This window comes from Legionellales bacterium (genome assembly GCA_026125385.1).
Taxonomy (GTDB): Bacteria; Pseudomonadota; Gammaproteobacteria; order JAHCLG01; family JAHCLG01; genus JAHCLG01.
In genome coordinates this window covers 1-57,671 of sequence record JAHCLG010000013.1, presented here as the reverse complement: position 1 = coordinate 57,671, position 57,671 = coordinate 1, and the positions used below count along the sequence as shown (strand labels likewise).

General features: G+C 37.6%; 45 protein-coding genes and 1 pseudogene (1 of these 46 running past the window's edge). 31 read left to right on the top strand and 15 right to left on the bottom strand.

The genetic code is table 11. The features are described 5' to 3' along the window. From yihA to KIT27_06730, 8 genes are all read left to right on the top strand, one after another. Nucleotides 1-489, top strand: the 3' portion of a protein-coding gene (gene yihA / locus KIT27_06765) for a ribosome biogenesis GTP-binding protein YihA/YsxC (GenBank protein MCW5589351.1). 126 nt of this gene lie to the left of the window's left edge; only the last 489 of its 615 coding nucleotides appear in the window; its start codon lies beyond the left edge, outside the window; the stop codon is at nucleotides 487-489. A gap of 159 nt (nucleotides 490-648) precedes the next feature. Next, a complete protein-coding gene (locus KIT27_06760; GenBank protein ID MCW5589350.1) occupies nucleotides 649-933 on the top strand; it encodes a helix-turn-helix transcriptional regulator in 285 nt (94 codons plus the stop codon). After that, the gene (locus tag KIT27_06755; protein ID MCW5589349.1) at nucleotides 926-1,531 is read left to right on the top strand and encodes a HipA N-terminal domain-containing protein; all 606 of its coding nucleotides are present in this window, start codon (nucleotides 926-928) and stop codon (nucleotides 1,529-1,531) included. The genes KIT27_06760 and KIT27_06755 overlap by 8 nt, the downstream gene beginning before the upstream one ends. A gap of 81 nt (nucleotides 1,532-1,612) precedes the next feature. Further along, the gene (locus KIT27_06750; protein MCW5589348.1) at nucleotides 1,613-2,164 is read left to right on the top strand and encodes a hypothetical protein; all 552 of its coding nucleotides are present in this window, start codon (nucleotides 1,613-1,615) and stop codon (nucleotides 2,162-2,164) included. A 23-nt stretch (nucleotides 2,165-2,187) separates the two neighbouring features. Then, nucleotides 2,188-3,315 carry a DSD1 family PLP-dependent enzyme gene (locus KIT27_06745; protein ID MCW5589347.1) on the top strand — a complete coding sequence of 376 codons (1,128 nt, stop codon included), beginning with the start codon at nucleotides 2,188-2,190 and terminating at the stop codon, nucleotides 3,313-3,315. 79 nt (nucleotides 3,316-3,394) lie between these two features. Continuing rightward, complete coding sequence (gene tkt, locus KIT27_06740) at nucleotides 3,395-5,383, top strand: transketolase (GenBank protein MCW5589346.1); 1,989 nt, start codon at nucleotides 3,395-3,397, stop codon at nucleotides 5,381-5,383. 142 nt (nucleotides 5,384-5,525) lie between these two features. Then, complete coding sequence (gap, locus tag KIT27_06735; GenBank protein MCW5589345.1) at nucleotides 5,526-6,533, top strand: type I glyceraldehyde-3-phosphate dehydrogenase; 1,008 nt, start codon at nucleotides 5,526-5,528, stop codon at nucleotides 6,531-6,533. Nucleotides 6,534-6,609: 76 nt separating this feature from the next. Next, entirely contained in the window at nucleotides 6,610-8,871 is a 2,262-nt protein-coding gene (locus KIT27_06730; GenBank protein MCW5589344.1) for an RNA-binding transcriptional accessory protein, read from the top strand. Between the two features lie 73 nt (nucleotides 8,872-8,944). On the opposite strand, the gene KIT27_06725 is transcribed toward KIT27_06730, so the two are convergent. Next, nucleotides 8,945-10,951 (bottom strand): HAMP domain-containing histidine kinase, encoded by a 2,007-nt coding sequence (locus KIT27_06725; GenBank protein ID MCW5589343.1) that lies wholly within the window; start codon nucleotides 10,949-10,951, stop codon nucleotides 8,945-8,947. Nucleotides 10,952-11,212: 261 nt separating this feature from the next. Here KIT27_06725 and KIT27_06720 point away from each other — a divergent pair, with 261 nt between their 5' ends. The 3 genes from KIT27_06720 to KIT27_06710 all read left to right on the top strand — a co-directional run bounded on the left by KIT27_06720 (nucleotide 11,213) and on the right by KIT27_06710 (nucleotide 13,779). After that, the gene (locus KIT27_06720) at nucleotides 11,213-11,596 is read left to right on the top strand and encodes a hypothetical protein (protein MCW5589342.1); all 384 of its coding nucleotides are present in this window, start codon (nucleotides 11,213-11,215) and stop codon (nucleotides 11,594-11,596) included. Continuing rightward, nucleotides 11,545-12,120 (top strand): hypothetical protein, encoded by a 576-nt coding sequence (locus KIT27_06715; protein MCW5589341.1) that lies wholly within the window; start codon nucleotides 11,545-11,547, stop codon nucleotides 12,118-12,120. The genes KIT27_06720 and KIT27_06715 overlap by 52 nt, the downstream gene beginning before the upstream one ends. 306 nt (nucleotides 12,121-12,426) lie before the next feature. Beyond that, nucleotides 12,427-13,779: a hypothetical protein gene (locus tag KIT27_06710; GenBank protein ID MCW5589340.1), complete on the top strand. Its 1,353-nt coding sequence runs from the start codon at nucleotides 12,427-12,429 to the stop codon at nucleotides 13,777-13,779. A gap of 351 nt (nucleotides 13,780-14,130) precedes the next feature. On the opposite strand, the gene KIT27_06705 is transcribed toward KIT27_06710, so the two are convergent. Then, on the bottom strand, nucleotides 14,131-15,573 hold the full coding sequence (locus tag KIT27_06705; GenBank protein MCW5589339.1) for a hypothetical protein: 1,443 nt from the start codon (nucleotides 15,571-15,573) through the stop codon (nucleotides 14,131-14,133). A gap of 299 nt (nucleotides 15,574-15,872) precedes the next feature. Here KIT27_06705 and KIT27_06700 point away from each other — a divergent pair, with 299 nt between their 5' ends. Next, complete coding sequence (locus KIT27_06700; GenBank protein MCW5589338.1) at nucleotides 15,873-16,973, top strand: ThiF family adenylyltransferase; 1,101 nt, start codon at nucleotides 15,873-15,875, stop codon at nucleotides 16,971-16,973. Between the two features lie 254 nt (nucleotides 16,974-17,227). On the opposite strand, the gene KIT27_06695 is transcribed toward KIT27_06700, so the two are convergent. Continuing rightward, entirely contained in the window at nucleotides 17,228-17,500 is a 273-nt protein-coding gene (locus KIT27_06695) for a hypothetical protein (GenBank protein ID MCW5589337.1), read from the bottom strand. A 221-nt stretch (nucleotides 17,501-17,721) separates the two neighbouring features. Between KIT27_06695 and KIT27_06690 the strand changes: the two genes are divergently transcribed. Together KIT27_06690 and KIT27_06685 are read left to right on the top strand one after the other, a co-directional pair. After that, entirely contained in the window at nucleotides 17,722-18,366 is a 645-nt protein-coding gene (locus KIT27_06690) for a helix-turn-helix transcriptional regulator (GenBank protein MCW5589336.1), read from the top strand. A 26-nt stretch (nucleotides 18,367-18,392) separates the two neighbouring features. After that, the gene (locus KIT27_06685; GenBank protein MCW5589335.1) at nucleotides 18,393-18,647 is read left to right on the top strand and encodes a hypothetical protein; all 255 of its coding nucleotides are present in this window, start codon (nucleotides 18,393-18,395) and stop codon (nucleotides 18,645-18,647) included. Between the two features lie 213 nt (nucleotides 18,648-18,860). Here the strand turns inward: KIT27_06685 and KIT27_06680 are convergent, their stop codons facing one another. Beyond that, a complete protein-coding gene (locus tag KIT27_06680) occupies nucleotides 18,861-20,564 on the bottom strand; it encodes a Kef family K(+) transporter (protein MCW5589334.1) in 1,704 nt (567 codons plus the stop codon). Nucleotides 20,565-20,714: 150 nt separating this feature from the next. Here KIT27_06680 and KIT27_06675 point away from each other — a divergent pair, with 150 nt between their 5' ends. From KIT27_06675 to KIT27_06660, 4 genes are all read left to right on the top strand, one after another. Further along, nucleotides 20,715-21,455 carry a response regulator transcription factor gene (locus KIT27_06675; GenBank protein ID MCW5589333.1) on the top strand — a complete coding sequence of 247 codons (741 nt, stop codon included), beginning with the start codon at nucleotides 20,715-20,717 and terminating at the stop codon, nucleotides 21,453-21,455. Nucleotides 21,456-21,467: 12 nt separating this feature from the next. Further along, nucleotides 21,468-22,754 (top strand): hypothetical protein, encoded by a 1,287-nt coding sequence (locus KIT27_06670; GenBank protein ID MCW5589332.1) that lies wholly within the window; start codon nucleotides 21,468-21,470, stop codon nucleotides 22,752-22,754. A 299-nt stretch (nucleotides 22,755-23,053) separates the two neighbouring features. Beyond that, nucleotides 23,054-23,482 (top strand): hypothetical protein, encoded by a 429-nt coding sequence (locus KIT27_06665; protein ID MCW5589331.1) that lies wholly within the window; start codon nucleotides 23,054-23,056, stop codon nucleotides 23,480-23,482. Further along, entirely contained in the window at nucleotides 23,469-24,242 is a 774-nt protein-coding gene (locus KIT27_06660) for a nucleotidyl transferase AbiEii/AbiGii toxin family protein (GenBank protein MCW5589330.1), read from the top strand. The genes KIT27_06665 and KIT27_06660 overlap by 14 nt, the downstream gene beginning before the upstream one ends. Nucleotides 24,243-24,247: 5 nt before the next feature. On the opposite strand, the gene KIT27_06655 is transcribed toward KIT27_06660, so the two are convergent. Then, entirely contained in the window at nucleotides 24,248-26,248 is a 2,001-nt protein-coding gene (locus KIT27_06655) for a primosomal protein N' (GenBank protein MCW5589329.1), read from the bottom strand. 71 nt (nucleotides 26,249-26,319) lie between these two features. Here KIT27_06655 and ppk1 point away from each other — a divergent pair, with 71 nt between their 5' ends. Next, nucleotides 26,320-28,404 (top strand): polyphosphate kinase 1, encoded by a 2,085-nt coding sequence (gene ppk1 / locus KIT27_06650; GenBank protein MCW5589328.1) that lies wholly within the window; start codon nucleotides 26,320-26,322, stop codon nucleotides 28,402-28,404. Nucleotides 28,405-28,410: 6 nt separating this feature from the next. On the opposite strand, the gene rsmB is transcribed toward ppk1, so the two are convergent. After that, entirely contained in the window at nucleotides 28,411-29,697 is a 1,287-nt protein-coding gene (gene rsmB / locus KIT27_06645; protein ID MCW5589327.1) for a 16S rRNA (cytosine(967)-C(5))-methyltransferase RsmB, read from the bottom strand. 2 nt (nucleotides 29,698-29,699) lie between these two features. Further along, nucleotides 29,700-30,629, bottom strand: a complete 930-nt coding sequence (gene fmt, locus KIT27_06640; GenBank protein MCW5589326.1) for a methionyl-tRNA formyltransferase — start codon at nucleotides 30,627-30,629, stop codon at nucleotides 29,700-29,702. A 251-nt stretch (nucleotides 30,630-30,880) separates the two neighbouring features. Between fmt and motA the strand changes: the two genes are divergently transcribed. Together motA and motB are read left to right on the top strand one after the other, a co-directional pair. Beyond that, a complete protein-coding gene (gene motA, locus KIT27_06635; protein ID MCW5589325.1) occupies nucleotides 30,881-31,738 on the top strand; it encodes a flagellar motor stator protein MotA in 858 nt (285 codons plus the stop codon). 10 nt (nucleotides 31,739-31,748) lie between these two features. After that, complete coding sequence (motB, locus tag KIT27_06630; protein MCW5589324.1) at nucleotides 31,749-32,636, top strand: flagellar motor protein MotB; 888 nt, start codon at nucleotides 31,749-31,751, stop codon at nucleotides 32,634-32,636. A 32-nt stretch (nucleotides 32,637-32,668) separates the two neighbouring features. Here motB and KIT27_06625 read toward each other — a convergent pair whose 3' ends face one another. The 3 genes and pseudogenes from KIT27_06625 to KIT27_06615 all read right to left on the bottom strand — a co-directional run bounded on the left by KIT27_06625 (nucleotide 32,669) and on the right by KIT27_06615 (nucleotide 36,737). Further along, nucleotides 32,669-33,967, bottom strand: coding sequence for a nitrate/sulfonate/bicarbonate ABC transporter ATP-binding protein (locus tag KIT27_06625; GenBank protein MCW5589323.1), 1,299 nt, complete (start codon nucleotides 33,965-33,967; stop codon nucleotides 32,669-32,671). Between the two features lie 25 nt (nucleotides 33,968-33,992). Continuing rightward, on the bottom strand, nucleotides 33,993-35,732 hold the full coding sequence (locus tag KIT27_06620; protein ID MCW5589322.1) for an ABC transporter permease subunit: 1,740 nt from the start codon (nucleotides 35,730-35,732) through the stop codon (nucleotides 33,993-33,995). Between the two features lie 17 nt (nucleotides 35,733-35,749). Further along, nucleotides 35,750-36,737: pseudogene (locus KIT27_06615) on the bottom strand (phosphotransferase). A gap of 87 nt (nucleotides 36,738-36,824) precedes the next feature. Between KIT27_06615 and KIT27_06610 the strand changes: the two are divergent. Next, entirely contained in the window at nucleotides 36,825-37,229 is a 405-nt protein-coding gene (locus KIT27_06610) for a GFA family protein (GenBank protein MCW5589321.1), read from the top strand. A 203-nt stretch (nucleotides 37,230-37,432) separates the two neighbouring features. Here KIT27_06610 and KIT27_06605 read toward each other — a convergent pair whose 3' ends face one another. Together KIT27_06605 and KIT27_06600 are read right to left on the bottom strand one after the other, a co-directional pair. Further along, nucleotides 37,433-38,233, bottom strand: a complete 801-nt coding sequence (locus tag KIT27_06605) for a hypothetical protein (protein MCW5589320.1) — start codon at nucleotides 38,231-38,233, stop codon at nucleotides 37,433-37,435. A gap of 94 nt (nucleotides 38,234-38,327) precedes the next feature. After that, a complete protein-coding gene (locus tag KIT27_06600) occupies nucleotides 38,328-38,936 on the bottom strand; it encodes a DNA-3-methyladenine glycosylase (protein MCW5589319.1) in 609 nt (202 codons plus the stop codon). Nucleotides 38,937-39,652: 716 nt separating this feature from the next. On the opposite strand from KIT27_06600, the gene KIT27_06595 reads away from it, so the two are divergent. After that, nucleotides 39,653-40,633, top strand: coding sequence for an SDR family NAD(P)-dependent oxidoreductase (locus KIT27_06595; protein MCW5589318.1), 981 nt, complete (start codon nucleotides 39,653-39,655; stop codon nucleotides 40,631-40,633). 4 nt (nucleotides 40,634-40,637) lie between these two features. Here the strand turns inward: KIT27_06595 and KIT27_06590 are convergent, their stop codons facing one another. Further along, the gene (locus KIT27_06590) at nucleotides 40,638-42,845 is read right to left on the bottom strand and encodes a hypothetical protein (GenBank protein MCW5589317.1); all 2,208 of its coding nucleotides are present in this window, start codon (nucleotides 42,843-42,845) and stop codon (nucleotides 40,638-40,640) included. A 196-nt stretch (nucleotides 42,846-43,041) separates the two neighbouring features. On the opposite strand from KIT27_06590, the gene KIT27_06585 reads away from it, so the two are divergent. After that, nucleotides 43,042-45,084, top strand: a complete 2,043-nt coding sequence (locus KIT27_06585) for a M3 family metallopeptidase (GenBank protein ID MCW5589316.1) — start codon at nucleotides 43,042-43,044, stop codon at nucleotides 45,082-45,084. A 141-nt stretch (nucleotides 45,085-45,225) separates the two neighbouring features. Here KIT27_06585 and KIT27_06580 read toward each other — a convergent pair whose 3' ends face one another. Next, entirely contained in the window at nucleotides 45,226-45,957 is a 732-nt protein-coding gene (locus tag KIT27_06580) for an acetoacetate decarboxylase (GenBank protein MCW5589315.1), read from the bottom strand. Between the two features lie 131 nt (nucleotides 45,958-46,088). On the opposite strand from KIT27_06580, the gene KIT27_06575 reads away from it, so the two are divergent. Next, nucleotides 46,089-47,267 (top strand): patatin-like phospholipase family protein, encoded by a 1,179-nt coding sequence (locus KIT27_06575; protein MCW5589314.1) that lies wholly within the window; start codon nucleotides 46,089-46,091, stop codon nucleotides 47,265-47,267. Between the two features lie 14 nt (nucleotides 47,268-47,281). Further along, nucleotides 47,282-48,067 carry a 3-hydroxybutyrate dehydrogenase gene (locus tag KIT27_06570; protein MCW5589313.1) on the top strand — a complete coding sequence of 262 codons (786 nt, stop codon included), beginning with the start codon at nucleotides 47,282-47,284 and terminating at the stop codon, nucleotides 48,065-48,067. An 81-nt stretch (nucleotides 48,068-48,148) separates the two neighbouring features. Here KIT27_06570 and hutU read toward each other — a convergent pair whose 3' ends face one another. Beyond that, nucleotides 48,149-49,816 carry a urocanate hydratase gene (gene hutU, locus KIT27_06565; protein ID MCW5589312.1) on the bottom strand — a complete coding sequence of 556 codons (1,668 nt, stop codon included), beginning with the start codon at nucleotides 49,814-49,816 and terminating at the stop codon, nucleotides 48,149-48,151. Between the two features lie 229 nt (nucleotides 49,817-50,045). Between hutU and KIT27_06560 the strand changes: the two genes are divergently transcribed. The 5 genes from KIT27_06560 to KIT27_06540 all read left to right on the top strand — a co-directional run bounded on the left by KIT27_06560 (nucleotide 50,046) and on the right by KIT27_06540 (nucleotide 57,671). After that, complete coding sequence (locus KIT27_06560) at nucleotides 50,046-51,152, top strand: LysM peptidoglycan-binding domain-containing protein (protein ID MCW5589311.1); 1,107 nt, start codon at nucleotides 50,046-50,048, stop codon at nucleotides 51,150-51,152. Nucleotides 51,153-51,165: 13 nt separating this feature from the next. Next, nucleotides 51,166-52,266 carry a DNA-processing protein DprA gene (gene dprA / locus KIT27_06555; GenBank protein ID MCW5589310.1) on the top strand — a complete coding sequence of 367 codons (1,101 nt, stop codon included), beginning with the start codon at nucleotides 51,166-51,168 and terminating at the stop codon, nucleotides 52,264-52,266. 112 nt (nucleotides 52,267-52,378) lie between these two features. Continuing rightward, entirely contained in the window at nucleotides 52,379-52,861 is a 483-nt protein-coding gene (locus KIT27_06550; protein ID MCW5589309.1) for a DUF494 domain-containing protein, read from the top strand. A 3-nt stretch (nucleotides 52,862-52,864) separates the two neighbouring features. Next, nucleotides 52,865-55,150 carry a type I DNA topoisomerase gene (topA, locus tag KIT27_06545; GenBank protein ID MCW5589308.1) on the top strand — a complete coding sequence of 762 codons (2,286 nt, stop codon included), beginning with the start codon at nucleotides 52,865-52,867 and terminating at the stop codon, nucleotides 55,148-55,150. Nucleotides 55,151-55,388: 238 nt separating this feature from the next. Further along, nucleotides 55,389-57,671 carry a hypothetical protein gene (locus KIT27_06540; GenBank protein ID MCW5589307.1) on the top strand — a complete coding sequence of 761 codons (2,283 nt, stop codon included), beginning with the start codon at nucleotides 55,389-55,391 and terminating at the stop codon, nucleotides 57,669-57,671.

Here is a 57,671-nt window from a genome sequence, read left to right as displayed (position 1 = left end):
TTAAATTGTTTATGTCAACAACGCACGTTGGCAAAAACCTCGAAAACACCTGGACGCACCCAACTGATTAACTTATTTCGCTTAGATGACACAAGAAGGTTAGTCGATTTACCGGGATATGGTTACGCCAAAGTCTCTGAAGAAACGAAATTACGCTGGCAAAATACGTTAGCTGCGTATTTAGAATTACGCCAATGTTTGCGCGGACTGATTTTATTAATGGATTCTCGGCATCCCTTAACAGAACTGGATTGTAATATGTTGCATTGGAGTGCAGAGCGTAATTTACCCGTACATGTTTTATTAACCAAAGCTGATAAACTCAATCAAAACGATAAAAGCCAAGTCTTGCGGGAAGTTAAAAAACAATTACCCTTATGGCATCCTGAAGCTTCGGTGCAATTATTTTCTGCATTGAAAAAAACAGGGCTAGATGAACTTTTTCAGCAATTAGATACCTGGTATGAATTAAGCTCGCATTCAGCGTAACCTGTTTAATATCTTTAAGCTCTATTTTATCCCGTACGGGAAAATTTAGTCTAGCAGAGCACCTATTTCCTTAAATTTTTACCGTACGATAAAAAATGCATTGACGACTCCTAAAAATTGGACTATTTTTACCGTACGATAACTTTTGGAATAATACTGATGAATAATAACTCAACGCTTAAACCCCACTTCGGCCAAGTCACTACCGTCAGTGAATTAGGAACACTTTTGCGAGCCTTTCGAAAAAGCCATGGCCTAACTTTAGAAAAAGTGTCTGGACTCACGAATGTGAGCATGCGGTTTTTATCGGAATTAGAACGTGGCAAAGAAACTGCCGAAATAGGTAAAACATTAGCAACGCTTTATAAATTAGGTCTAGATATTATCATCCAACCACGCACTTATCGCTACCATCACGAAAAGGATCTACAGGCTGATGAATAATGATCGACTAATTGTTTGGTATGAAGAAAAACTAGTAGGAGAATTAACACCCGATAATCAGGGTGAAATAGGATTTCAATACCATGATACTTGGTTAGACCATGGGTTTGCTATTTCCCAACAATTACCGCTTACTTCCGAAAAATATTTACCTACCAGCAAAAAAGCTCACAATTTTTTTGCCAATTTATTGCCAGAGGGCAGTGCAAGAACCCACATTATTCGCGATCTGAAAATAATAGACAATGCTTTGCTTTATAAATCGAATCAACAAATACAACTTGCTCCATTTTATGATTTAGTTTGCACCAGAGCAATTGCTCGCATCGACAGTAAATTAGCATTTGCAGTTGGAGATAAATTTAATCCTAACACCATAACGGTTGAAGATTGGACTCAATTAGCCCATGCTTGCGATATCAAATCACATTATTTAATTAAGTTAGTTAATGAACTTGCCATCACTTTAAAAGAAAATTTCAGTAGGGTAAAAGAAGAGTTTGAAAAAGTTCATGGTAGTTATCCTGCTTTACAACGAGTAGAAAAAATCATCATCACCCAATGCAATAGAACGCTAAAACGCTTCCATAATCATTAAGAAGTCGCTGCTATCTTGCAATATCTCCGCAATTACGTTAATGTCATACCGTTTCATTAACTCTAAAGAAGGATTTTAGCGATGAAGTTATGGAAATATTGGAGTCTTGTGATCAGTTTTTGTTGTTTTTATGCGTTTGCTTCCACCAATCAACCACTTAATCCCCAAAATGCCATGTTCGGTTTAACCCCTGGAATGAGTTTAACCGCCGTGAAAGCTCAAGGTGTGCAATTAACCCCTTATTTACGCTATGTCACCCCCTCTCAATATGGATTACATGCGCTTTATGGTATGACGTCTTATAAAGCCGAAGCATTACCTAAACCCTTTGATGATGCCGCATTAGTCGTGTTAAGTTTTAATCAAAACAACCAATTAAAACTGGTGCAAGTTGAATCTACCGTATTTAAACATCAAACGGATTTTAAGCAAGTCGAACAACGTGTCGCCGAAATTGCTCAGCAACTTTCACAAGCTTATGGTAACTTCAATAAAACTCAACAAGTCGATCAAGCTTTACCACTATATCAATTACAAGCCAATAATCTTAACATTTCGATTACGCCGGTCATTAGACAACAATACGGCAAAGATTATGATGTCAATTATGTGTTAAAATATGCCATGAATTAAAACAATAACTCAGCGAATTAGGTATGCGCGAATTAGATTTTTATATTGGTCATTCCAAATGGGACTTAGACACGCCGTGTTTAACGCTCGATCGCAAATTGTTGCAACAAAACTTATTAACCATGCAAGCTTATGTGAAATCCAAACGTAAAAATCTCCGTCCGCATGTCAAAACCCATAAATGTTCTAAAATTGCAAAATTACAATTGCAAACGGGCAGCATTGGAATTTCTTGCGCTAAGATTAGCGAAGCCATGGTGCTTATTCAAAAAAACGTGCGTAATATTTTAATTACGTCACCAATCACAACTCCAGAAAAAATTGATCATTTAATTAATTGTTTTAGTGAAGATCCCGAAATTACCGTCGTAGTGGATAATTTAAGCAATGCACAAATGCTAAATGAAGCAGCAAGAAGTGCTGATCACAGTTTAAATGTGTTAGTCGATATTGATCCCAATGTTGGACGTACTGGTGTGTCATTTTACGATGCGATTGAATTTGCAAAATCCATTCATGCTTATTCTCACTTAGCCGTACGGGGAGTTCAGTGCTACGCTGGAAATATACAACACATTAAATCGTATTCTGAACGAAAAAAAATATCGCAGCAATATATGCGTCAAGCTGGTGAAATTTTAACGGCATTACAACAATTAAACTTACCCGCAGAAATTTTAACGGGAACGGGCACGGGAACCTATGATATCGATTGTGATATCCCCGAAGTCACCGAGATCCAACCTGGTTCCTATATTGTCATGGATGCCGATTATTTTAATATTGAATCTGCTTCCGCTAAAAATTTTTGCACCTTTAAACCAGCATTAACCTTATTATCAACCGTCATCAGCAATAATCATCCGAGTCACGTCACGCTTGATGCGGGATTAAAAGCACTCTATCTCGATAACAGTCGACCCTTAGTCATTCATCCTGCCAATTGTCATCTTGAATACGAATGGGGTTATGGCGATGAACATGGTAAATTATTAAAACCAAACGATATGAGGATCGCGTTAAATACTAAAATCGAATTAATGGTTTCACACTGCGATCCTACCATGAATTTATTTGACCATCTTTATATTACACAAGATGATAGAATTATTGATATTTGGCCAATTGATATGCGTGGTAAATCGCAATAGACTTCTGAAATTTTACTTTGCATTTCTCGCCATCTAGGCGAAAATAGCGCCTTATTTTATCGCCGAGAGTAAAACGCACATGATTTCTCGTCAACAACTCGCCAATGCCATCCGTGTGTTAAGCATGGATGCAGTACAGAAAGCCAATTCGGGTCATCCAGGCATGCCAATGGGGATGGCCGATATTGCGGAAGTTTTATGGAATGATTTTTTAAAACATAATCCAGGTAATCCTCTTTGGTACAATCGTGATCGCTTTATTTTATCGAATGGTCACGGCTCGATGTTGCAATACGCTTTATTATATTTAAGCGGATACGATGTCTCGATTGACGATCTCAAACAATTTCGACAATTACATTCCAAAACGCCAGGACATCCTGAAGTTGCTGAAACACCGGGTGTGGAAACCACCACAGGACCTCTCGGACAAGGGCTTGCCAATGCCGTAGGCATGGCGTTAAGTGAAAAACATTTAAGTGCACTATTTAATCGCGATCACTTTAATATTATCGATCATTATACTTATGTATTTTTAGGTGATGGTTGTTTAATGGAAGGTATTTCGCATGAAGTGTGTTCTTTAGCCGGTACGTGGAAATTAAATAAATTAATTGCATTTTATGATGATAATGGTATTTCCATCGATGGCGAAGTGGGTAATTGGTTTAGCGATAATACCGCTGAACGTTTTCGCGCTTATCAATGGAATGTGATCGACAATATTAATGGTCACGACGCTCAAGAAATTCGTAATGCTATTTTACAAGCACAACAAGAACATACTCGTCCGACATTAATTATTTGTAAAACCCAAATTGCGCACGGTGCACCGCATGTTGCCGGGAGTGCTCATGCGCATGGGGCGCCTTTGGGTGAAGCTGAAATTGCTGCTACTCGACTTGCGCTAAATTGGCCACATCCACCCTTTATGATTCCCGATGAAATCTTAACTGCTTGGAATAAAATTCAACATGGCAAAGAACTCGAAAATCATTGGCAACAGTTATTTGTAGAATATCAAAAAAAATATCCTGAATTAGCTCAAGAATTTTTACGCCGCATGCAAAAAGAGTTTCCAACGGCTTGGCACACTCATTCCCAACAGTTTATTCACACCTGCCAAGAAACTATGGAAAAAATGGCAACGCGTAAAGCATCATTAAAATGTATTGAAGCCTATAGCGAAATTTTGCCGGAATTAATTGGTGGATCGGCGGATTTAACTGGCTCAAATTTAACTCGCGGTAAAAATGCTATTTCATTTAGCGCCGAACATCCACAAGGAAATTATATTTATTACGGTGTGCGCGAATTTGGCATGTCAGCCATTCTCAATGGCATGAGTTTATACGGTGGTATCATTCCCTTTGCTGGAACATTTTTAACGTTTAGCGATTATGCGCGCAATGCCATTCGCTTAAGTGCACTCATGAAGCAACGTGCCATTTTTGTTTACACGCATGATTCGATTGGTTTAGGCGAAGATGGCCCTACTCATCAACCGATTGAACATTTAGCGATGTTACGCGCGACGCCTAATTTAAATGTATGGCGTCCTGCGGATACCATCGAAACGGCAGTTGCTTGGAAACACGCCATTGAATCGCAATCCACACCGAGTTGTTTATGTTTATCGCGCCAAGATTTACCTGCCTTTAGCCGTGATGATGCAACACTAAAATTAATTCAACGCGGTGGCTATATTTTATGTGAAAATCATTCCACACCAACAATAATTTTGATCGCCAGTGGTTCTGAATTACAACTCGCTGTAGGTGTTTATCAACGCTTGCAAGAAAAACATATTGCCGCACGTGTCGTATCCATGCCGTGCTGTGAGGTCTTTGAGCAACAAGATCAAGCCTACCGCGATCACGTTTTGCCACCCTCAATTCGTAATCGCGTAGCAATTGAAGCAGCGAGTTCGCAATCATGGTACCGTTACGTCGGTTTCGATGGTAAAGTATTTGGCATCGATCAATTCGGATTATCGGCACCTGCGCCAACCATTTTTGATCAGGTTGGATTAACGATAGAAACTATACTCAAAACAATTGGATTTTAGGCGAGGTGTCGAGTTAAAGATGCGAAGGAATGTATACTGAATACATGACTGATCAGCTTTAGCTCGACAACAAAGCCTAAAATTCAAGCGTGAAGAATATATACTCAAACAATTACCTTTATAAATAATCTGGAGAAAAAATATGACACTGAGAATTGCAATTAATGGTTATGGAAGAATTGGACGTAATATTTTACGCGCCCATTATGAATCGAATAAAAAACATAATATTGAAATTGTTGCCATTAATGATTTAGGCGATGTTAACACCAATGCGCATTTAACCCAATACGACACCGCGCACGGCAAATTTCCTGGAACAGTAACAGTTGAAGGTAATTCACTCATTGTCAATGGCGATACCATTCAGGTTTTTTCAGAACGCGATCCCAAACAATTACCGTGGGAAAAATTAAATATCGATATCGTGTTTGAATGTACGGGTTTATTTACCAAAGCCAGTCAAGCACAAGCACATTTGCAAGCGGGGGCAAAAAAAGTCTTAATCTCTGCACCTGGAACCGATGTCGATGCAACCGTGGTTTTTGGTGTTAATCATTCGATTTTAAAATCTAGCGATAAAATTATTTCAAATGCTTCCTGCACCACAAACTGTTTAGCCCCTGTTGCTAAAATATTAAATGATCAAATTGGTATTGTGAATGGCTTAATGACCACCGTTCACGCTTACACCAACGATCAAGTGCTAACGGATGTTTATCACACCGATTTACGACGCGCACGCTCCGCCACTCATTCCATGATCCCGACTAAAACAGGCGCTGCTGCTGCCGTCGGTTTAGTATTGCCTGAATTAAATGGCAAACTCGATGGTTTTGCCTTACGCGTTCCGACAATTAATGTTTCTGTCGTCGATTTAACCTTTCAGGCGGCACGCGAAACATCCATCCAAGAAATTAATGCCGTCATTCAAAAAGCCAGTCAAAATGAATTTGCTGGAATTTTAGCGTATAACGACTTACCTTTAGTTTCGATCGATTTTAATCACAATCCTGCCTCTTCAATTTTCGATAGTACCCAAACTAAAGTGATTGGCACCACCTGCAAAATTTTAGCCTGGTATGATAATGAATGGGGCTTTAGCAATCGCATGTTAGACACTGCAATAGCCATGATGCAAGCAAAATAAATTACGTTTCGATCCCACTATTGATGAGTGGGATCGTTTTCTTCATTTCAGATTTTAAATTAAGTGGACTATTTTCATGAATATTGTTGAAACGATTGCCAAGGAATTGAATATTAAATCTTCTCAGGTTACCGCCACCATGGAATTATTAAACGATGGGGCAACGGTGCCGTTTATTGCCCGTTATCGTAAAGAAGCAACGGGTGGCTTATCGGATACTGTTCTAAGAGATTTAACTGAACGTTTAACTTATTTAACCGAATTAGAAGATCGTCGACACACAATTTTAAAATCCATCGAAGAACAAGGCAAGCTCAGTCCTGAATTAAAACAAGAAATTGAAAATGCCGATAGCAAAATTCGTTTAGAAGATCTTTATTTACCCTATAAACCTAAACGTCGCACAAAAGCTCAAATAGCCAAAGAAGCAGGTCTTGAACCACTGGCACAACAATTATTAACAGAGTTAGCTTGTGATGCTGAAACCTGTGCGAAATCCTATATAAATCCCGAAAAAGAAATTGCCGATGCGGCTGCGGCACTTGAAGGTGCCCGTCATATTTTAGCTGAACTATTTTGTGAACAAGCTGATCTGTTGCAACAATTACGCGATAAGCTGTGGCAAGAAGGCATTATCATTAGCAAAGTTGCAAAAGATAAAGAAGAATCTGGCATTAAATTTGCCGATTATTTTGATTTTAGCGAAAGCATTAAAACCATTCCTTCGCATCGTTTACTCGCTATTTTTCGTGGACGTAAAGAAAATTTTCTTCATGTTAATTTAGAATTTCGCGATGAAACGGTAAACGAACATTGTTATGGCTTAATTGCTAAAACATTTTCACCAGAGTTGAAACCATCACCTACTCATTGGCTTTGGCAAACCATCGTCTGGGCGTGGAAAATTAAATTAAAATCCAAACTTGATTTGGAAATTATGCTTGAACTTAAAAATCGCGCAGATGAAGAAGCGATTAAAGTTTTTCGTGATAATTTAAAAAATTTATTAATGGCAGCTCCCGCTGGTAATTATGTAGTTTTAGGATTAGATCCCGGTTACCGCACAGGTGTGAAAACGGTCATTATCGATAGTACAGGAAAATTATTAACTCATACGGTGATTTACCCACATCCCCCGCAAAAACAATGGGATGAAGCGTTAACAATGCTGGGTAAATTATGCCAACATTTTAAGGTAAAATTAATTAGTATTGGCAACGGTACGGCTTCACGCGAAACCGATCAACTCGCGAATGAATTAATTAAACAACTACCCGAGTTGGGCATGACTAAAATTGTGGTTTCAGAAGCGGGTGCCTCGGTATATTCTGCCTCTGAACTAGCAGCAAAAGAATTCCCAGAATTAGATGTGTCCTATCGCGGAGCAGTATCGATTGCCAGACGCTTACAAGATCCACTAGCAGAATTAGTAAAAATTGATCCGAAAGCTATTGGTGTGGGTCAATATCAACATGATGTCAATCAAACAAAACTCGAACATTCCTTGCAAGCCACCGTGGAAGATTGCGTGAATGCCGTCGGTGCTGATATTAATACCGCATCGGTGCCATTATTAACCAGTATTTCAGGCTTAAATGAAACAATTGCTAAAAATATTGTTTTATATCGCGAACAACATGGACGTTTTGACGATCGCGAACAAATTAAATCCGTACCTCGTTTAGGTGCAAAAACCTTTGAACAAGCAGCGGGTTTTTTAAGAATTATTAATGGAAAAAATCCCTTAGATGGCTCTGCGGTTCATCCAGAAAGTTATGCTATCGTCGAAAAAATTGCTGCGGTAGTAAAAAAACCCGTCAGTGAATTAATTAGTAATGAATCTTTATTAAACTCACTCGATCCCCAACAATTTGTCAGCGATCAAGTAGGCTTGCCTACCTTACGCGATATTTTTGACGAGTTAAAAAAACCCGGTCGTGATCCGCGTCCTGAATTTAAAATGGCAAAATTTATTGAAGGTGTCAATGAAATAAAAGATTTAAAAATTGGTATGGAACTAGAAGGTGTCATCACTAATGTGGCGAATTTTGGCGCGTTTGTCGATATTGGTGTTCATCAAGATGGTTTAGTCCACGTCTCCGAAATTGCCGATCATTTTGTGAAAGATTTGCATCAAGAAGTGAAAGTCGGACAAATTGTCAAAGTGCGAGTATTAGAAGTTGATGAAGCGCGTAAACGTATTAGTTTAACGATGAAGCAAGGCCATAAACCACCTAAATCCGCAAAACCGCTTAAATCACCTGTCATCAATTCTCCAAAACCCGAACTCATGAACGCATTTGCCGCGCAATTAAAAGATGCTTGGCAGCGGAAATAATAAGAGTGAAAGATTATATGCAAGAATCAAATCATAACGGCGATCAATAAGAGATTTTTAAGAAATAATTTTTCTAAAGACGCGTCAGATCGATTTTATTTTTTAATACCATTAAATATTCGGGAACAGAATTTGGATCGATCTGGCTGCCACTAGCAAGATAAATTTGCTTAAATCCCTTATTATGCAGAAGAATGGCAATATCAATTCCATTGACAGGATCGAAGCCGAGATTAAGATCAAGACAAATTTTGGTAGCAAGAGGGTCGAAAGTATTTAAATCCGTAAATAATGAGTAAGGGTTATGATAGATTTTTACCTGCTTTCCATTGCGTTCACATATAAATGCGAAAATATCAGATAACTCTTGATTATCTTCCAGCAAAACTATATCGATAGCTTCATTTTTTGGAGCCTCAGGAATTTTAAAATTTTGAGGCTGTTCATTAATTTCAATTTCAATCTCACTGGCTAACATTTTAGGTAATACTTTAGCATTCAGTGATACTGCCCTTGCTAATATTTTTCGGTCATCATAATAACTGGTGACTAATATTGTATTATTTACACCGCTATGTTCAACTACATCTAAACCATTCATATTTTGGTTAAGTAATTCAAAATCCGTTAATATAATTACATCCTTCAGCGTGTTGAAATTATTTTTTATTGTAAGAATACACTCCGCTGCTTGGTGAAAATGCAGAATATTAATGCCATACTCAACATTAATTCGATCGGCAAAATATCGATCCCATGCGCCATGAATGGAAACATCGTCATCAAGAATGATAATAGTACTCTGCTTTTTAATAGAAATTTTATCAGCTAACCATGGAGGAGAAGCACTTCGTTTAAATTGTAAGTGAATAGTGGTACCGATACGTTCTGTTGATTGAATATCAAATTTTGCCGCGGCGTTTTTCATAAAGTCTCGCGCATGTTGCAAGCCTAAACCGGAACCTTGATTTTTAGTTGAAGTAATATTGCCATTAAGAATATTAGCTATTTTTACGGAAGACATACCACAACCATCATCCGTGATCCGCACATCAACATAATCTTGTGATGAGTGAAGCACAATGGAAATAGAACCCTCTTCACCTATGGCCTCAATCGAATTATTGAGTAAATTGGAAAGCATTCGTTTAAAGTTAATGGGGTCTGAATATATAAAAGCGAGATTGGCATCACCTTGTGCTTGAATATGCAAGTTTAGTTTGCGTTCTGAATATTGTAATTTTTTTTCAGAAACAACAGCACTAATTGCATCTGAAATTAAAAATAAACTATTCTGCTCTGCCGTATCTTTAGCACCAGTTTTATATTGAGACAATAAATTATTGGCAATATCCTGTATTCGAGCTGCCGCATCTTTTAACGATTTACGAGTATTTTCTGGCAATAAGCAGTTTTCTTTGCTTAGCATTTGAATTGCAGCGACAGGTGAACGAATATCGTGAGCAACCTGAGCTGCTAGTGTGCTAATGGCGGCTTTTTTTTCACTGGCAATTCGTTTATTCGTTTCATTACCCAGATCGCTTAATAGCTGTTGAAAAGCCGCGCGAATATTCTCGATTTCAAGAGGTATTTTATCATCTTTAACCGCAGAAACATTCTCTATGAAGTTGAAATTTTTATTTTTGATTTGAACCTCAAGTGAATACAGATAATTTAATAACTTTCTCTTTAAATTAATCCCAAACCAAAAATAGGTAATTAAAAATATCAATATCGTAGATATTAAAAAATAGAGAAGTGTATTAATTGAAATTTTTAAAGGATTTTCCAAATTAAAGCTGATTAAATATGGGCTTCCTTTAAAGGATATGATTCCAGGCTTGCTAATTATTGAGCATAATACTTGATATGTTCGACCATGAAATGCTATTGTGAAAAAATCATTGATTTCACAGCCATGTTTTATTTTATCCGATTTTATAATTTCATCGACTAAATCTTGAAATTTATAATCGGGCAAATACACAATATTATTATCATCAATTACTGAAAAAGTGTGCTCATCACTACTAACTAATGCCAATAGCCTTCGAATTTCTAAGGTATTGGAAATAACCAAACTCGGTTCAATCAATGAAACTAAAATTTTATGTGAAGCTAACGTGTTCTGCCGAATTTGCGTGGCAGCTTCTTGATTACTAAAATACAGCGATAAAAAAAAACGCTGAAATAAAAATAACTAAAAAAGTACCTAGAAAGATATTTCTTATTGAAGTTTTCAATGTAAACTTATTAGAATAAATATGCGCCATGTTTAAATTGTGGTTAATCGTGTAAACAGTTAAACTTATCTCCCATAGTAAACCGACTTGAGACTCCAATGCAAAAGAATCCTCATAAAATTTATACCTTGGCGCTTAGCTATGTGACCGCTAAAGTAATTTTACTAGCTGGTGAGTACAAGCTAGATAAGTTGATTCCTAGTACCGGTATTAGCACACTAGAACTAGCGACAACATTACAATTTAATCACGACGCCCTTAAACGTTTTTTAAGAGTGTTAGAAGCACATGAAATCGTACTTATCTCTCAGGATAGGGTTTATTGCACAGAGTTAACCCCACAATTAGCTCGTGCGAGGTCACCTCATTTAATCAGAGCTTATGAAGCATTTGAAGAATTTGAATTCACCCTTAAAACTCATGAACCTGCCTGGAACAAAAAATTTGGCAAAATAATTTTGATAGTTACCATCGAATTGTAGATGTTGCTGGTGCTCAAGGGCATTTTTTGGGCAATGTATTGAAAAACAATCCTCATCAAACTGGTATCTTATTCGACTTACCAACCGTGGTACAAAACGCTGAAAAAGTTCTAAATGCCTATAATTGTCTGACGCGCGTAACCATAATCGGTGGTGATTTTTTTCAAGGTATTCCCCAAAGTGGTGATCTGTATGTCTTATGCCGCACATTATTGAATTGGAATGATGACATGGCCATTAAAATTCTGAATGAATGCGCAAAAAGTTTGTCTAATGAAGCTAAATTGCTCATTGTCGATTTTATGTTGCCGCAAAAGTCACATCTAGGGTATTTAAGAGCCGTATTAAATGATTTAAATTTGATGGTTAACTGGAATAGCTTAAGTCGTTCTAAAGAAGAATGGTTGAGTTTACTTAATAAGACTAATCTTAGTGTCAATAAAATTATTATCAGTAAGGATAGTGAAACACCAGAGCTATTCATACCGATGATTTTGTTTGAATGTAGAAAAAAATTAAACTAACAATCTTTTCAAGAGAAGCATGCAGGAGTACATTAAATAGTATTATTTAGCGTTATTTTATGTTATTATGTGCTCCAAATATATGTTTAATATTTCAACCATTTTGATGAGTTAAATTTACAAGCTAATGTATCAGTTATAGCCTTTATGTAGGCTTAATTCGCTACACAACTTAAAATATAAACGTTATGAATAAGTGTCAAATTTAATTAAGGTCGTGTATTTACTCAAAGCAATTGGATTCTAGGCGAGGCGCAGAGTTAAAGACACGAAGAAGTAGATATTAATGGAAAGAAGGTTTAATCTATGGAATTATTTACAGCTATTATAAAAAAATGCTTTCAAAAACCAGAGAATTTGCAACATCATTTTATTCTTCTATTACCCATCGTTTTTTCACAAATATTTCAGAGATTTTTCCCTATAATTGATAATCGATATATTGCCGTTTTAGGTCAATCAGCACTATATATACATAATTTACAGTATGTATTTATTACTTTTGGACAATTCATTGGATTAGCAACTTATATAAGTTGTCTAGTATTCTTTAACCGTGAAGAATGTAAAGGTAAGGAAGGCTCAGTACTCATTAATCATTTACTTTTATCAGGAACAATTGCGCTATGCATAGCCATTACCGCAGGGGTATTTTCATATCAATTTGTAACGTTTTGTAAAGTTCAAACATCTTATATTCCCTTAGCAATAGCATATCTACGAATTGGCCTCATAAATATGATTCTTCAAACACTTTATTGCACCGTCGATGGTATATTAGTTGCTTCTAAAAAACAAAATTTTAGTATGAAAATAGCTTTTGTTCTAGTTATTTTAAATATTATTATAGATAGTCAGATTGTTAGTTACTATTTTCACGGAAGTACCACAGTAAATTCTATTTATTATCCAATGATAATATTAATATCCTCTACTACTATATTATATATCCTAGCTATTTCTTCTGGACTTTATTTTCTATCAAAAAATAGAATGGGCTGGGATAAATATCCTTTGCCTATGATTATGAAAGTATGGTGGGGCGAACTAGGTGTTTATTTAATAAGAGGGATTACACCTTTTATTCTTGCTTTGCAATTTGTCTATTTTATAAGTTCTTCAAATTTTTTAGTTACCTATCAACTAACATTACAATTAGCATTTATTATTTGCATGCCATTTGTTGCAGCAATGCAAATAGCAATTAGAGAAGCGTCACAAACTTTTTCTCAAGAATGTAACGAAAATGTCACATGGTGGCCAATATATTTTTATACAGGCATCATTCCAACTTCGTTGTTCTTAACGATCTCTTTACTCTACGTGTCACCTTTATTTAAATTAGTGTATGGTTATATCCCCAATCCTGATCAAATGCAATATGTAATTATTTTTTTGGGAAGTTCGTTTATTGCACAAATAGGCAACGGATTCACTGTGCCTTTACGTGCCACAAAAAATAGCCATATGGTTACAAAAAATTATTTTCTAACTGAAATATTAATTTTAATTGGTATCACAGAAGTGTTTATCTTATTTATTCATGCAACGCCTAAAACATTTGGATTAATAATGACCTTATTCTCAACAGTATTTGCTATTTTGTGTTACAAGGATATTTTGAAACTTGAAAAACGATATGGGAAATCCTTAGTTTGAATATTGAACCGAGATTAAAATTTCCCGATTTAAGCATACATGAAAAGCCATTAAAAACAAAATTTACGCGTATCATATATTAACCCACATTGAGCTACCCCACTTCATAAAAAATTGATTTTATTAAATATAAAAAAAACATTAACTTAGAGTCTTTCTAAGAAAGTTATATTGCTCGTAGAAATGAAGATCGTGCAAATTGATCACTCATAGAAGCAGTTAGTAGAGTGAAAGTTAATGGATCCAGTGAGAAAGGGTTTAAACAACATTAATGTAAGCAAAATTTTACTAATTTGTTCAGAATAAATTCGATTTTTTAATCAGAGGGTAGCTCAATATGGGTATTAATAACTATTTTAAAGCAATATTTCCAAGGTAATACTCGGCATATGGACCTATAGAAATACCAGGAGCATTAAATATATTTTTCACATAAATATCTCTCATTGGGACCGTGATCAATGGTCTTATATAGCATTTATTTGCAATATTATTAATAATTTTTTGATATTGCATTGCGCGCTTATTTAAATCGGTAACGTATTGGCTCTTTTTTATTTTAGAAATAAGATCTTCGTCATGAATTCCAGTGAAATTTTCATCTTTATCTGCGAATACATCTAAATATTCATAACCATCATAATAACTAGATTTTAAGCTAAAAATAATTATATCGCATTTTTTCTTTAAGAAAATTGGAGCAAATTTACTAGGATTTGAAATTGATAAAAGCTTAATGCGAGGTGAAATTTTTTCTATAGTATCTAGATAACCTTTTATAAGATCTTTAGGTATACTAATCCCTATATATGCGACGCATATATCCTTTGTGATTTTTAAGGACGAATAATCTTCAGTGTTAGCATGAATTATTGCTGCAAAATTGAAGTTCTTATTATACCCCAGAGTACCTTGAGGTAGGAAATCATTAGCTATAATTCCAGAGTCACCATATAATTTTTTTAAATCATTATCATCAATTTTTGAAAGAAAAGAGCATCGTGTGCTTTTGTTACTCCAAATAGGTTTAGAAACATTTAACCCGACATAAAGCTGTGACGGATCAAATATTTTTATATCCTGGAAATTAGACAACTTCTTTAAGTTTTGGCTAACTTTCAATGTGATTAAATCATATTTATCAATATCAGCAGACGATATTTGATTTTCATTATTAAAAACAAACTTAATTGGCAATCCCTTATGTATTGGTTCAAGCTGGATTTCCTTTTTTGTAAACTTCAGTATTTTATACCCACCACAACCAATTGGGTTATGCCAAAGAGATTTATTTTTTTCTGCTCTGGCTAAAAAAGATTTTTTATATATTGAATAAATTGGTGATGCAAGCATATTTAAAAGTTGCGGGGCAGGTTTTTTCAAACGGATTAATAACTTTGTTTGATCTATGATTTTAATATCATTAATCCATGAAAAAAAATTTCGATAAAATGCTCGATATTTTTTTATATAATTAAAACTTGCTAAGACGTCATATGTTGTTACGGGAGAACCATCAGTAAATTTTGCATTTTTATTTAATACTATTTGTAATTCTGTAGGAGATATAAATTTAAGAGACTCTGCCGCTTCTAATTTGTAATTACCATTCTGGTTGCGTATCAGTTGACAATTAATTTGTCTCGCAACAAATAAACTCAATACATCCAAAGCATAGGATGGATCAAGTGAAACTTTATTATTTCCAAGAGGGATGGTTAACCCAGCGGCGCTACCACATAAATAACTTAGGGTTGCCAAAACACATAAAATAAATTTAAAACACTTAAGCATCGAGTGGTATCTACCATTTATAATTGCGAAGGAAATTCACGAATTGTTTTTTATAGTAAAAAACATACTATGCAGTAAATTACCATACTTTAACCAATCATAAAAGCTTTTATTTGTTAGGGAAACGCCAGAGAGCCATTCAATATACATCAATTGTTCAGTTGCAAGTCTTATGCTAATATGTCATCTATTGAATAAATGAAGAGGTGTGAGAAATGAGTTTCGAAATAAAAGAAATTGATATAAGTATAGCGGGTACAGCTCAAGTAGCGTAATCAATTTGCTCTAAGTGAAAAATTATGAAAAACACTAGTCGGCCAATACTAAAGGCTATGGTTGAATATTACACATCTGAAGATAAAATATATTTTTTTAAAAGTCCGGGAACAGCCATAGAGCTGGGTGATAGTAAAGGTTTTATCAAAACGGTATGCCAGCTACTGGATGGCAAAAAAACTGTCAAAGAAATAGAAGAAATCCTTAATCACACTCATCCAAAAGAAGTATCATATTTAAATGACCTGCTGACATCACTTGATAAAGCTTATTTACTAGAAGACAATGTCATTCTAAATAGTAAAGAATTTTCACCCTATGAGATTGAACGCTGGGAACGAAATATTGAATTTTTTGGCGCCTACACATCTTCTAGTCATAATAAATTTAATTATCAAAAAAAACTACAAAATACTAAAGTTACACTATTAGGGCTCGGTGGAGCTGGTTCCCATATACTTTATGAACTTGCAGCATTAGGTATACATCAAATACAAGCCGTAGATTTTGATAAAATCGAGTTATCAAATCTCAATAGACAAATAATATACGATGAATCTGATGTGGGTCTACGCAAAGTTGATATTGCAAAAAGAAAAATAAAAGCATTTTTGCCTAATGCAAAACTAAATTTTATTAATATTAAAATATCATCGAATGATGACGTTTCCAATATTATATCTGGCCAAGAGTTTGTTATTAGTGTTATTGATCAACCCAGAAACCAAATCCTAAACTGGGTAAACCAGGCCTGCATCAATGAAAAAGTCCCTTTTATTTGTGGTGCTTTAGATTGGAAATATTGCTTCTTTTATTCAGTCATACCAGGGAAAAGCGGGTGTATTGAATGCTGGAAGAATTCTGCCAGAGAGTCAGGAACATTATTCTTAGATTTCATAGAAAATGATAATTTTGTGAGCTCCAGAATTCCGAATATAACAATTGCACCTTTAGTATCTATTCTAACAGGATTGATGTTATCTGAGTTTATAAAAATCACTACTGATATTCTTGCTCCGAACGCCTTAGGTAATCTGATTGTTTATGATTTTCAATCTAATAAATTACTTGTAAAGGAAACCTGGGAAAAAATGTCGTCATGTAAAATATGCGGGAATATATAGCATACAAAAATCTAATATATTAAATCAGAGAGAGAAAAAAAACCAAATATGGTGAAAATATTACAATAATTTACTAGAATAATGATTCTCCATTACTTTTAATCCTTTTGAATAACTGCAGTTTGCACTTTTGAAACTATCAAAAAAACGAGCAATTACCATAACACACAGAGAACGTATTAATAAACGTGGTAATTGCTCTTATCAGAAAATAGCAAGCCAGGAATTTTCTGCTCGTCTGAAAAATATTTACGTTAATGAATAAGATCGCGAATGGCTTGACGTTCCTGTAATATTTCATAATCGACCCACATCGACATCACGATGCGTAAATCCGTTGCGTTGAGACTAGTGAGAAAATCATCGTGCTGCACGAGTTCTGGCAATGTCAACAAATGAGTTTGCGCATTTTCATGATCGTACAACATTACGCGAGCAATGGATTGATCATAATAATGCTTCACAATTTTAAAACGCGCTAACGGAATGGCTTGGTGATTGACTGGTTGTTCATCGACAGATTGCATTGACTACCCCTATCTCTAACTAAAAATTCGAAAAGACAGTGACATAATACTGAATATTTATTCGAAGTCAAGCGTAATTTTCAAGTTATAACGCGACAAATAGCAATTTTATTCGAATATAGAACGGTTTCGAAATTTCAACACCAAAATTTTAATATAATTTGAATAATTATTCAGTTACTGTTATGCTACCGCTTTTCCGGTGAGAGAGCTAAACACTAATGACCTCCGAAAAGCTCGACAATCTAGACAGTGTATCGAAACGCCTCAAGTATCTCGTTGATACCATGGGGGTTAAACAATCGCATATGGCGGAAAAACTGGGGTTGTCACCTTCTGGATTGCACTATATTCTCAATAATGATGTTAAATTTTCTAAAAATGCGAAAAAAATTGCAGAATATTTGAATGTGAATGAAACTTGGCTAGCCACTGGACAAGGTGAAATTCATCAAGAAAATACGTCAATCAAAACCTACCGCGTACCCTTATATTACCCCGATCAACTGCGCATGTATTATCAAAGTAACGAAAAAAAATCACTAACCACGAATAACTTTATCATCACCTCCCAAGTGTATGAAAATAATTCCATAAGCATTTATGTGACTAGCCATGAATGGGCGCCAAAATTTGAAGTAGGCGATATGATTATATTCGAACAACTGCTTCATTTTAACGATGGCGAAATTATCTTGGCATATACGCGCCCAGCTAATGAGATATTAATTCGCTTTGCACACAAGATGAATGATCATCTTATTTTAAGTTCACCGTTAAATCACCCTAACAAATTAAAATTACACGATGAAGTGATGATTATTGGCGTCTATCGAGAATGTTGGAAACGTTCGAGGAATGGATAATATGATATTTTGTAAAAGGAAACCACATGACCCGTACCATTAAAAAAGTCGCACATGATCTGTTGCCACTGGCAGAAGTGATTTCAGAATTAAGTGCTATTATTTCTCAATTATTAGCAGCCATTGAACCGCAAGCTAATTTTAACGACAAGGCATCAAAACAATATTTTTCCGAGTGTTCGCAAGCCTCGCAAAAATTAGCTATTTCGGCAAAATTAATTCAAGATTATATTCGAGAATTAAATTTTGAAGCTGATCAAGAAGGCATTTTAAAGGAATAGAAAAGTATTTTAATCCGCAAAAAAAACGGGGGAGATACGCAGCATTGTTCTCCCCCATTTTACCAGCACACTTTACATTTGACACGTTAATGTCCCCATAATCCTATGGGGTGGAATTATGGGTTACTCAATTGAGTATGGGAATAGTATAAAATTTGCGAGTAACTTCAAAATGTCAGCGTCACTATTTTTGGTAACAAGATCGTTACATTGTTAATGTTCAGTTTTCCAGTAGGTTAAAGCATAGTGACTCATGCTATGTGCGAGTTCTTTTTCTCCTAAAAATGCTTTTACACGCGCTTGTTTTTCTAAACGTTCAGCTTCTTCCTCAAAATGCGTGCGCACGACAATTTCAATTTTAGGATTCAGCATACGCGCTATTTCAATCATTCTTTGCACATGCAAGGTATTAGGTAATGCGATTACCATTAACTTTGCGCGTGCAATATGAGCTTGAATTAACACACTCGGTTCTGCTGCGTCGCCTGATACCACCGCAATATCTTGATTTCTTAATTCTTCAACTAATTCACGATTTTGATCAACTACGACATAAGGAATATCCTCTTGAATAAAAGCTTGTGCAATCCGGCTTCCCACACGATCACCATAACCCACTAATACAATTTGTTCTGATAAAAATTTTGGCGCTGTAGTCATGGGTAATTCGGTTAAAGGATCTGCTGCGCGTTCAAATTTTCGCGCTAATGCCGAGTGCTTGCGTAGCCAATTTAAAAATGGATTCACTGCGGCAAAAATAAAAGGATTAACTGCGATTGAAATTAATGCGCCGGCTAAAATTAAATTTTGTCCATTGACGGGTAATAAACCGAGGGCAACACCAAGGCCTGCCAGAATAAAAGAAAATTCACCTATTTGGGCGAGACTTACGGAAACCGTTAAAGCCGTGTTGAGTGGATAGCGAAAAAAGAGTACGAGCATAGCAGCTGCAAGCGATTTACCAATGATAATAATTCCCACGACTGCCAATACGTGGAATGGTTCTAAAATTAATATTTTAGGATCAAATAGCATGCCAACGGCAACAAAAAATAATACAGCAAATGCATCGCGAAAGGGTAATGATTCTTCTGCAGCTCGATGACTGAGATCGGAACCGCGCATCATCATTCCTGCAAAAAAAGCCCCTAATGCAAAAGAAACACCAAATAAAATGGAAGCTAAGTAAGCTATACTAATCGCGGCCGCTATCACACTAAGTGTAAATAATTCGCGTGAACCACTACTTGCCACCCACCACAATAATTTTGGGAAAAATCGCCGTCCCAACACTAGCATTAAAGTAATAAAGAGCGCAATTTTCAGCAGAGTTACCCCCAGAATCAACCAGAGAGAATCGCTGCTTTGAAAATGGGGAGAAGCACCACCCAATAATTTTGCCAACGGTGGTAATAGAACCAATACTAAGACCATAACAAGATCTTCAATGACCAACCAACCCACGGCAATTCTACCGTTAATGGATTCCAGTAATCCTTGGCTTTCGAGCGCTCTCAATAAAACCACTGTACTGGCAACCGACAGTGCTAAACCAAAAATTAAAGCACCACCCAAACCAAATCCCCAAGGCAAAGCAACAGCAACCCCTAATAGCGTGGCCACAATAATTTGAATTAATGCACCAGGCACAGCGATTTTACGCACTGTCAGTAAATCGCTAAGAGAAAAATGCAGTCCCACACCAAACATTAATAACATGACACCAATTTCAGATAATTCGTGTGCAATGGAGGTGTTAGCCACAAATCCTGGCGTGAATGGTCCTAGCACGATACCTGCTAATAAATATCCGACTAAAGTGGGAATTTTTAAGCGTGCCGCTATAAATCCAAAGAGCAATGCTAACCCAAATGCAGCCGCGAGCGTAGTAATTAAAGGGAGGGCGTGAGGGGGCAAAAATTTTCTCCAGTAATTTTTTAGAATACTGCAAATACACCATAGCCAAATATTATCACAGAGTTTGAATTTCCAGCAAATTACCGCTTTTCTTAATCTCGTAAGTGCCGTATATTCTTGTCATCCGTTAATAAACCTTATGATGAAACCATGGATAAACGCCTACATATTCTCATCGTTGATGATGATCTGGAAATTTGCCAACTCTTACGAGAATTTTTGGAAAAACATAGTTATCGCGTAACCGTGTGTCATCATGGCGAAGATATGTTGGCGGTTTTGGGGAAAGATAAATTGGATTTAATTTTATTAGATATTATGCTTCCTGGGGATGATGGTTTTAGTTTATGCCGAAAAATTCGCGAAAAACTCACAACACCTATTATCATGCTTACTGCCATGAACAGTGAAGCGGATGTCGTTGCCGGTTTAGAAACCGGTGCAGATGATTTTGTCGCCAAACCATTTAGCCCACGTCAATTATTAGCACGAATTAAAGCGGTTTTGCGCCGTGCCCGCAACGCTATTTTAAGTGATAACCCCAGCGATGGAAAACTCATCCCTTTACCCCGTATTCAATTTCGTAATTGGATTTTGGATCAGAATAAACGTCGTTTACAAGCCGCCGATGGCGTCGTCGTGCCACTTTCCGCGGGAGAATTTGATTTATTAATCGCCTTTGTAAATAACCCCCATCGAGTTTTAACTCGTGATCAATTATTAGATTTAACTCGGGAACGCGAAGCAGGTCCCTTTGATCGCACCATTGACGTGCAAGTAGGCCGATTACGGCGTAAAATCGAGACTGATCCTAAAAATCCAGAAATGATAAAAACCGTGCGCGGTGGTGGCTATCAATTTTGTGTGAATGTCGACATTCTTAGCGATTAAAAGGCGGTACTCATGTTAAAATCATTTCGTTTATTTCCAGGCAGTATGGGACGCCAAACTTTTTTATTATTATTTATTGGCTTTTTAATTATTCAATTTTCGAGTTTTTTAATTTACGATTTGTATCACAGTTATGTTCTGCATAATCCAGGTCGTAACGAATTAGCCAATCGCATTTCGCAAATCGTCCGTATTGCCTTAGTGGTACCGCGCGATGAATTAGAACATATTATTAGTGCCGTTAATAATTCCGATCTCACTATTGCACTAGATAAATCTCCCAAAGATAAATCTGTCATTATTCATCATGCTAATCCACTACGCATTCGTAATTATATTAATAATATTCAAGATAATAAATTTCAATTATCACTTAATTTAGATGATGGTAATTGGTTAAACATTAATGGTCAATTTGTTGAATCAAGCCATATCTTAGTTTTTTTTACGGTAATTACCTTATTACTCATGGCTGGTGCAGCATTTTTATTATGCGCATGGGCAGTGCGTCGTTTAGCATTGCCACTAGTCAATTTTTTCAGTGCAGCAAAACGCTTAAGTATTGATGTTAATGCACCTCCATTAGCTGAACAAGGACCGCTAGAAATTAAACAAGCCACCCGTGCTTTTAACGAAATGCAAACTCGCATTAAACGCTTAATTACCAATCGTACGCAAATGTTAGCAGCAATTTCTCATGATTTACGCACACCAATAACCCGACTTAAATTACGCGCTGAATTAATTGACGATCACGAACAATATCAACGTATATTACGCGATCTAGAAGACATGGAGGCGATGATTTCAGCCACCATGAATTTTGCACGTGATGATTATCAAGATGAAATGATGGAAAAATTCGATTTTGATGCATTTATGGAAGCGCTGTGTTTAGATTTAGCGGATGCTGGATTGAATGTTCATTATGAGAATTATGAAAAGCGTTTAATTTATTACAGTAAACCTAACTCGCTAAAACGCGTATTTAGTAATTTAATTGAAAATGCGGTGAAGTACGGTAATCTCGCGGTAGTAAAATTATTAGAAAAAAATGATCATATTATTGTTGAAATCAGCGACCAAGGTCCTGGCATTCCCGAAAAAGAAATGGAAAAAGTATTCGAACCTTTTTATCGCGTGGAAGGATCGCGCTCTCGTCAAACGGGCGGAACTGGCTTAGGTTTAGCCGTGGCCAGAGATATTATTCACGCGTTGGGTGGCGATATCTCTTTAATCAATCTAGCCGAAGGCGGGTTAAAAGTGAGTATTATGCTGCAAAAAAATACCTTAAGTTAGGAGATACTAGGTATCCTAGCTTTGAGCGTACTTAAATCTTATGCGCTTGAATTTGCCTAAAAAGTTGATTATATTTCTTATAATATACATTTTTGTATACTTCGAGAAACAAAATGCATTATCGCGACTTAGAAAAGTACCTCAAACCGCTTGGTTTGTTCTCGCTGGAGACCCTTCGCCTCAAAGCACCGAGCATTCGGTCGTCAGAGCTAACCCGATGGGAACAAAAAGGTTATATCAAACGAATAATACGGGGCTGGTATCTATTTGCTGATATTCCTCTCACCGAAGAGTTATTAATGTTGATTGCTAACAAGCTAGTTTATCCTTCCTATATTTCTCTCGAACTCGTCTTTGCGCTGCATAATTTGATCCCTGAAGGAGTATTTGAAATTACGGCCATTACTAGCAAAAAAACTCAACGTTTCGAGTCTGAGATTGCGAATTTTAATTATCGCCATCTAAAACCAACGCTGATATTTGGTTATTATTTACATGATACTGAATTTGGCAAAGTGAATATTGCATTTCTTGAAAAGGCATTATTAGATTTTTTATACTTAATGCCAGAAGCTGATAATCTGAATTTCTTTTACGAATTACGTTTTGATAAAAATGAATTGAACGCCAAAATTGATCGAGAAAAATTATTTTGCTATTTAAAAATTTTTGATAAAAGAAAACTCACTCAACGTACTATGAGGTTCCTCGATTATGTTACTAATTAATGAGATTGAAAAGGAATATCCAGAAAAGCTACGTCCATTCAAACGATTTATTTTACGAGAATATTTACAATATAAAATACTGAATATTATTTATTCTAGCAAATATGGAAAAGATTTGTCTTTTATTGGCGGAACTGCTTTAAGGATCTTATATCAAAACCAGCGATTTTCAGAAGACCTTGATTTCGATAATTTAGGATTAAATCGGGAATCATTGACTGAGTTAACTCACATTATATGCTCATCATTAAAAAATGAAGGATTTGAGTCAACCATAAAAAATACCATGAAGAATGCTTTTCGTTGTCGAATTAAAATCCCAAAGCTTCTTTATGACAATAAATTATCTCCAATTAAAGAAGAAATCATATTAATTCAATTTGATACTGAACCTCAGTCATTTCCACATAACACAGAATTGAAACTTATTAACCGTTTTGATGTCCTGCAAAACATAGTTACCTCCCCACTAGATGTTCTTTTTAGTCAAAAATTATATGCAGCGTTTAACCGAAAAAGGCCGAAGGGAAGAGACTTTTTTGATATCATTTTTTTGTCCAATAAAACAAAACCTAATTTCGAATATCTTAAATTGAAACTGAATATAGACAATATTAATAAATTAAAAGATTACCTAATTGAAAAATGCTCAAAAGTAGATTTTAGTGATTTGGCCAATGATGTCCGGCCATTTTTATTCAATTCGGCTGATATTAACAAAGTTAAGCTTTTCCCCGATTGGGTGAAATCTATTACATAAGCTAATCAAGACAAAACATCTTGCGGATCGATTTCCACGCTCCAACGAACTCTCGGCTGTGAAGTATGTTCAATTTTCTTTAAGCATTTTTTTATTGCTGCGTGCAATGGTGCTCTTTGCTTAGCGTTTAATAATAATAAGGCACGATATTTTCCAGCGCGCTTTTCTAATAATGCAGGAATTGGACCTAATACCGTAATATTTTCATTGATCAAATACTTTTTAAACGATTCTAAAAACTCAATAGCATCTTGGCGCTGTTTGGCATCACTTCGTACTAATGCGAGGTAGCTAAACGGCGGTAATTGCGCGATGCGGCGTTCTTGAGTAAGCACTGTTAAAAATTGATGATAATCGTGTTTGATTAAACACTGTAATAATTGATGTTGGGGTTGATGAGTTTGTATATAAACCTGACCAAACTGATCTTCTCGCCCGGCGCGACCTGACACTTGCATTAATAATTGCCCCATGCGTTCACTGGCACGAAAATCGGCACTAAGTAAACCGCTATCGGCATCGACAATGACCACCATAGTGACTTTAGGAAAATGATGTCCTTTTGCAATCATTTGTGTGCCCACAATAATTTCGGCCTGATTATTTTGAATTTGCGTTAAGAGCTTTTCGAGTTCACCTTTTTTTCGTGTGGTATCGCGATCAATCCGCACAATAGTTTTATCAGGAAATAATTGTGTTAATTGTTCAACTAGTTTTTCGGTACCTATTCCAACGGTAAATAACGTTTGCGCTTGGCATTGTGGACAGTGTTTAAATAAATTTTGATTAGCTCCACAATGATGACAAAATAATTTTTTTTCTGCGGCATGCCAAGTCAAATGCGCATCGCAGTTTTTGCAATCTGCCATCCAACCACACTGATGACACATTACCAGTGGCGCATAACCTCGACGATTTAAAAATAATAATACTTGTTGCTTTTTTTCCAGGGTTTGATGAATTCCTTCGATCACCGTTGGCGTTAAATTGGCTTTTAATTCTTGAGATCGTAAATCTATAATATTTATTTTAGGTAGCATAGCATTACCAGCACGTTCTGTCAGTTGCAAATAATGATAACGCCTCTGTTTAGCATTCAAATAACTTTCTAACGACGGAGTTGCTGAACCTAAAATAATGGGTATGGCGCATTGTTTAGCACGTACAATTGCTAAATCGCGTGCTGAGTAGCGAAAGCCTTCTTGTTGTTTAAATGATAAATCGTGTTCTTCGTCTAAAATAATTAATCCTAATTGACGACACGGTGTAAAAATTGCAGAACGCGTACCAATCACGATGGGAATAGTAGCATCACGAATTTTCAGCCAAATTTGCATACGTGTTTTATCGGTTAACCCAGAATGTAGCACCGTCACCTGGTCGCCAAAACGGTGGGTAAATCGGATCATGGTTTGGGGCGTGAGGGCAATTTCTGGCACTAATACCAATATTTGTTTGTGGTGTTGGAGCACTTTTTCAATAATTTGTAAATAGATCTCTGTTTTCCCGCTACCAGTTACACCATCCAGTAAAAAGGTGGCGAAATGATCTAATTGCGCCGTAATTTTTTCCACCGCTGCGATTTGCTCTGAATTTAAAATTATTGAGGGTTTATCATCATCATTCATTTTCTTTTTGCTAGTTATTTTATTAGTAGATGATAAATTAGCTTCACGACCTTCACGTAATAATTTTGGTAGTGCACTACTGAGTACGTCACCTAAAGGATGATGATAATAATCACTTGCCCAGTGACATAACTTTAATAACGTTTCATCAATTAAGGGCGTCTCATCTAGAATTCGAATAATTGGTTTTAATTGTTTAAGCGCTAATTCCGTGTGAGTATCTACGGCAATAACGATCCCTACCATTTGACGCGCACCAAAAGGCACTAACACCCGTGCACCAATAGCGGGAATACGCTGAGTGTCATCTAAACGATAATCAAAACAGTTTCTGAGTGGTGTTGCCATTGCAATGTGCACGATTGTGGGTTTTAACATCTTTTTCCATTCATTTTGCCATTTTGAGCTAAAATAAAGATATAGGGGATAAAACGCAATAGTGGTTCATCATGACAACGAATTATTCTAGCGATTGCTTTATAAATCGCGAATTAGCATTATTGCAATTCGATTATCGCGTTCTAGCCATGGCCTACGATCGCTCGTTGCCCTTGCTGGAACGTTTAAATTATTTGTTTATTTGTAGTTCTAATCTCGATGAATTTTTCGAAGTACGTGTAGCGGGCTTAAAAAATCAATTGCTTTATGGTAGGCCGCGGATCGATGCCGATGGGTTGAGCACAGAAGAAGTGATGAGCCGAATTTCGGTGACGGCGCACATGTTCGTGCAAGAAATGTATCAACTGTTAAATGATGATTTAATTCCGGCACTTCATCGAGAAAAAATTTATATTTTAAATGTCGGCGATTGGACACCAGAACAAGCAGATTGGATTAAACATTATTTTGAAGATGAAATTTTACCAGTAATTTCACCGATTGGTTTAGATCTCGCTCATCCTTTTCCACGCCTGGTCAATAAAAGTTTAAATTATATTGTTTCGTTAACTGGAAAAGATGCATTCAATCGCGATAGTGGTTTAGCGGTCGTGAATGCACCGCGTAATTTACAACGGGTAATTCGTTTACCCGATACTATTTGTGATCATGGCGATAATTATGTGTTATTAAATTCAATTATTAATGAATATGCCAAAGAATTATTTCCTGGAATGAAAGTAAATGGCTGTTACCAATTTAGAATCACTCGTAATAGCGATTTACTGGTCGATGAAGATAATACCGATGATCTAGCTCATGCCTTAAAAAATAAATTATTTTCACGCCGCTACGGCACTGCGGTGCGTTTAGAAATTGCCGCCGATTGCCCCGATCAAATTGCTGAGTTTTTATTAAATAAACATGGTTTAAATAATTCTGAACTTTATCGAGTGAATGGTCCGGTTAATTTAAGCCGATTTCGCACCATTTTAGACTTAACTAATCGCCCTGATTTATTATTCCCAGTCTTTACTCCCACACTACCCAATCGACTGACTCATAAACAAGATATTTTCGAAACTATTCGTAATGCCGATATTTTATTACATCACCCGTATCAATCGTTTGCCCCAGTTGTTGATTTTATTCGTCAGGCAACTATTGACCCAAATGTGCTCGCCATTAAATTAACTTTATATCGGTTTGATAAAGATTCGCAAATGGCCGATGCCTTAGTAGATGCCGCACGCGCAGGTAAACAAGTAACCGCCGTTGTGGAGTTAAGAGCGCGCTTTGATGAAGAACGCAATATTGGTTTTGCCTCGCGTTTACAAGAAGCAGGTGCTCTGGTTATCTATGGCATTATTGGATTCAAAACGCATGCAAAAATGATATTAGTGGTCAGGCGTGAGCAAGGGAAAATCAAACGTTATGCGCATATTAGCACAGGAAATTATCATGCGAACAATGCCAAACTTTACACTGATTTTAGTTTATTCACTTACGATCAAGCAATAACTGAAGATATTCATAATGTCTTTCAGCAATTAACGGGTATGGGACAAATTGTTAAATTAAAAAAATTATTACAATCTCCTTTCACTTTGTATAAATCCTTATTAAATTATATTAATTTTGAAATTGAACAAGCCAAAGCCGGCAAGCCGGCACGTATTATTGCCAAAATGAATGCGCTTACTGACGAAGGAATTATTAAAGCCCTTTATGAAGCATCAAGTGCGGGAGTGAAAATTGATTTAATTGTTCGTGGTGTCTGTTGTTTATGCCCAAAAATTAAGGATATTTCAGAAAATATTCGTGTACGTTCTTTGGTTGGAAGATTTTTAGAACATTCTCGCGTTTATTATTTTCTGCATGGTGGAGATGAAAAATTATATATTAGCAGCGCCGATTGGATGGAACGCAATCTCGCACATCGTGTGGAAATTGCCGTACCTATTGAAGATCCAGAATTAAAAAAGATCATCAAATATGAAGGATTAGAAGTTCACTTACAAGATAATATGCAAGCCTGGGAATTGCAAAAAACCGGATTTTATAAACAACTCAAACCCAGCGAAAAGCAACCCGCCAAAAGCGCGCAAGGCCTCTTGATTGAGCAACACAGCACTACGCCTTCTTCGAAGGCTTAGTATAAATTATTTTATTTCATCTTTACCCAACAACGCATAATAAAATCCATCTTGGGTGAGACTCGTGACAATTGGCATGGTAAGCATTTGAGATAAAAAAGCAAGCTCTAGCATTTTAGCGTCACTGTGTTTGGCTAAAAATTGTTGAATAATACGCTGATTTTCCTCGGGAAAGAGCGAACAGGTCACGTACAATAATTTTCCGCCAGGTTTTAATGTTTGCCAAAGTGTGGTTAATAAATCCATTTGTGTTTTGGTTAGTGTTATTAAATCACTTTCTTGGCGCAAGAGTTTAATATCAGGATGATGGCGAATAACGCCAGAGGCCGAACAGGGGACGTCTAAAATGATTTTATCGAACGGTATCTCATCCCACCAACTTGCCAGATCTTGCGCTTCAGCACCGAAGAAAGTGGTATTGATTTGCATGCGCTGGATATTTTCTTGTAATTTTTGCAAACGGTGCGGATTATTTTCTATCGCTATTAATTCTAATTGTGGTTCGATTTCTGCTAAATGACACAGTTTACCACCTGGTGCCGCACACGCATCTAAAATTCGATCGTTTTTTTGCGGTGCTAATAAATATGCCGCTAATTGCGCGCTTTCACTTTGTACAAAAAACCAACCCGCTTGAAATCCAGGGAGTTCTGGGATGATGACTTTGCTACTAACTGTTATGGCAGCAGGGCTTAATTGACAGGCTTGTGCTTGAATACCCTTATCGAGTAAACATTTTAAATAGTCATCGCGCGTGATTTTTTGCAGATTAACGCGAATAACCAGCGATGGCATATAATTATTGGCTTGCAAAATAGTCTGGTAATTTTCAGGATAGTGATGTTTAATTTTTTCAATCATCCATTGCGGATGTGAATAGCGAAAAACCTCATTTTCATTTAATGTTTGATCTAAACTTTCTCGCTCGCGTAAAAATCGACGTAGCACTCCATTAACTAATTTACTCGCCCATGCTTCATTAATTTTTTTGCTAAGCTCCACCATTTCGTTAACGGCGGCAAATTCGGGAGTGCGCATATAAATAATTTGATATAAACCCATCAATAAAATAATTTTTATGGGGAGCTTTTTTCCGGTTAAGGGCTTTTCCACTAAACTATTTAAATAACATTCTAATTGATGATAATAACGACATACTCCCATGACCATTTCTTGCAGCCACGCTTTATCACGTCTTTCGTTAATCGTGGATAACTCAAGAGCTAATAAAGAATTTAATGATTTTTTTTCGCGTAATACTTTCAATAAAATAGTAAATGCTATTTTTTTCATAGTTATTCCAAAACCGTTTGTAAAGACCAAGGCAAACTGCGTCCATTAATAAGTTCAGCCACTGAACAAGCTTTTTTCCCAGGCATTTGAATGATTTCCACTCGCAAGGCATTTTTGCCGCAAGCAATAAGAATCCCAGATTTATCAATTTTTAAGAGTGTGCCGGGATGTGCTTGGTGGGTAATTATTTCAAGATGTGCCTGCCAAAATTTAATCCGTTGTCCGGCAAAAAATGCAAATGCACCAGGTTGTGGATTAAACGCATTAATTTTTCGTAAATTTACTAAGGCATCCTCTTGCCAATTTATTTTAGCATCATTGGTATTAATTTTACTGGCGTAGGTCGCTAACTGTTCATTTTGTGGTTGTGGAATTAAGGTAGTAATATGAGTTAACACGTCATGCGTTAATTCAGCGCCCATGAGAGCTAAATGTCGATTTAAAAAATCCGCTGTCATTGAATCGTCTAACACTATTTTTTTTTGTAAATATACATCACCCGTATCTAAATATTCATTCATTTTCATGATCGACACGCCCGTTATCGCATCACCATTTAAAATTGCCTGAATGATGGGAGCGGCACCTCGCCAACGCGGTAATAATGAAGGATGAATATTAATACAACCCAACGGCGGAATATCGAGCACTGTTTTAGGAATTAATAAACCATAGGCAAACACCACCATCACCTCAGCTTGCCAGTGTTTTAATTCTGCAACCACAGCGGGATCTCGCAAACTCACCGGCTGACAAACCGGAATGTCGGCGTGTTCAGCAAATTGTTTCACCGCACTGGCTTGTAATTGACGCCCACGTCCGGCAGCGCGATCGGGTTGCGTATAAACGGCTACAATGTTATGTCCGTAGGCAATTAATTTTTCTAATGCTAAAGCGGCAAAATCGGGCGTGCCGGCAAAAATTATCTTCACATCATGTCTCTTGAGGTTGCTGTCAGTTTCTAAGCTAGATTATATACTAATTCATTGGAAAATTTGCAGCACAAACACCGATCAGGGATCCCTGCGGAAAAGCCTGGGTAAACAAGGATGCCGTGATCGTGCTGACAAAAATTAACTGTCTGATTATTGTAAACTTTTGACAAAATCGGAGATTGGTTTTAGCATCTAGATCCATACCAAAAAAATCATTGTAGGACGAACTAACAGGGATTAATGCTAGCATGTTTGTGATTATCGGTTTTTTAATTGTTATTGGATCAGTCTTTGGGGGATTTGCTTTAGCGGGTGGGCATTTAGCCACGCTGTGGCAACCGGTTGAAGTCTTGATGATCGGTGGTTCGGCTGTTGGCGCGTTTTTAGTGACCAATGGCGGAAAAGTTTCTAAAGCAGTATTAAAAGCCCTGCCCACGGTTTTCAAAGGTGATAAATACAATAAAAAATTTTACGGCGAATTATTGTCTTTGATGTTTCGCATTACTCTAAAAATGAAAAACAGTGGCCCCATTGCCATTGAAAACGATATTGAAAATCCTAAAGAAAGTAGTTTATTCACCGAATATCCCTTGGTTTTAAAAGATCATCATTTATTAGATTTTATTTGCGATTATTTTCGTTTGGTAGTTTCAGGGACAGCCGATTATTTTCAAATTGAAAATTTAATGGATGTGGAAATCGAAACGCACCACCATGAAAGTGAAGCACCTGCAAGTGCCATTCAAACGTTAGCAGATGGATTACCTGCGTTTGGTATCGTCGCCGCCGTGATGGGGGTAGTCCACACCATGGAATCGATTAATCTACCACCAGCAGAATTAGGTATTTTAATTGCTGCCGCACTCGTGGGAACGTTTTTAGGTATTTTATTAGGGTATGGTTTTGTGGGGCCGTTAGCTGGCTTATTAAAACATCGCGTTGAAACCAGTTCTAAAGCCTTTGTCGTAGTAAAAGTTATTATTCTCGCAACAATTAATAGCTATCCGCCAGCCATTGCGCTGGAATTTGGCCGCAAAGTATTATTTTCTACCGAACGCTTAAGCTTTAATGAATTAGACGAAATGCTAAAAGAGCTGAAAAAATAGGATTATTGCCATGGCACAAGATAAAGAGAGCAAAACTGAGGAAGAAAAAGCCCCCATCATTGTTAAAAAAATTAAAGCTGGCGGGCATGGTCATCACGGTGGTGCCTGGAAAATTGCCTATGCCGATTTCGTCACCGCAATGATGGCATTCTTTTTATTAATGTGGTTACTAGCTTCCTTGAATAAATATCAAAAAGAAGGTATTGCTGAATATTTTAAAGATCCATTAAGCCCTAATTTAGCAAAATATCGCACGATTACGGAAAAAGAAATGCCCTTACCGGAAGGTGCTAAGGCAGAAGAAAAGAAAGAAAAGGCTGAAGAAAAAACCATTCCTCCTGCCAAACCCGATCCTAAGCAATTAGCTGACCAAAAAGCGAAAGAAGAAGAAAAAAAGCGTTTAGAAGAATTGAAAAAGCAATTATTAAATAACATTAAAAACGATCCTCAATTATCCCAATTTAAAGATCAAATTTATGTCGACGTTTTGCAAAATGGTTTACGCATTCGTTTAAATGATATTGAAGGTAAACCTATGTTCGAGTCTGGCAGCTCTGAACTCAATGAGCAAACTAAACAAGTGATGGAATGGTTAGGCAAAGAATTAAATAATATGCCCAATAAAGTCGTAATTGTGGGTCATACCGATGCTAAACCGTTTGCAGGCCGTGGTTTGGGCAGTTATTCAAACTGGGAATTATCAGTCGACCGCGCCAATGCCACGCGTCGTGCGTTAGTCGGGGGCGGTTTGGAAAAAGAAAAAATCATGCGGATTTCTGGCGTGGGTTCGAGCGATCCTTTGGATAAGGCTAATCCTGAAAATCCTATTAATCGGCGAATTAACGTTTATTTGCTAACCAAAGATGCTGAAAAGCAAGAGATTTCTTTAGATAAATAAAATACTGCTTAGTCAATTGCGAGAAATAAATTTTAATTTGGATTTTCCAAACTTAACATACCATCGTTATAATCATAAGCGAAAATTTCTGCGTAACGCCCCCAGTCAATCATGGTACGTAAAATTCTTTCGGCTTCTTCTTCGCTGAAGTAATCTTCAAGCTGATCTAAAAAGAAATCTTCAGATAAACGATGAGTCGATTTTTCATCTAATAATTGACAAATATGTTGTGCGAGTGGAATGTATTTTAATAATTGCGTTTTAAAAATTTGTTTACGCACGAGAATATCGGCATTGGCAAATTCCCGACCTTTGGCGAGTAATTGAATATCGCCATCTTTCACTTGCGCAAAATCAAGAATGACTAACATATCGGTGAGAGGCACTAAATCATCAATATCTTTTTGCGCGTAATCAGCAAGTTCGGGTAAATCCATGCGCCCTTGATATTCTGGAGTATCCAAAGTTTCTAATACCCCTGTTAATTCAGATACTTGCACATCCGGTAAACGGAAACTCAAATCAATTTTACGTAAACGTTGGGTGCGTTGTTGTGGCGATTCATCGCGGCGTGTGGTCATGGCAGTATAAATATCATCAACTAATTGACGAAATTCAGGAGAATCGTCATTGCGCGGATGAGGAATATCCACAATAATTTTTTCGCGAATGTAACCGGGATCACTGCCAAAAATAAAAATACGATCGGCTAGTGCTACTGCTTCTTCAATGTTGTGAGTCACAATCAAGATACCGTTAGTATTGGTTTTTTTGGATTGCCACAGATCTAATAAATCACTGCGTAAATTTTCTGCGGTTAAGACATCTAATGCGGAAAAAGGTTCATCCATTAATAATAAGTCTGGATTGACGACAATTGCCCGCGCAATCCCGACTCGTTGCCGCATACCACCCGATAATTCTTTGGGGTAGGCCGATTCAAATCCATCAAGTCCAATGGTATCGATGGCTTGTAATGCTCGTTGACGTCGTTCGCGGCGATTCACCCCTAAGGCTTCTAAGCCTAATTCGACATTTTGCAACACGGTAAGCCAAGGCATTAAGGCAAAATGTTGGAACACCATAGAAATTCCTTCGACGGGTTTTTCAATGGATTTTCCGCGATAAAAAGCTTCTCCGGCATCAGGAAAAATTAATCCAGCAATAATTCTTAATAAGGTAGATTTTCCCGATCCCGATTTTCCTAGTAAGGCAACAATTTCATTTTCACGCAATGAAAATTTTATATTATCCAATACTAATAATTCTTGATTACCGGATTTTTTAAACGATTTTTTGACATTTTTAATTGTAATAATATCTTTATGCAATGGCTTCATGCGCGAGTCCTTTTATTCAGAGGATCTGAAAACGTTCTTCAGCAAAATTATATAACGGTTTCCAGAATAATCGATTAATAATTAATACGTAAAGGCACATCACCGTGATGCCTAAAGTAATGCGCGGATAATCTCCAAGTTCGGTAAAATGCGTAATATACGCGCCAAGTCCTGTCGCACTCAATGTAGTTTTACCCCAGGTCAAAACTTCTGCGACAATGCTAGCATTCCAAGCACCTCCAGCAGCACTTAACGCACCAGTCACATAAAAGGGAAAAATAGCGGGTAAAATTAATCGTCGCCATTTTAATAATCCTTGCACTTGAAAATTTTTTGCTGCGTAATATAAATCTTTGGGAAGTGACGTAGTACCTGCAATCACGTTAAATAAAATATACCATTGGGTTCCTAAAATCATCAGTGGCGTGCACCAAACATTCACATTCAGATGAAAGGTAATGATAAATAATACCAGTGGCGGAAATAATAAGTTTGCTGGAAATGCTGCAAAAAATTGAGCGATAGGTTGAATAATTCTGGCAACTCGCGGACGTAGACCAATCCATACGCCAATAGGTACCCAAATGAGTGAACAAATAATAATTAAGACAATAACACGCAAGCCCGTGATAAATCCTAAATAGGCGACATGTATCGCATCTTGGAAAGTTAAGGTTTTAAAAATAAAATGCCACAATCCATGCAAGGTAGCGAGCACTGCTAAAAAAATTAAAGCATACCAAACTACCACCGCCGTTAAGGTAAATGAGTGAGATTTTGGCAGTAAGCCATTTTTTTTTCGAGTTGGAAATATTTTTAGATTAATAAAATAATCGGTAAGAGCACTAATAAAAATCCCGCCATAGCGTATTAATTTCGTGCGTTGTAATAAGATGGTGAGCCAAGGGGGATCGATCGCCGCTTCAGGATCGTATTCTGTTTTAAATTTTTCTGACCAAGCGATAATCGGGCGAAATAGCAATTGATCGTATAACAAAATTACCACTAGCATGGTTACTATCGCATAAAAAACCGCCGTGCTATTGGCATTGCTAATGGCTAATGCAATATAGGAACCCATACCAGGCAACGTGATATTATGATTTGCAACAGAAATGGCTTCTGAAGCTACCACAAAAAACCAACCGGCAGACATTGATATCATGCTATTCCATAATAAGCTCGGCATGGCAAAGGGTACTTCTACTCGCCAAAATTTTTGCCAAGGCGACAATAAGAACATGTCACTTGCTTCATGCAAATCATGCGGCAAGGTACGCAAGGATTGATAAAAACCTAACGCCATATTCCACGCTTGAGAAGTGAAAATCACAAAAATCGCCGCACACTCAGGGCCTAATAAGCTGCCTGGAAAAAGTGCTATAAATCCAGCAATTGAGATGGATAAAAATCCTAAAATGGGTACCGATTGTAAAATATCGATAGCGGGAATAATAATACGTTCCGCATGTTTACTTTTCGCCGCCCAGGCACCAAAGGTAAACGTAAATAATAATGAAAAACACATTGCAATGAGCATGCGCAGCACGGATCGTAATGCGTAATCGGGTAATTTACTTGGGTTTAAAGAAATTAGAATGGGTTGGCCGAGTTGATAGGGTACAGTCATTTGTTTTGCGCCCCACACTAACCCCACAATTAATCCCAGAACTAAAAACAACGCAATCAAATCCCAGCGATTCGTTTGGCTGATAATTTTATCTTTATTAAAAATATTAAGAGTTGTTTTAGGCATTCCAAACGTCCTATGGTTCAACCTGGATTGAAGCTGCTGCCGACCATGAAACATCGATTATAAACAAAAATGCCATGATCACCAGCTATTGCGGGTTTATTTTGACTTAAGGTTAGGGCGTGTGTTATCCAGCATAGGATAGAGTAGTGCTGCTAATCTGAGCATTTTATTAGGATCACCCTTATCTTCTATAGTCCATTGAGCTGAAATGAGGACGCGCAAAAAAACCCAGGCTCGCAAGCGATCCTCAGAAATCGCAAGACTATTTGCCAGCAGTGATAATCGCTGCTTCAGTTTATGAGTAAGAGTTTCAGGAAATTCCCAATCTGAGTTATCTAACACATCAAAAGCCGCCGCTTCAAAGGCCATTTCGCCCCATATGCCTTTAGGATCGATACTTAACCATTGTTGGTGATGCATTAGAATATTTTCTAAATGTAAATCACCATGACAGAGATAGTGATTGGCCGTGGATAAAAGATAGTTTTTAAGTTCTTTTGCTTTATTAATATAGTCAAGGCTTAGACGTGGATCGGTTATTCTATCGATGGCCTCACACCAAGTTGCCACATGAGTATATCCCCCATCTGCCGTGGAAATTGATGCTAATGTTTTTATAACGCCTGCATAAATGTTGATAGTATCGGCAATATTGCTACGGTCTTTTTCTTTGAGCAGATTTCCTGGAATGGCTTGTTGAAGCAAAAGGGCATTATAATCGGCGTGTCTGTCAATAACTTGAATCGATCCCACCCCATTGAATTGTTGTAATGCGCGGTACTCGTTTTCAATGAGTGCCTTATCGCAACTGAATTTTAATACCACCGGTAAATTGTGATGCTGTTTAGCAGTTGCGACATAATTGTAGCTCAGGTTTTTTACCGGCCTCACCTCACTCAACTGCCAATGCATGGATAATTCAGCAATGATATTAGGTAGGTTATTCAACCAGGTTTTGCCTTTATCGCCCCAAACGTTCACAACATTTTCTACTAAGGTTGCCATGCTCATTATGATTTTCTCAAGTTTTCAACGTACTATGATTTACAGTATGATAGTCGTTTTAAAATTAAAGACAGGATGAAGTGTCTAATGAATCAATATCAAGGTCAATGTCTTTGTGGTGCTTGCCATTATATCATTACCGCAGCAGCACCAACCGCCATGTATTTGTGTCACTGTAGTCGATGCCGAAAAGAAACAGGCACCAGTCATGCAGCCACCGTTTTTTTTCAAGATGCTCAATTAGTGTGGCAGCAGGGTGAAAATAATATGACTCATTTTACCTTAGAAAACACTAGGAAACAGCGCTCTTTTTGCAAAACCTGTGGCAGTCCACTGCCAAGATCAGCAGGAGGTACCAGCGTAGTTTTACCAGCCGGCACCTTAAATGAAGATACCTCTCTCCAACCCACCGCCCATATTTTTTATTTAAATCGCGCTTCTTGGGAAGATAAATTAATCAATTTAAAACGATTTGAGGGATTGCCGGAATAAGGATGACTGTTGTATAAAGTTTTTTGTTCTGCACGTTTTGCCATTTTGAATCACACGATTTTTGGGACGATTGTCATATTACTGCTATTCACTCACCTTATCGTTTCTGGATATCCCCTCAAACAGAGTTACTTTTTCTAATATTTCTTCACGAAAACCTGATTGATTAGCCGCTACTGCTAAACCTTGTTTATCTAAAATCATTAGAATTCTTCTCCATGATGTCGCAATATTCGATTAGGAATTACCAACTTCCAACGAGAAAAATATTTACCTGATCCACGTTTATTGCGAATCAGATAATGTTTACTTTTTGGCAAATATTTCATTAATAAATTCAATTGCTGTTCACTAACCCCCCAATTCTTTTGATATTTCTCTAAAAAAAAGCCAACTTTAGAAATGAGTGTGGCGTTATTAAGTAATAAAGCGTAATCAATTAATTTTTGAATATTTAGCACACCAACCATTTCAAATGAGGCTAATATATCTTCCCAACCGCCCCCTAACTCTGGCTTATCTAAAACATCAACTATAGTCCTTTCTAAGCTAGTAATGCGTAATTTTACTCCCTGACGTGTTACCGTGTCTGTAGCAACATTTTCTTGTTGATGCGTAATTAATATCTTAGGAAATGCAACACCTTGGAAAGTATGATCATGAAAATAGAATAATTTTTTGTTATAACGTGTTAGGAAATAAAATTGTTGGTAAACCGTGTAAGCCACACCATGGAATTGCAACGCTGTGTGATAGGCAATAATTGCATCGCCAGTTAATTTGCCTGTAATAAGATATGGATCTACATTCACAGTCTCTGGAGTAAACAAATCAGGAACTACAGCAAACAATCCGCGCTGTATTTTAATAAGTTTCCCTTTGCTGAGATAGTAACGTAATAAATTATATTGAGTTGTTTGGTTTTGGGAACCCTGTGCTATTAAAGAATCGTAAAATTCTTGTAGTGTAAAGACCGCTTGTTGAGCAAAAAGGTGTTTAGACATATAGTTGACAAAAGATGTTTATAATATTAATTAAATTAATACCTATTACAAATTTTGTCAACCAAAAAACCTTTGGACCTTCAGCAAGTTAACCTTATCGACTGCAAAATTTTAGGTTAGCAGCATCAATAAAACGATACGGTAAATGCTCATCGCGGCCTTTGGGAATGCCGCGACGTGTGGTCGTAATAATTTTTTGGGGTGAATAATCATTATCGATAAAATAAAAATCATCGTTAAATTGTTGCTGATCCCAATCGCGCACTTTTAAACCTAATGACTTACACAACAAGGTTTGGCCGCTGCATAATTTTTCGCGAGCGCGAATTTTTTGAGTGGGTAAAATGGGATTTAAAGTTTGCATGATCGAAATCATCTGTGGAGACGATTCAATAATGGGATATGCAATGCCCGATTTTATCAAAACCGCATTACCTGCACCCTGACAACTGATGTTCAATGAATCCCCACCCCGCGCGTAATACATGTAAATGGTGCCTGCTGGCATGAATAGGGCTTTACGTTTTTCGGTAAACCCTAAGGAGGCGTGACTGGCTTTATCGTCGAGATAATAGGCTTCAGTTTCAATGATCATCGCCGTTAGTAGATGATCGCTATAATGATGGCAAATGATTTTGCCTAATAATTCGCGCGCAACTTGCACAGCATCGCGATCGAAAAAAGTGGACGTAAGTTTTTTCATCATGCCCTGTTGTAACAGAATCAGGCTAATAAAAGAAGCCCCGGTAATGTGATTAGGTAGGGGGAAGGGAAGATCACCGGGGCGAAGAAGTGCTACTGGTTTGGGGGTCGCCAGTAGCGATTTCCGCGCAGAGAGGGTCGCGCGGCATAGTGGCAACACGAGGTTACCAAAACCATTTACGAGTCACGTATTCCCATCACCACATAGTGTACATTATATACCATAATCTGGCGTACTTACAAGTGGCGCGTAAATATTTTTTTCTTAGCGCCTGTGCAAAATCTTCGAGCTTGAGTCTGAAAGTGTCGATTCTATACATGTCGCCCCCTCTTTCGTCTAAGATTAGGATGCTGCTTAGCTTATAAAGATCGTTGAAGTAACATTCACTTTGGCTAAAGTGACTGCGAAGAGAACCAGGGGAATACTTATTTTTAAAATGATCGATCTCACGCTTGACTAGAATGCAATTAGATAACCCAACCGTTTATTTTTATTCCCTCACGACCCTTATGAGCACAGACTCTCAACTTATGTCACACCATAAACTGTTTTTCAGTTATTCCGAGGTTGGTGTAGACTACGCCTTTTTATTCAGAAGAAATTCAAACTTATTTCGAAGAACACTCAACAGAATTTAAATCCACGGCGAATGCATTCGAGTAACAGAGACAAATAACCAATTCGCCGATTTTAAAGTTAATTTTGGAGATTGTGCTATGACAAAAAAAATATTAGTTACCGGCGCTACGGGTTTGGTTGGGTATCATATTACGCAAGCTTTATTAAGACGTCATTTACCCGTTAAGCTTCTCGTGCGTGAGCCTAAGCGGGCGGAATATCTGGCGCAATTAGGCTGTGAGATTGTCATGGGAGATGTCACCGATCGCACTTCCATTCAAGCTGCATTGCAGGATTGTGACACCGTGTATCACGCAGCAGGAATTCCTGAACAATGGCTTAAAAATGAAAATCAATTTTTTACGGTGAATGTGGATGGCACCATTAATATGGTCGAAGCCAGTTTACGCGCTGCCATTCAGCGATTTATTTATACCAGCACGATTGACGTCTTTAAAGCCAATGTCCACAGCGTATTTGATGAAACAGCACTCGCTGAAGAAGATAAACATACGGCTTATGAACGCTCTAAACAACAAGCTGATCGCTATGTAGAAGAAGCCCTGCAATGCGATTTGCCCGCCATATTTTTGCATCCAGCAGCAGTCTATGGCGCAGGGCCGAGCCGCTCACTGGGTGTGAATGGATTTTTACAACGATTAATCGATGGTAAAATTCCATTTTTATTACCGGGAGGCATGCCCGTAGTATTGGCGCATGATGTCGGTGAAGGTCATGTGTTAGCAGGACTTCATGGAAAAATTGGCGAGCGTTATATTTTAAGTGAATCGTATCAAACGATTGTAGCGATAGCACAACAGGCCTTAACTCACATTGAACGTAAACGCCTACCACCCGTTGCTCCTTTAACATTGGTGCAAGCATTTGCCTGGCTTAACGAAAAATGGGCGCATCTCACCGGAATGCCACCCCTTATTGCCCAAGGCCAACTCCATTTTTTACAATGGCAAGCTATCCCAAACAGTGAAAAAGCTCAGCAGGAATTAAATTGGCAACCTTGTGATTTTCAACAGGGTTTAGTGCAAACGATTCAGGCTTTGTTGCAAACACAAAAATAGTTTACTATTTTTTAATTCCTGGCGAACTCTGTATCGTTGCAGAAATTGTGGGTTTAAACCATTGATCATAATGTTTTCGAATATCATGAATAATTTGTTTCGGCATTTTCGATTGATAATTATTATGTTGAAGCCAGCATGAGATCATCGCAGCCTCACGTGAAACGAGCTGATTAATATCGCTATCATCATTTTTTTTATATCCTTGAATGCCCATATAAACATACTTTCTGGGTAGTAGCTGATTATATTCAGCTTCTAAAATTCGTGCGATACGAGTAATACCTGGCGGTGCCATCGGCATTAAAAACTGATCTCCCGTTAATACTGCTTGCCAAGTTAATTGACCGGCTATAATTAAATCTAACATCATTTGATTGATGATATGCAACCCTGGATTACGAGTAGGTTCACAACCTAAAAGAAGATACGTGAGATTACTTAAACATGTTTTAATATTTTCAGATAGTAAATTATTCTCAAGCTGATCCCATGCTTGCGGTTTTTTGCCATTAAAAATATCACGAATATGTCTGGCAATGATAACATCGTCGCCAGAATAACTTTTCTTAAGCATCTCAATCAATACACAGATCTCTTTATATTTTCCTAAATTGATAACCATATCAGTCTGACCAAATAACTGAGTTGATTGGTTATAAGATATTTCATGTCTTTCTTGCGTAGTGCAATTTGGAAAGAATTGCCAATTAATTGTTGATACTTGGTTAGAAATTTTAAAACTTTTCAAATTTTCAACACCATTACCAACATTGCGTACAAATGAGCGTTGGGCAAGCCGTTTATTTGCTAAAAATTCATAGGCGCTATTACTGAGCATTTTTGTATTGATATAATCTATTTTTTGTCGATCGAACGAAAATGGCGTGCTCTGAATTTCTTGTTGAATAGCCGCAATGATTATTCTGATTTCACGATTATTTTTATCAGGGAATATTCTTTTTATTGCTTTTTCTAGATCGTGACAATGAATAATATTCAGGTTTTTTAGAGTATTCTGTAGAAACGTTTCATTATTTTTACGAAAATTCAACCTGCGTAATTTTTGCAAATAATAATTAAAGAGATTCAGAATAACTAAAGTAACAGGAGCCACATTTTCAACTGCTTTTGACTCGTCAAGTTTATTAATTACTTTCAGCACTATACTAGTAAAATGATCCTTTATCTTGCTTGAAAAATTATTCTTAAGTTGACTTTTTTTGAGTAAACGATACGGCTCATCCACTTCTTTAGAATAGTATATTTCTCGGCCTAGATAGTGGGCAATAAAAGAAAGCTTTTTAGGTAAATCATAGCCTGCTGTTTTTAGAATTTCATCAACATTGAGCCCATAATGCATTTCTCGCATATCTTCAGCAAATTCTTCATCCGATGAATCATCGCCATTTTCATCTAAGGCTGCGCTGAAGGTAGAGAATGGTTCTGTAACTGAGGTGATTTTAGGCAGATTGTCTATCTCTGCAATTTCATCTTCATCTAGTTGTGTGTTTTCTAACTCAGAAATCATTTCACTAATTTCATCAGTAAATTGATCAGCTTTTTCATATATTTCTGTATCATCTTGTTCGTTTTCTGAATTATCAGCATCAGAGTATGAGTAATTATCACTATAATCGTTATCAGTGTCACTATTTTCGGGTTCCGAAGTATCATACTCGGAATCAATCTCACTGCGAGTATCACTCACATCTACCACAAATTCTTTTACACCATCATAAGACTCGTTAAGTTTATCGATAATCTCTTCATGATCACTATCAGACATATTGGCTAGTAATTGACGTGCTTGCCCAAGATATTCGAGTGCGCTAGAAAAATCACATTCAAAGTTTTCAACGGCTTTAGATGCATTGCTCAACTCGTCGATGACTTCATTAATTTCGGCGTGATGAGTGTTAATAATTTCGGTAATAGCTTCCTCAATCATGTCTTGAAAATCATCAACTTTATCGAGAGCAGATGTCGTAAATTCTTCGATACTAAGGTTTTTAAATGTTAGATTTAATTGCTTGATATCTTGTCTAATTGCATCGTAATCATCGTCGTTTAATAAAAAATTTTGTGCTGAATTTAAGTGTTTTGATATTTTTTTCATAGTCTCAAGAGTATTTCTCAGCTTATTATCTTTTGGATTTAAATGCACTTTTATAGTAATCAGTTGCTTAAGAACATTTTTGAGAATCGCCATACCCGATACCTTATTATCTATTTCACAGAAGGGCAATTATACCTTTTTATAACGAAAATGCAGTATAAAAATACTGACAGGAAATTTACCCTACGGCAAGCTAGACGTTGGGATACTATTTATCCAAGAAAAATTGCCTTTGACCTAAGAATTTGATTATCCTTAAGCTTTGACCGTTTAACGATTGAGGCAGGCTATGACTAACCCTTTATTACGTAATGATACCTTACCGGCTTTTAAAGAAATTGATCCACAGCATGTGGAAGTGGCGTTGGATACGATTTTGGAAAATAATCGTCAAGCCATCCAACAACTCTTAAACCAGTCGACATTCAATTGGGAAAATACTATTCATCGTCTCGAAATGCTCGATACACGATTAAACGATATGTTTTCACCTGTTGCTCATTTAAATTCGGTACTTAATAGCGAAGCATTAAATGAAGTTTATAGTCAATGTCTACCAAAAATTTCGGCCTACATGACCGAAGTTGGTCAAAATGAAGCATTATTTAAAGCCATAAAAAACGTCAATGAAGATCCTAATTTAAATGCCGATCAAAAAAAGTTATTAAGTGATAGTATAAAAAATTTTCATTTAGCGGGAGTCGATCTAGCACCAGAAGCAAAACAACAATTTGCCGAAATTTCACAAAAATTATCAACGCTGGCTAATGAATTTGAACAAAATATTTTAAAATGTAGCGATGCCTGGTCGTTTTACACCGAAGATCCTAAAAAAATTGCAGGACTTCCTCCACATATCCAAGCGCTGACAGAGGAAGAAGCTAAACAGCAAAATCTTACTGGCTGGTTACTAAAATTAGAAATTCCAATCTATTTTGCCGTGATGACTTACGCAGACGATCGTGAGTTACGTCAATTATTTTATACCGCTTATAATACTCGCGCCTCCGATCAAGGTATGCACGATAAAAAATACAATAACGATAAAATCATGTTCGAAATTTTATCGTTAAAATTGCAATTAGCTCAGTTACTAGGATTTAAAAATTACGCGGAACGCTCACTTGCCACGAAAATGGTAAAAAAACCGCAAGAAGTCTTGGATTTTTTAAATTCACTCGCTCAGCAAGCCAAACCGACAGCACATGCAGAATATGCAGAACTACAAGAATTTGCTCGCAAACAATTCGCTCACACCGAATTATTAGCATGGGATGTTGCCTATTACGCGGAAAAATTACGCCAACAGCGCTATGATATTTCTCAAGAAGACTTACGACCTTACTTTCCTGAAGATCGGGTTTTAAATGGCATGTTTACCATTATCCACCAAATTTTTGGCATGACCGTTACTGAAAATAAACAGGTTGAAACTTGGCATCAACAAGTTAAATTTTATGATATCGTTGACGAAAGCGGTGAAAAACGCGGAAGTTTTTATTTAGATCTATATGCCCGTGCCCACAAACGAGGTGGTGCGTGGATGGATGACTGTCGCACCCGTCATCTGGATGAACATCATCAATTACATCATCCTGTGGCATTTTTAACGTGTAATTTTAGCGCGCCGGTTGGCAATCAACCTGCTTTATTCACTCACGATGAAGTGACCACCTTATTTCACGAGTTTGGCCACACCTTGCATCATCTCTTAACCCAAGTTAATTATGCGGATATTGCAGGAATTAATGGTGTGCCTTGGGATGCGGTGGAATTTCCCAGTCAATTTATGGAAAACTTTTGTTGGCAACGTGAAACTTTGGATTTAATCAGCGGCCATTTTCAAACCCAAGAAAAAATTCCTGATAATTTGCATCAAAAAATGTTAAATGCAAAAAATTTCCAAGCAGCGATGAAATTAGTGAGACAATTAGAATTTGGTCTATTTGATTTTCGTTTACATATGGAATTTAATCCTAATACTCCGCAGCAAATTCAAACGATTTTAAATGAAGTACGCAAACAAATTGCCGTGGTGCAAGCGCCGGACTTTAATCGTTTTCAAAATAGTTTTTCACATATTTTTGCCGGTGGCTATGCGGCTGGCTATTACAGTTATTTATGGGCCGAAGTAATGGCTGAAGATGGATTTGCTAAATTCATTGAAGAGGGTGTATTAAATCCGCAGACAGGACGTGAGTTTCTCCACTGTATTTTAGAGCGCGGTGGTGCGGAATCTCCCGAAGCGTTATTTATGCGTTTCCGTGGACGCAAACCCGAAATTTCTGCCCTGTTAAAAGCTTATAACATTCAACCTGCTGATCAAAACTAAAATAGTCGAGCAGCATACTCAAAGCGCTTGGATTATAAGTAAGGCACCGAGTTAAAGCTACGAAAAAGAGTATACTGAATACACCTCTCCGCTGCTTTAACTCGCTGACTAAGCCTAAAATTTGAGCGTTAATTGTATATCTTAACTTTCGAGCAAATAATCTTTTTCTACCGTTCCATAAGGTAACGTTAAATCGGTTAGCAAGTGCACGGCTGAAATAATTTCTTTTACTTCAAAATAGCTAATATTCGCTAAGGCATGCGGATGTAATTCTAAAGAACAAGGCCCAGTCCACGCTCCTTTTACCTGAATATCTTCTAAAGAATATTTAATCAATTGACAAATTTGTGGTTTACCCGTGACATCTGGAATGGTTTTAATTAAAAAATTAGGCTTTTGCAAACTGTGTAAAATAGGAGTCGTGTCTAGTGTTTTGTATTTATAACCCATGGTCGCTGTAGCAATGCGCACACGACCATAATCTAATGTACCCACCAAGGTATCGTGCTCCACCTCTAAAATGGGTTTAGCTAATTTTTTAGGGAATCCCCAAATTTCTCGCCCACCCGCAATCGGCGCGTAACAATCTAAAAACATAGAAATGGTAAAATTAGCGGGTTTTCCTTGATATTCAACAGGGATCACTTGACCTGATTCCGTGTAATCTCCAAATCCCGTCGAATCTGGCATACGAATAAATTCGAAATTAATAATATCATCGGTTACTTTTAACGGTTCGGGAACAAATTCTTCTAATTTTTTACGATCGGTTCGATAACTAATAATAAAAAATTCCCGATTAATAAAACGATAAGGGCCTGCCGGATAACTCTTGTTAAATCGATCCACGGGCATTTGAAAATAACTATCCATACACGATTCCTTAACAATTAATTTTACAGAAGTTTCGCACAAGTACGTAACTTCTGTAAAATTAAATTATAGGAATTTTATTAAAAGCGCGCTACGATTATAAATCTTGCCAGTGTATCAAAAGGATTGACATGTTACAGCACGAGATCTGCAAAGAAGTGGCTAAACACAACCCACAACATAAAGATGGTTATGATCATCTAGTCTATGTATTGCAAGGCGGAGGGGCATTGGGCGCATTTCAATTTGGCGCTTATCAAGCATTATATCAAGCCAACTATCGACCCACGTGGATCTGCGGAATTTCCATTGGTGCTATCAATGCGGCAATTATTGCGGGCAATCCCCCTGAAAATCGCGTTGCTAAGCTCGCAGCATTTTGGAAAAATGTCGCCATCGACACCGGACTATGGTCGTTATTTAATACTGTTAATCAGGCCAAAATCCATGGTTCCATGAGTGCTCAGCTTGCGTTGCTTTATGGTATCCCCAATTTTTGCAAACCGAATTTTATTAATCCTTGGTTTATTCACAATGCACCGCCTGATCAAATTAGTTTTTATGATACCAGTGAACTCAGAAAATCGATTGAAGAGCTCGTCGATTTTAATTATTTAAACCAACATCATGTGCGCTTAAGTTTGGGTGCTGTTAATGTGAGTGAAGGAGCCATTGTTTATTTCGATAACACAAAACAAACTCTAACCGTCGATCATATCTTAGCAAGTTGCGCATTACCGCCGGCTTTTCCTGCGGTAAAAATTGGCGATGATTATTATTGGGATGGCGGTGTCTACGCTAATTCTCCTTTATGTGTCGTGCTACCGGAATTAGGCGATGAAAGTACGCTGTGTATACTGATTGATAATTTTTCTGCAAAAGGCGTTTTACCCCATAGTTTAGACGGTATTTTAGAACGAGAAAAAGATATTCATTATTCTAGCCGCTCCAAACGACAAACCCAATTGCATATGACGCAATATAATTTACGCAAAGCCATTTCAGAATTAGGAAAATTATTAACGAAAGAACAATTAAAATCAGAACAAGTGCAAAATATTTTAAATTTAGGTTTCGTCGGTCACTTGCATATCGCTCATATTATTTATCATTCGCCCACCGGGAAAGAATTGCATAGCAAAGATTATGAATTTTCTACGACGTCGATTCAACGGCGAATTGAAGATGGTTTTCAACATGCTTGTCGTCTATTGCAAGCAGGAAGAACCAAGTGGCTTGAGCAAATTCAAAGTAACGAACGAATTATTTTCACCCAGGAAGAAGACGAATTAATTTTAACCACACTTTAACCACGAGGTAAATTATGAATAAATTAGCAGGTAAAGTCGCATTAATTACGGGAGCCGCCAGCGGAATTGGTAAGGCAATGGCAGAAAAATTTGCCGAGAATGGTGCCAATGTTGTTATCGCTGATATTGATTTAACTCATTCACAAGCCACAGCCACTGAGATTACTCAACGTTTCGATAAAGAAGCATTAGGTGTCAAAATGGATGTGACTTCATACGATGAAGTTAATGCCGGTGTAAATGCGGCAGTAGAAAAATTTGGAAAAATCGATTGCTTAATCAGCAATGCCGGTATCCAAATTATTTCATCGATTTTTGATTTTAAATTTGCCGATTGGAAAAAATTATTAAGCATTCATTTAGATGGCGGATTTTTAACAGCGCAAGCTTGCATGAATAGCATGCGCAAAACCGGTGGTGGTTCGATTATTTTTACGGGATCAGTGCATTCCGTAGAAGCCTCCAAAGAAAAATGCGCCTATGTTACCGCTAAACATGGATTAATGGGTTTAACACGAGCTATTGCTAAAGAAGGTGCGCCTTATAATATTCGTGCCAATTTAATTGCCCCAGGGTTTGTAAAAACGCCTTTGGTGGAAAAGCAAATTCCAGAACAAGCGCGTACTTTGCATATTTCTGAAGAAGACGTCATCAAAAAAGTGATGTTAGGGAATACCGTAGATGGCGAATTTACCACGGTGGATGATGTCGCCGAAACGGCATTATTTTTGGCAGGCTTTGAAACCAATGCCTTAACCGGTCAATCGCTTATTGTGTCGCATGGTTGGCATATGCAATAACGCAAATTATTCGCTGCTTATTTTATAATTCGCTTTGCCGCTATTTTCGCGAAATAATTGGTAACTATATTGCTTAAGCAATTACTCCAGCATCGGTAAATCAAGCTGTTGTTGGCGCGCACAGTCTTTGGCAATCTCATAACCCGCATCCGCATGGCGCATGACCCCCGTTGCTGGATCATTAAACAGCACACGTTCGATACGATCAGCCGCTTTTGCACTACCATCACACACAATCACCATGCCTGAATGTTGAGAATATCCCATGCCAACGCCGCCCCCATGATGAAGGCTGACCCACGTCGCGCCACTGGCGATAGTTAACATCGCATTTAATAACGGCCAATCGGAAACAGCATCCGAACCATCTAACATATTTTCCGTTTCGCGATTAGGACTAGCGACCGATCCTGAATCCAAATGATCGCGTCCAATTACAATCGGTGCACTTAATTCACCGTTTGCCACCATCTCATTAAAGGCTAAACCTAAACGCTGACGATCGCCCAAACCTACCCAACAGATCCGTGCCGGCAATCCTTGAAATTGAATTTTTTGAGCGGCCATATCTAACCAATGATGTAAATGCGGATCGTTAGGAATTAATTCTTTGACTTTTCGATCAGTTTTATAAATATCCTCTGGATCGCCCGATAACGCTACCCAGCGAAAAGGTCCAATACCACGACAAAATAACGGACGAATATACGCCGGCACAAAACCTGGAAAATCAAAGGCATTTTTCACCCCAACTTCTAAGGCCATTTGTCGTATATTATTACCGTAATCAAATACTGGAATGCCTTGCTCTTGAAAATTTAACATCGCCTGCACTTGCACAGCCATCGATTCTTTCGCTTGTTTAATCACTTTGTGTGGATCGCTTTGGCGTAAATGTTGGGCTTGTTCTAATGACCATCCACGCGGCAAATAACCGTTTAAGGGATCATGCGCACTGGTTTGATCGGTGACCATGTCGGGTTTAATGCCGCGGCGAATTAATTCTGGATAAATTTCTGCAGCATTCCCTAACAGTGCCACTGAAATTGCTTGCCCTTTGGCACAAGCTTGGTTAATTCGCGCCAGTGCTTCGTCTAATTGCGTGGTTTTAATATCGACATAGCGCGTCTCTAAACGCTTTTGAATTCGTGCGGGATCACACTCTACCGCTAAAATACTGGCTCCGGCCAGGGTTGCTGCTAAAGGTTGCGCGCCCCCCATGCCGCCTAATCCGGCAGTTAAAATCCATTTGCCTTGTAAATTACCCTGATAATGCTGGCGCGCGGCTTCGACAAAGGTTTCGTAGGTTCCTTGGATGATGCCTTGGCTGCCAATATAAATCCACGAACCCGCCGTCATTTGCCCAAACATCATTAAACCTTTTCGATCTAATTCATGAAAATGATCCCAGGTGGCCCAATGTGGCACTAAATTAGAATTTGCAATTAACACTCGCGGCGCATCTTCATGGGTTTTAAATACCCCCACCGGTTTGCCTGATTGAATTAATAAGGTTTCATCGTCATTTAAACGAGTTAACGTTTCGACGATTTTATCGAAGCATGCCCAATTGCGCGCTGCTCGCCCAAGTCCACCATAGACAATTAACTCTTCAGGTTTTTCCGCCACACTCGGGTCAAGATTATTCATTAACATTCGGAGTGGTGCTTCGGTGAGCCAACTTTTTGCCGTTAAGCGTGTTCCAGTGGGCGCATGAATTTGACGATGATGATCCGTGGTAGTAGCCATCGATAAAACCTCAATTTAAATTTTCACTTTGCCTGCGAACGGTTTCGCAGAAGCAACATCCTAGCGGGTTAAATACCGTTGCACTGCGCTCACGATATTTCTTTGCATGCTATTACACATCGGACGTTCTGACAAATAGAATGCATCATACCAACTTTCTCTAGATGACAACTCACCAAAAATTTCGCTACACTTGATGACTTATACTTTAGCACTAAGGATGGGTATCATGAAATTGCGAGTGTTACTACTAAACATCGTCTTATTATTGCCAATATGGGGTTATGCAAACGTTGAATTACGCCAAGGACATCCCAATCATTACACCGTTAAACCTGGGGATACCTTATGGTCGATCTCCTCGAAATTTTTAAAATATCCCTGGCAATGGCCGTTAATTTGGCAAAATAACCCACAAATTACTTATCCCACCGAATTATATCCAGGCGATGTCTTAGAGTTGCATCTCCAAAATGGCAAACCGTTAATGAGTTTGGTAAGCACTAAAGGCACCATTAAACTCACGCCCCAGACCCGCGTGATGCCGCTCGAACATCCCATCCCAACCATTCCCGTTGAAGATATTTTATCGTTTTTATCGAAAAGTCGCGTCATGTCCAAACGCGAATTACTGAAAGCACCTTATATTATTTCATTTGTGGGTGAACATGTGGCAGGCGGTGCCAATAGTGAAATTTATGTGCGTTCAATCCCTTCTCAACGCACCAAAATGTTCACTATTTATCGGCCAGGGAAAGAATATAAAAATTTGAAAACCAAAACTCCCTTGGGTTATGAAGCCAGTTACATTGCCCAAGCACAATTAGTGCGGGCAGGCGACATTGCCACATTAGTCATTAAACAATCTACCAGTGAAGCATTAGTTGGCGATCGCTTATTCCCTGCCGAAGAAAATGAATTTACCACCAATTTCATGCCTCATGCCCCCAATATTCCTATTAATGCCGATATCATTGCGGTATTGAGTGATGGTATAACCCAAATTGGGCAATGGAATTCTGTCGTGTTGGATCAAGGAAAATTGCAAGGCCTGCGCATTGGCGATGTGTTGGAAATTTATCGGCGCGGGCGCACCATTATGGATCCGGTAAATCAGCAGCGTCGAGACAAGCGCGTCACCTTACCGAATCAACTCGCAGGTCAAGCCATGGTTTATCGGGTATTCGATAATGTTAGTTATGCGTTAATTCTTAATGCTCATATTGCGATCCATCTTGGAGATAAAGCGACCAACCCAGATGAAGGACAACAGAATTCTCCGCAATTAACGAATAATGATCATCACACCCTTAAACACGGTGTTTATATTAAATAATATTGAGGAAACTATGGAAAATAACCGGCTATCCCTCGATTATTGGTTAGCGCTACATCACATTCCTGGCTGTGGCATTGCTACGGTCAAAAAATTATTGGCTGCTGTTGATAACAACGTCGAACAAATTTTTACTCTGCGCGATCCAGAGTTAACCGCACTAGGTATTCCCATTTCAATCCGTGCCCAAATTCAACGCCCCGATTGGCAGAAAGTCGATGAAGCATTAAATTGGGCACGAGAAACACACAGTCATCTTGTGGCATTTGCCGATCCCAATTATCCTCCTTTACTCAAACAAATTAATGCGGCACCCTTAATTTTATATGCGCAAGGTTTAGTGGAATGCCTAACCAAACCGCAACTCGCGATTGTGGGCAGCCGCCAACCCAGTCAGCACGGGATTTCCATTGCCCATAATTTTGCAAAACAGTTAAGCCAACAAGGTTTAATCATCACCAGCGGATTGGCAGCGGGGATTGATACCGCTAGTCATTTTGGAGCCATTAATCATCACTACCCCACGATTGCCGTCATGGGCACCGGCTTAAATCATATTTTTCCAGAAAAAAATCGTAATCTCGCAGCGAAAATTCGTGAACAAGGAGTGCTCATCAGTGAATTCACTCCACAAACACCACCACGTGCCGAAAACTTTCCGCGCCGTAATCGCATTATTAGTGGCATGTGTGTCGGCGTGTTGGTCGTAGAAGCAGCATTGCGTAGCGGCTCGCTTATCACCGCGCGTTATGCCAACGAACAGGGTCGTGAAGTCTTTGCCGTTCCTGGTTCGATTAATAATCCATTAAGCCAAGGCTGCCATGAATTAATTCGTCAAGGTGCTAAATTGGTTAGTAACATCAACGATATATTAGTTGAACTCGGTATGTTATTACAAACCACGCTCACTATTGAGGACGAAAAATTGATCACTGTGCAAGACCCCCAACAACAAAAAATTTTGGATTTATTACACTATGAAAGCCTAAGCGTTGATCACATCGTCGCGCACAGCGGCCTTGAAAGTGATAATGTTGTAAGAATACTACAATCGCTGGAATTAGACGGATTGATTCAATCCAACCCCCACGGTTACGAGCGCATTCTTCGCTAAATCTTGGTGTCAATGGCGTTTCGTAATTAGGGGTAGCTTTCTCTGCGTAAGTGGAGTAATTTATTAGCCAATCAATTTAAACGTATTTAGCAGTCGACAACTTAGGTAGCACATGAAAGAAAGCATGTTAGATGTGTTAATGTATTTATTTGAAAATTACATGAGCAATAATTGCGAAGTTCATCGCGATCACGATGAATTGATCCAAGAATTAGAAGCGGAAGGTTTTAATTTAACGGAGATCCATAAAGCCTTTCATTGGTTGGAGGATTTGTCTGAGCTACAAAATAAAAGCGAAGCGTGGACAAAATCGTCTTATCGCCCAGCCCTACGGATTTTTTCATTCGATGAAACCGATAAATTAGGTGTAGAAGGAACGGGATTTATTTTATTTCTGGAGCAAATTGGCGTACTCAATTCCGCGACGCGAGAATTAGTGATTGACCGCGCGATGGCTTTGGATGGTGATGAAATTGATCTCGCACGTTTAAAATGGGTAATATTAATGGTTCTGTTTAATTTCCCAGGCCAAGAAGCGGAACTGGCATGGATGGAAGACTATGTTTTAGATAACCGAAAAAATGGACTGCATTAACACATGAGTAAATCATTAGTGGTGGTGGAATCTCCCGCCAAAGCCAAAACCATTAAAAAATATTTAGGCAAAGACTTTGAAGTTTTGGCGTCTTACGGTCACGTTCGCGATTTATTACCCAAAGAAGGTGCGGTAGATACGGCACATGATTTCGCCATGAAATATCAAATCATCGATCGTAACAGTAAACATGTCGATGCCATTCGCAAAGCGATTAAAAATGTCGATAATCTCTATCTCGCTACCGACCCGGATCGTGAAGGAGAAGCCATTTCCTGGCACGTCTATGAATTACTCAATGAAAAAAAAGCCTTAAACGACAAAAATGTTAAGCGCGTAGTTTTTCACGAAATTACTAAATCCGCCATTCAACACGCTGTGGAACATCCCCGCGAAATTTCTATGGCTCTAGTCAACGCCCAACAAGCGCGGCGCGCGTTAGATTATTTAGTAGGATTTAATTTATCACCCTTGTTGTGGAAAAAAATTCGCCGTGGTTTATCCGCAGGGCGTGTGCAAAGTCCGGCATTACGTTTAATTGTGGAACGTGAAAAAGAAATAGAACAATTTAAATCTGAAGAATATTGGACACTCCAAGCCGCCGTCGATAAAGATCAGGCCGAATTTTTAGCTAAATTAAATTTATACGAACATAAAAAAATCGAACAATTTAGCATAACGAATACTGAACAAGCCCATCAAATTAAACAGCAGATTGAACAATTAGCCAAAGGCCAATTAACCGTTACCAATGTAGAAAAAAAACAACGCAAACGTAATCCAGCCGCACCCTTTATTACGTCGACATTACAACAAGAAGGGGTGCGTAAATTAGGATTTTCCGCGAAACGCACGATGATGATGGCTCAACAGTTATATGAAGGAATTGACACCGGCGAAGGGTCCGTCGGTTTAATCACTTACATGCGCACAGATTCCACCGCCTTATCTGCTGAAGCCGTAGAAGAAATTCGCCATTATATTGAAAAAACCTATGGTAAAAATCATCTGCCGGATGAAGCGCGTATTTTTAAAACCAAATCTAAAAATGCGCAAGAAGCACATGAAGCCATTCGTCCAACGTCAATCGCGATTACCCCGGATTCAATCAAAGATAAATTAACCGTCGATCAATACAAAGTGTATAGTTTAATTTGGAAACGTGCACTGGCCTGCCAAATGATCCACGCCACAATTGATGCGGTAGCTATCGATCTGACGTGCGCGGAAGGCATTAATTTTCGAGCCAATGGTTCAACCATCGCAAATCCAGGATTTATTTTAGTTTACCAAGAAGATAAAGACGATAAACCCATCAGTGACGAGGAAGGAAAAATTCTTCCCCCGTTAGAAAAAGGCGATGTTGTTAAACTGCATGAAATTAAAGCCGAACAACATTTTACTGAACCACCGCCGCGATATAGTGAAGCCACCTTAGTCAAAGCCTTAGAAGAATTTGGTATTGGCAGACCCTCCACCTATGCATCAATTATTTCTACCTTGCAAGATCGTGAATATGCCATTTTAGATAATAAACGTTTTAAACCGACGGATGTCGGCGTGGTGGTTAATAAATTTTTAACCGAACATTTTACCAATTATGTTGATTATGACTTTACCGCGAAATTAGAAGATCAACTCGATGAAGTCTCGCGCGGTGAAAATGATTGGATACCCTTACTCAAACAATTTTGGTCGCCCTTTAAAAACCAAGTCGACTTTGTGGATGAAAATGTGCAACGCAAAGATGTCACCCAAGAAGCGCTTAATGAAAATTGTCCCAAATGCCAAAAACCATTAACATTGCGTTTAGGCAAGCGCGGACGTTTTGTGGGTTGCAGTGGTTATCCCGATTGCGATTATACCCGTAATATGGAAGGCGATGGTGAAACAAGTGAACCCGAAATTATTGCCGATCGTAAATGTCCGCAATGCACTTCCGATTTAGTGATCCGAGTTGGACGTTATGGAAAATTTATTGGTTGCAGCAATTATCCCAATTGTAAACACATGGAACCGTTGGAAAAACCGGCAAATACTGGCGTCACATGTCCCGAATGTCGTGAAGGCAATTTATTAAAACGTAAATCACGTCGAGGAAAAATTTTTTATTCCTGTGAACGTTACCCTAAATGCGGTTATGCCATCTGGAATGAACCCATCCAAGAAACCTGTCCTAATTGTGCCTGGCCAATTTTAACCATTAAAATCACGAAAAAAAATGGCACCGAAAAAGTCTGCCCCCAACAAGAATGCAAATTCAGCGAAGCAATGGATTCCACACCGTAGCGTAAACGTAGCCTGGAACAGAGCGCAGACGTAGCCTGGAACAGAGCGCAGACGTAGCCTGGAACGGAGCGCAGCGGAGATCCAGGATCGAAGTTTTAAAATTTCACCGATCCTGGATCTCCGCTGCGCTTCGTTCCAGACTACACCAAACAACATTAAAATTTTTTTCAATTTTGTAATAATTGGTTAAGAATTATTCTATAGACTGAAAATTAACACTACTCATCGATAAGCAAGAATGCCGAAAGCTGTAGCGAAATATGTAGTCAGTGATATCGACAGAACTTTAGTTCTCTCTTCTTCATCTGAAGAACATGCCTTATCGAAACCCTTAATAAAACGCATCTCCCAATCTCACGTTATTGCTTTTCTACTTTGCACGCACAGAATGGTAAAAAGTTCACTGCTTCCCGATTCAGCTTATAATAATTTAAGTTTTTTCACTCATATAACCCGTTGCCAAAATAGCAACACTAAAAAACCATGGAAAGAAAAGCAAACCATCGCTCATATTAAACGTAATGCGGAAGCATTAACAGGAAAGGCCTGTTTGGCGGTTTCTACTCCTGAAGATCTATTAAGTTCTTGCGGAAAAAATTTTCATTTTCTTGAAAACTTAGAATTAAATTTTATTTATTCTGACAGCGGCTATCCGTATGTGGAAATAACAGATTATTTACATCACGATGACAATGAGCCTTATCTATTAGAAAGAAATGGTGCAAAAATTTCATTAGCTGTGATTAAGCGACATATAGATCGCTTTTTAACACAAGAAAATCAGCTATACATGCGTCTTGAAAATGCAATTTTTCTTGGCCATATTCCGAATATTGAATCCATGGTATCTCGATTAGAATGCAACTATCAATTACCGTCTACAATTCATCCTCATACTGTACCATTAGAACACTGTTTCTCAGCGCCCAGCATGAGTCGAGAAAATCCTTTGATGCAAGCTGGTAAAAATCAGCAATTTCTACAAATTGCCCAATACTTGTCAAATCGACATACTTCTGAAGAAATCATACTAATTGACATTTATGATGATAGTGAAGAAAGCGTTTTAAACTATCTTTACTTATTTGCCACGAATGAATTACCAAATAATGTAATCTTTCGCATTTATCAATATGATTATCACCACGATGCTAATCCATTTAAACCCAATAGATTATTATTTAACCCCGCATTCATTGACCAAGAAAAATTAGAGCTTTATGAAGCTTTATTTAAAGCAGAAATCGCGAATAACGAAGATGCTTATTATCTTGAGCAAGATCATCAAGGTCATTATATTAAACCCCTGTTGCGAGATGAATTAGATCATATTATTGGCATATCTCAACCGCAGGTCAGCCAAGTATTGATCGACCTAGCTTTTGAAATTAACCAAACATTAATACCGCTTAATTCGGAATATTTGAACTATACTGAAAACAAAAGCAAAGAGGAAAACCAAAACCATACTATAGTAGACGAATTATTTTATAGAAAATACAAGAAATTGTTAGAAATTACATTGACTGAAAAAGTCAAAACCATGATAAACCAATCCCTTCTTAGTACAGACTCTCCAGTATTAGATTTTATCATTAAGCTGCTTCCTCATACCCTACCTTTTCGCAAAGGAATCCTTGAACTTAGAGAATTATGGGAGAAAATAGAATTTAAAAATAACCATCTTTCCTATCAAGATATCATTACTCCAACTATGCAAAAAAAATTGATGGAAAAATATCAACAATTATTAACGGATTTAATTTATTTTCCTACTAATTTCAAAAAAATTGAAGAACAAATTAGTCATTTTAAAGAGATTATTCATAAAATTATTAACTGTCAAAAGCAATTGACACACCATTTGGGCGCAGTAGACTGGAGAGCTGTAACTCATAATAATAAATTCTTTACGGTCTTATATGGTTATAGTCAAAATACTATAAATCAACTCATTAATAATAATTCATTACCTCAACAATTTGATGATATTATTTTTTTGGGTGGGGAAATACTGAGAATTCAAAAATTTCTTAAAGCTGCTGACTACTTTTTTCTACCATTGCTTAACCGAGTAAAATTCACTATCGTCAATGTAATATTACACAATAGTCCTGTAAGCCATATTGAACTGCAAAAACTCTTAGTGAATCTGATTAAAAGATCTTTACACTGTGTGTGCAACTTTGTGGATCTCGATGTTAAGGTTAACATTACCGCACTCTCTCATCTCTGGATCAATAAACCGATAAGCTTGCGTGAATATATCAAAAAAATGATTGTATGGGATTATAGCAAAGCCGAGAAGTTGTTAACTGCGATTGATAATAAAGATCAAGCCGCTTTTGTGGAGGCATTGGAGCTCAGACGAAACTCTGCTTGTGGCATTCTCCCCACATTAGGAAAAGAAATTTATGCCAGAGTATTAAATCAAAATCAAAAACTTAAAGACCTCAGAGCTTCTCCATTAGCCGAACCTTTTATAAAAAATGATGAGATTGAACTTCAAATTAAAAAGTAA

Coding starts and splice junctions, on each gene's coding strand:
- KIT27_06700 (MCW5589338.1), top strand. CDS start 15,873: ATGAAAAACACTAGTCGGCCAATACTAAAGGCTATGGTTGAATATTAC.
- dprA (MCW5589310.1), top strand. CDS start 51,166: ATGGAAAATAACCGGCTATCCCTCGATTATTGGTTAGCGCTACATCAC.
- KIT27_06605 (MCW5589320.1), bottom strand. CDS start 38,233: ATGTCTAAACACCTTTTTGCTCAACAAGCGGTCTTTACACTACAAGAA.
- KIT27_06610 (MCW5589321.1), top strand. CDS start 36,825: ATGAATCAATATCAAGGTCAATGTCTTTGTGGTGCTTGCCATTATATC.
- ppk1 (MCW5589328.1), top strand. CDS start 26,320: ATGACAACGAATTATTCTAGCGATTGCTTTATAAATCGCGAATTAGCA.
- KIT27_06720 (MCW5589342.1), top strand. CDS start 11,213: ATGCAAAAGAATCCTCATAAAATTTATACCTTGGCGCTTAGCTATGTG.
- hutU (MCW5589312.1), bottom strand. CDS start 49,816: ATGGCTACTACCACGGATCATCATCGTCAAATTCATGCGCCCACTGGA.
- KIT27_06685 (MCW5589335.1), top strand. CDS start 18,393: ATGACCCGTACCATTAAAAAAGTCGCACATGATCTGTTGCCACTGGCA.
- KIT27_06750 (MCW5589348.1), top strand. CDS start 1,613: ATGAAGTTATGGAAATATTGGAGTCTTGTGATCAGTTTTTGTTGTTTT.
- KIT27_06755 (MCW5589349.1), top strand. CDS start 926: ATGAATAATGATCGACTAATTGTTTGGTATGAAGAAAAACTAGTAGGA.
- KIT27_06710 (MCW5589340.1), top strand. CDS start 12,427: ATGGAATTATTTACAGCTATTATAAAAAAATGCTTTCAAAAACCAGAG.
- gap (MCW5589345.1), top strand. CDS start 5,526: ATGACACTGAGAATTGCAATTAATGGTTATGGAAGAATTGGACGTAAT.
- KIT27_06730 (MCW5589344.1), top strand. CDS start 6,610: ATGAATATTGTTGAAACGATTGCCAAGGAATTGAATATTAAATCTTCT.
- KIT27_06620 (MCW5589322.1), bottom strand. CDS start 35,732: ATGCCTAAAACAACTCTTAATATTTTTAATAAAGATAAAATTATCAGC.
- KIT27_06655 (MCW5589329.1), bottom strand. CDS start 26,248: ATGTTAAAACCCACAATCGTGCACATTGCAATGGCAACACCACTCAGA.
- motA (MCW5589325.1), top strand. CDS start 30,881: ATGTTTGTGATTATCGGTTTTTTAATTGTTATTGGATCAGTCTTTGGG.
- KIT27_06550 (MCW5589309.1), top strand. CDS start 52,379: ATGAAAGAAAGCATGTTAGATGTGTTAATGTATTTATTTGAAAATTAC.
- KIT27_06580 (MCW5589315.1), bottom strand. CDS start 45,957: ATGGATAGTTATTTTCAAATGCCCGTGGATCGATTTAACAAGAGTTAT.
- KIT27_06540 (MCW5589307.1), top strand. CDS start 55,389: ATGCCGAAAGCTGTAGCGAAATATGTAGTCAGTGATATCGACAGAACT.
- tkt (MCW5589346.1), top strand. CDS start 3,395: ATGATTTCTCGTCAACAACTCGCCAATGCCATCCGTGTGTTAAGCATG.
- KIT27_06745 (MCW5589347.1), top strand. CDS start 2,188: ATGCGCGAATTAGATTTTTATATTGGTCATTCCAAATGGGACTTAGAC.
- KIT27_06575 (MCW5589314.1), top strand. CDS start 46,089: ATGTTACAGCACGAGATCTGCAAAGAAGTGGCTAAACACAACCCACAA.
- KIT27_06690 (MCW5589336.1), top strand. CDS start 17,722: ATGACCTCCGAAAAGCTCGACAATCTAGACAGTGTATCGAAACGCCTC.
- KIT27_06695 (MCW5589337.1), bottom strand. CDS start 17,500: ATGCAATCTGTCGATGAACAACCAGTCAATCACCAAGCCATTCCGTTA.
- KIT27_06670 (MCW5589332.1), top strand. CDS start 21,468: ATGTTAAAATCATTTCGTTTATTTCCAGGCAGTATGGGACGCCAAACT.
- KIT27_06600 (MCW5589319.1), bottom strand. CDS start 38,936: ATGAAAAAACTTACGTCCACTTTTTTCGATCGCGATGCTGTGCAAGTT.
- KIT27_06570 (MCW5589313.1), top strand. CDS start 47,282: ATGAATAAATTAGCAGGTAAAGTCGCATTAATTACGGGAGCCGCCAGC.
- rsmB (MCW5589327.1), bottom strand. CDS start 29,697: ATGAAAAAAATAGCATTTACTATTTTATTGAAAGTATTACGCGAAAAA.
- KIT27_06660 (MCW5589330.1), top strand. CDS start 23,469: ATGTTACTAATTAATGAGATTGAAAAGGAATATCCAGAAAAGCTACGT.
- KIT27_06760 (MCW5589350.1), top strand. CDS start 649: ATGAATAATAACTCAACGCTTAAACCCCACTTCGGCCAAGTCACTACC.
- KIT27_06705 (MCW5589339.1), bottom strand. CDS start 15,573: ATGCTTAAGTGTTTTAAATTTATTTTATGTGTTTTGGCAACCCTAAGT.
- motB (MCW5589324.1), top strand. CDS start 31,749: ATGGCACAAGATAAAGAGAGCAAAACTGAGGAAGAAAAAGCCCCCATC.
- topA (MCW5589308.1), top strand. CDS start 52,865: ATGAGTAAATCATTAGTGGTGGTGGAATCTCCCGCCAAAGCCAAAACC.
- KIT27_06675 (MCW5589333.1), top strand. CDS start 20,715: ATGGATAAACGCCTACATATTCTCATCGTTGATGATGATCTGGAAATT.
- KIT27_06590 (MCW5589317.1), bottom strand. CDS start 42,845: ATGGCGATTCTCAAAAATGTTCTTAAGCAACTGATTACTATAAAAGTG.
- KIT27_06595 (MCW5589318.1), top strand. CDS start 39,653: ATGACAAAAAAAATATTAGTTACCGGCGCTACGGGTTTGGTTGGGTAT.
- KIT27_06585 (MCW5589316.1), top strand. CDS start 43,042: ATGACTAACCCTTTATTACGTAATGATACCTTACCGGCTTTTAAAGAA.
- KIT27_06560 (MCW5589311.1), top strand. CDS start 50,046: ATGAAATTGCGAGTGTTACTACTAAACATCGTCTTATTATTGCCAATA.
- KIT27_06665 (MCW5589331.1), top strand. CDS start 23,054: ATGTTGATTGCTAACAAGCTAGTTTATCCTTCCTATATTTCTCTCGAA.